The organism is Streptomyces sp. NBC_00873 (genome assembly GCF_045207415.1).
In the GTDB taxonomy this organism is placed as follows: Bacteria; Actinomycetota; Actinomycetes; order Streptomycetales; family Streptomycetaceae; genus Streptomyces.
Genome location: NZ_CP108803.1, coordinates 8,530,626 through 8,585,643, shown reverse-complemented (window position 1 = coordinate 8,585,643; position 55,018 = coordinate 8,530,626). Strand labels below are relative to the sequence as shown.

The 55,018-nt window shown below is 68.4% G+C and carries 56 protein-coding genes and 8 pseudogenes; 26 read left to right on the top strand and 38 right to left on the bottom strand.

Going from position 1 to position 55,018, the window contains the following annotated elements; all coding sequences use genetic code 11:
• Positions 1–68: 68 nt before the first annotated feature.
• Positions 69–450: pseudogene (locus OH809_RS39805) on the top strand (transposase); the annotation flags it as partial.
• Here OH809_RS39805 and OH809_RS39800 read toward each other — a convergent pair.
• Positions 450–1,571 (bottom strand): IS630 family transposase, encoded by a 1,122-nt coding sequence (locus tag OH809_RS39800; RefSeq protein WP_331743599.1) that lies wholly within the window; start codon positions 1,569–1,571, stop codon positions 450–452. The pseudogene OH809_RS39805 and the gene OH809_RS39800 sit on opposite strands and share 1 nt — an antisense overlap.
• 71 nt (positions 1,572–1,642) lie before the next feature.
• Between OH809_RS39800 and OH809_RS39795 the strand changes: the two are divergent.
• A pseudogene (locus OH809_RS39795) lies at positions 1,643–2,137 on the top strand (transposase); the annotation flags it as partial.
• A gap of 245 nt (positions 2,138–2,382) precedes the next feature.
• Here OH809_RS39795 and OH809_RS39790 read toward each other — a convergent pair.
• A complete protein-coding gene (locus OH809_RS39790; RefSeq protein WP_406416205.1) occupies positions 2,383–2,964 on the bottom strand; it encodes a TetR/AcrR family transcriptional regulator in 582 nt (193 codons plus the stop codon).
• Between the two features lie 200 nt (positions 2,965–3,164).
• Between OH809_RS39790 and OH809_RS39785 the strand changes: the two are divergent.
• The 4 genes and pseudogenes from OH809_RS39785 to OH809_RS39770 all read left to right on the top strand — a co-directional run.
• A pseudogene (locus tag OH809_RS39785) lies at positions 3,165–3,659 on the top strand (SDR family NAD(P)-dependent oxidoreductase); the annotation flags it as partial.
• Positions 3,643–3,924, top strand: a complete 282-nt coding sequence (locus OH809_RS39780) for a nuclear transport factor 2 family protein (RefSeq protein WP_406424716.1) — start codon at positions 3,643–3,645, stop codon at positions 3,922–3,924. The pseudogene OH809_RS39785 and the gene OH809_RS39780, both read left to right, overlap by 17 nt.
• 70 nt (positions 3,925–3,994) lie before the next feature.
• Complete coding sequence (locus OH809_RS39775; protein WP_406416207.1) at positions 3,995–4,417, top strand: hypothetical protein; 423 nt, start codon at positions 3,995–3,997, stop codon at positions 4,415–4,417.
• Between the two features lie 17 nt (positions 4,418–4,434).
• The gene (locus OH809_RS39770; RefSeq protein WP_406416208.1) at positions 4,435–4,689 is read left to right on the top strand and encodes a hypothetical protein; all 255 of its coding nucleotides are present in this window, start codon (positions 4,435–4,437) and stop codon (positions 4,687–4,689) included.
• An 11-nt stretch (positions 4,690–4,700) separates the two neighbouring features.
• Here the strand turns inward: OH809_RS39770 and OH809_RS39765 are convergent, their stop codons facing one another.
• From OH809_RS39765 to OH809_RS39750, 4 genes are all read right to left on the bottom strand, one after another.
• The gene (locus tag OH809_RS39765; protein ID WP_406416209.1) at positions 4,701–4,847 is read right to left on the bottom strand and encodes a hypothetical protein; all 147 of its coding nucleotides are present in this window, start codon (positions 4,845–4,847) and stop codon (positions 4,701–4,703) included.
• A gap of 47 nt (positions 4,848–4,894) precedes the next feature.
• Entirely contained in the window at positions 4,895–5,044 is a 150-nt protein-coding gene (locus tag OH809_RS39760; protein ID WP_406416211.1) for a hypothetical protein, read from the bottom strand.
• Between the two features lie 93 nt (positions 5,045–5,137).
• The gene (locus OH809_RS39755; RefSeq protein WP_406416213.1) at positions 5,138–6,079 is read right to left on the bottom strand and encodes a M56 family metallopeptidase; all 942 of its coding nucleotides are present in this window, start codon (positions 6,077–6,079) and stop codon (positions 5,138–5,140) included.
• Positions 6,076–6,465 (bottom strand): BlaI/MecI/CopY family transcriptional regulator, encoded by a 390-nt coding sequence (locus tag OH809_RS39750; RefSeq protein ID WP_406424718.1) that lies wholly within the window; start codon positions 6,463–6,465, stop codon positions 6,076–6,078. Before OH809_RS39750 ends, OH809_RS39755 begins: the two co-directional genes overlap by 4 nt.
• Before the next feature lie 239 nt (positions 6,466–6,704).
• Here OH809_RS39750 and OH809_RS39745 point away from each other — a divergent pair, with 239 nt between their 5' ends.
• From OH809_RS39745 to OH809_RS39730, 4 genes are read left to right on the top strand one after another with little or no spacing between them, the layout of a single operon-like run.
• Positions 6,705–7,349: a DedA family protein gene (locus tag OH809_RS39745; protein ID WP_406416215.1), complete on the top strand. Its 645-nt coding sequence runs from the start codon at positions 6,705–6,707 to the stop codon at positions 7,347–7,349.
• Complete coding sequence (locus OH809_RS39740; RefSeq protein WP_406416216.1) at positions 7,349–7,951, top strand: phosphatase PAP2 family protein; 603 nt, start codon at positions 7,349–7,351, stop codon at positions 7,949–7,951. The genes OH809_RS39745 and OH809_RS39740 overlap by 1 nt, the downstream gene beginning before the upstream one ends.
• On the top strand, positions 7,948–8,643 hold the full coding sequence (locus OH809_RS39735; protein ID WP_406416218.1) for a phosphatase PAP2 family protein: 696 nt from the start codon (positions 7,948–7,950) through the stop codon (positions 8,641–8,643). Before OH809_RS39740 ends, OH809_RS39735 begins: the two co-directional genes overlap by 4 nt.
• Positions 8,644–8,682: 39 nt before the next feature.
• A complete protein-coding gene (locus tag OH809_RS39730; RefSeq protein WP_406416220.1) occupies positions 8,683–9,789 on the top strand; it encodes a bile acid:sodium symporter family protein in 1,107 nt (368 codons plus the stop codon).
• A gap of 289 nt (positions 9,790–10,078) precedes the next feature.
• Here OH809_RS39730 and OH809_RS39725 read toward each other — a convergent pair whose 3' ends face one another.
• Both OH809_RS39725 and OH809_RS39720 read right to left on the bottom strand, forming a co-directional pair.
• Positions 10,079–10,261, bottom strand: a complete 183-nt coding sequence (locus tag OH809_RS39725) for a hypothetical protein (protein ID WP_406416222.1) — start codon at positions 10,259–10,261, stop codon at positions 10,079–10,081.
• Between the two features lie 49 nt (positions 10,262–10,310).
• Positions 10,311–10,664: pseudogene (locus OH809_RS39720) on the bottom strand (SAM-dependent methyltransferase); the annotation flags it as partial.
• Positions 10,665–10,910: 246 nt separating this feature from the next.
• Here OH809_RS39720 and OH809_RS39715 point away from each other — a divergent pair.
• From OH809_RS39715 to OH809_RS39695, 5 genes are all read left to right on the top strand, one after another.
• Complete coding sequence (locus OH809_RS39715) at positions 10,911–11,612, top strand: non-oxidative hydroxyarylic acid decarboxylases subunit B (RefSeq protein WP_406516160.1); 702 nt, start codon at positions 10,911–10,913, stop codon at positions 11,610–11,612.
• On the top strand, positions 11,546–12,970 hold the full coding sequence (locus tag OH809_RS39710; protein WP_406516159.1) for a non-oxidative hydroxyarylic acid decarboxylases subunit C: 1,425 nt from the start codon (positions 11,546–11,548) through the stop codon (positions 12,968–12,970). Before OH809_RS39715 ends, OH809_RS39710 begins: the two co-directional genes overlap by 67 nt.
• A gap of 58 nt (positions 12,971–13,028) precedes the next feature.
• On the top strand, positions 13,029–13,271 hold the full coding sequence (locus tag OH809_RS39705) for a non-oxidative hydroxyarylic acid decarboxylases subunit D (RefSeq protein ID WP_406416227.1): 243 nt from the start codon (positions 13,029–13,031) through the stop codon (positions 13,269–13,271).
• A gap of 243 nt (positions 13,272–13,514) precedes the next feature.
• Positions 13,515–13,781 (top strand): hypothetical protein, encoded by a 267-nt coding sequence (locus OH809_RS39700; protein ID WP_406416229.1) that lies wholly within the window; start codon positions 13,515–13,517, stop codon positions 13,779–13,781.
• A gap of 367 nt (positions 13,782–14,148) precedes the next feature.
• A complete protein-coding gene (locus tag OH809_RS39695; RefSeq protein WP_406516158.1) occupies positions 14,149–14,967 on the top strand; it encodes a hypothetical protein in 819 nt (272 codons plus the stop codon).
• Positions 14,968–15,272: 305 nt separating this feature from the next.
• Here the strand turns inward: OH809_RS39695 and OH809_RS39690 are convergent, their stop codons facing one another.
• Together OH809_RS39690 and OH809_RS39685 are read right to left on the bottom strand one after the other, a co-directional pair.
• On the bottom strand, positions 15,273–15,650 hold the full coding sequence (locus OH809_RS39690; RefSeq protein WP_313941824.1) for a fic family toxin-antitoxin system, toxin component: 378 nt from the start codon (positions 15,648–15,650) through the stop codon (positions 15,273–15,275).
• Positions 15,650–15,889 (bottom strand): hypothetical protein, encoded by a 240-nt coding sequence (locus tag OH809_RS39685; RefSeq protein ID WP_406416232.1) that lies wholly within the window; start codon positions 15,887–15,889, stop codon positions 15,650–15,652. The genes OH809_RS39690 and OH809_RS39685 overlap by 1 nt, the downstream gene beginning before the upstream one ends.
• A gap of 276 nt (positions 15,890–16,165) precedes the next feature.
• On the opposite strand from OH809_RS39685, the gene tpg reads away from it, so the two are divergent.
• Positions 16,166–16,720: a telomere-protecting terminal protein Tpg gene (gene tpg, locus OH809_RS39680; RefSeq protein WP_406424720.1), complete on the top strand. Its 555-nt coding sequence runs from the start codon at positions 16,166–16,168 to the stop codon at positions 16,718–16,720.
• A gap of 248 nt (positions 16,721–16,968) precedes the next feature.
• Here tpg and OH809_RS39675 read toward each other — a convergent pair.
• A pseudogene (locus OH809_RS39675) lies at positions 16,969–17,781 on the bottom strand (IS701 family transposase); the annotation flags it as partial.
• 77 nt (positions 17,782–17,858) lie between these two features.
• Between OH809_RS39675 and OH809_RS39670 the strand changes: the two are divergent.
• Positions 17,859–18,824 (top strand): annotated as a pseudogene (locus OH809_RS39670) (ISAzo13 family transposase); the annotation flags it as partial.
• An 86-nt stretch (positions 18,825–18,910) separates the two neighbouring features.
• On the opposite strand, the gene ltrA reads toward OH809_RS39670, so the two are convergent.
• Complete coding sequence (ltrA, locus tag OH809_RS39665) at positions 18,911–20,173, bottom strand: group II intron reverse transcriptase/maturase (RefSeq protein ID WP_406416234.1); 1,263 nt, start codon at positions 20,171–20,173, stop codon at positions 18,911–18,913.
• 584 nt (positions 20,174–20,757) lie between these two features.
• Between ltrA and OH809_RS39660 the strand changes: the two are divergent.
• Positions 20,758–21,485, top strand: a pseudogene (locus OH809_RS39660) (ISAzo13-like element transposase-related protein); the annotation flags it as partial.
• Here OH809_RS39660 and OH809_RS39655 read toward each other — a convergent pair.
• The 6 genes and pseudogenes from OH809_RS39655 to OH809_RS39630 all read right to left on the bottom strand — a co-directional run.
• Positions 21,485–21,853: pseudogene (locus OH809_RS39655) on the bottom strand (transposase); the annotation flags it as partial. The pseudogenes OH809_RS39660 and OH809_RS39655 overlap by 1 nt on opposite strands.
• Positions 21,854–22,358: 505 nt before the next feature.
• Positions 22,359–23,729 (bottom strand): hypothetical protein, encoded by a 1,371-nt coding sequence (locus OH809_RS39650; RefSeq protein ID WP_406416235.1) that lies wholly within the window; start codon positions 23,727–23,729, stop codon positions 22,359–22,361.
• A gap of 13 nt (positions 23,730–23,742) precedes the next feature.
• Positions 23,743–26,472 carry a hypothetical protein gene (locus OH809_RS39645; RefSeq protein WP_406416237.1) on the bottom strand — a complete coding sequence of 910 codons (2,730 nt, stop codon included), beginning with the start codon at positions 26,470–26,472 and terminating at the stop codon, positions 23,743–23,745.
• Between the two features lie 112 nt (positions 26,473–26,584).
• The gene (locus tag OH809_RS39640; RefSeq protein ID WP_406516157.1) at positions 26,585–26,926 is read right to left on the bottom strand and encodes a hypothetical protein; all 342 of its coding nucleotides are present in this window, start codon (positions 26,924–26,926) and stop codon (positions 26,585–26,587) included.
• A gap of 2 nt (positions 26,927–26,928) precedes the next feature.
• Positions 26,929–27,597, bottom strand: a complete 669-nt coding sequence (locus OH809_RS39635) for a hypothetical protein (protein ID WP_406416239.1) — start codon at positions 27,595–27,597, stop codon at positions 26,929–26,931.
• 32 nt (positions 27,598–27,629) lie between these two features.
• Positions 27,630–28,172 (bottom strand): IPT/TIG domain-containing protein, encoded by a 543-nt coding sequence (locus OH809_RS39630; RefSeq protein WP_406416241.1) that lies wholly within the window; start codon positions 28,170–28,172, stop codon positions 27,630–27,632.
• Between the two features lie 1,103 nt (positions 28,173–29,275).
• On the opposite strand from OH809_RS39630, the gene OH809_RS39625 reads away from it, so the two are divergent.
• The 4 genes from OH809_RS39625 (at position 29,276) to OH809_RS39610 (ending at position 32,817) form a co-directional block, all read left to right on the top strand.
• On the top strand, positions 29,276–29,767 hold the full coding sequence (locus tag OH809_RS39625) for a hypothetical protein (protein WP_406416243.1): 492 nt from the start codon (positions 29,276–29,278) through the stop codon (positions 29,765–29,767).
• 136 nt (positions 29,768–29,903) lie between these two features.
• Positions 29,904–30,677, top strand: coding sequence for a transposase family protein (locus OH809_RS39620; protein WP_406416245.1), 774 nt, complete (start codon positions 29,904–29,906; stop codon positions 30,675–30,677).
• A 448-nt stretch (positions 30,678–31,125) separates the two neighbouring features.
• Positions 31,126–32,547 carry a purine-cytosine permease family protein gene (locus tag OH809_RS39615; protein ID WP_406416247.1) on the top strand — a complete coding sequence of 474 codons (1,422 nt, stop codon included), beginning with the start codon at positions 31,126–31,128 and terminating at the stop codon, positions 32,545–32,547.
• 108 nt (positions 32,548–32,655) lie between these two features.
• Positions 32,656–32,817 carry a hypothetical protein gene (locus OH809_RS39610; protein WP_406416249.1) on the top strand — a complete coding sequence of 54 codons (162 nt, stop codon included), beginning with the start codon at positions 32,656–32,658 and terminating at the stop codon, positions 32,815–32,817.
• On the opposite strand, the gene OH809_RS39605 is transcribed toward OH809_RS39610, so the two are convergent.
• The 3 genes from OH809_RS39605 to npdG form a co-directional block, all read right to left on the bottom strand.
• Positions 32,818–33,942: an XdhC family protein gene (locus OH809_RS39605; protein ID WP_406416250.1), complete on the bottom strand. Its 1,125-nt coding sequence runs from the start codon at positions 33,940–33,942 to the stop codon at positions 32,818–32,820.
• Between the two features lie 118 nt (positions 33,943–34,060).
• A complete protein-coding gene (cofC, locus tag OH809_RS39600; RefSeq protein WP_406416252.1) occupies positions 34,061–34,717 on the bottom strand; it encodes a 2-phospho-L-lactate guanylyltransferase in 657 nt (218 codons plus the stop codon).
• Positions 34,714–35,382 carry an NADPH-dependent F420 reductase gene (gene npdG / locus OH809_RS39595; RefSeq protein ID WP_406516156.1) on the bottom strand — a complete coding sequence of 223 codons (669 nt, stop codon included), beginning with the start codon at positions 35,380–35,382 and terminating at the stop codon, positions 34,714–34,716. Before npdG ends, cofC begins: the two co-directional genes overlap by 4 nt.
• A 155-nt stretch (positions 35,383–35,537) precedes the next feature.
• Here npdG and OH809_RS39590 point away from each other — a divergent pair, with 155 nt between their 5' ends.
• A complete protein-coding gene (locus tag OH809_RS39590; protein ID WP_406516155.1) occupies positions 35,538–37,184 on the top strand; it encodes a PucR family transcriptional regulator in 1,647 nt (548 codons plus the stop codon).
• A 108-nt stretch (positions 37,185–37,292) separates the two neighbouring features.
• On the opposite strand, the gene OH809_RS39585 is transcribed toward OH809_RS39590, so the two are convergent.
• The 11 genes from OH809_RS39585 to OH809_RS39535 all read right to left on the bottom strand — a co-directional run bounded on the left by OH809_RS39585 (position 37,293) and on the right by OH809_RS39535 (position 48,280).
• A complete protein-coding gene (locus OH809_RS39585) occupies positions 37,293–37,952 on the bottom strand; it encodes an SRPBCC family protein (RefSeq protein ID WP_406416257.1) in 660 nt (219 codons plus the stop codon).
• A complete protein-coding gene (locus OH809_RS39580) occupies positions 37,949–40,312 on the bottom strand; it encodes a xanthine dehydrogenase family protein molybdopterin-binding subunit (RefSeq protein WP_406516154.1) in 2,364 nt (787 codons plus the stop codon). Before OH809_RS39580 ends, OH809_RS39585 begins: the two co-directional genes overlap by 4 nt.
• The gene (locus OH809_RS39575; RefSeq protein WP_406416261.1) at positions 40,309–40,806 is read right to left on the bottom strand and encodes a (2Fe-2S)-binding protein; all 498 of its coding nucleotides are present in this window, start codon (positions 40,804–40,806) and stop codon (positions 40,309–40,311) included. The genes OH809_RS39580 and OH809_RS39575 overlap by 4 nt, the downstream gene beginning before the upstream one ends.
• On the bottom strand, positions 40,803–41,672 hold the full coding sequence (locus OH809_RS39570) for an FAD binding domain-containing protein (protein WP_406516153.1): 870 nt from the start codon (positions 41,670–41,672) through the stop codon (positions 40,803–40,805). Before OH809_RS39570 ends, OH809_RS39575 begins: the two co-directional genes overlap by 4 nt.
• A gap of 38 nt (positions 41,673–41,710) precedes the next feature.
• Complete coding sequence (locus OH809_RS39565) at positions 41,711–42,586, bottom strand: CoA-transferase subunit beta (protein ID WP_406516152.1); 876 nt, start codon at positions 42,584–42,586, stop codon at positions 41,711–41,713.
• Positions 42,583–43,551 (bottom strand): CoA transferase subunit A, encoded by a 969-nt coding sequence (locus OH809_RS39560; protein ID WP_406381697.1) that lies wholly within the window; start codon positions 43,549–43,551, stop codon positions 42,583–42,585. The genes OH809_RS39565 and OH809_RS39560 overlap by 4 nt, the downstream gene beginning before the upstream one ends.
• A complete protein-coding gene (locus OH809_RS39555) occupies positions 43,548–44,528 on the bottom strand; it encodes an LLM class flavin-dependent oxidoreductase (protein ID WP_406381698.1) in 981 nt (326 codons plus the stop codon). Before OH809_RS39555 ends, OH809_RS39560 begins: the two co-directional genes overlap by 4 nt.
• 459 nt (positions 44,529–44,987) lie before the next feature.
• Positions 44,988–45,878, bottom strand: coding sequence for a biotin-dependent carboxyltransferase family protein (locus OH809_RS39550; protein ID WP_406416266.1), 891 nt, complete (start codon positions 45,876–45,878; stop codon positions 44,988–44,990).
• Positions 45,875–46,513, bottom strand: a complete 639-nt coding sequence (locus OH809_RS39545) for an allophanate hydrolase subunit 1 (protein ID WP_406416268.1) — start codon at positions 46,511–46,513, stop codon at positions 45,875–45,877. Before OH809_RS39545 ends, OH809_RS39550 begins: the two co-directional genes overlap by 4 nt.
• Positions 46,513–47,271 (bottom strand): LamB/YcsF family protein, encoded by a 759-nt coding sequence (locus tag OH809_RS39540; protein ID WP_406416269.1) that lies wholly within the window; start codon positions 47,269–47,271, stop codon positions 46,513–46,515. The genes OH809_RS39545 and OH809_RS39540 overlap by 1 nt, the downstream gene beginning before the upstream one ends.
• Positions 47,272–47,374: 103 nt before the next feature.
• A complete protein-coding gene (locus OH809_RS39535) occupies positions 47,375–48,280 on the bottom strand; it encodes a LysR family transcriptional regulator (protein ID WP_406416271.1) in 906 nt (301 codons plus the stop codon).
• Between the two features lie 126 nt (positions 48,281–48,406).
• Here OH809_RS39535 and OH809_RS39530 point away from each other — a divergent pair, with 126 nt between their 5' ends.
• The gene (locus OH809_RS39530; protein WP_406516151.1) at positions 48,407–49,576 is read left to right on the top strand and encodes a diaminopropionate ammonia-lyase; all 1,170 of its coding nucleotides are present in this window, start codon (positions 48,407–48,409) and stop codon (positions 49,574–49,576) included.
• A 306-nt stretch (positions 49,577–49,882) separates the two neighbouring features.
• Here the strand turns inward: OH809_RS39530 and OH809_RS39525 are convergent, their stop codons facing one another.
• Genes OH809_RS39525 through OH809_RS39515 form a run of 3 tightly spaced genes read right to left on the bottom strand, consistent with a single transcriptional unit; the run spans position 49,883 to position 51,493 of the window.
• Positions 49,883–50,440, bottom strand: a complete 558-nt coding sequence (locus OH809_RS39525; RefSeq protein WP_406416273.1) for a hypothetical protein — start codon at positions 50,438–50,440, stop codon at positions 49,883–49,885.
• Positions 50,441–50,468: 28 nt separating this feature from the next.
• A complete protein-coding gene (locus OH809_RS39520; RefSeq protein ID WP_406416275.1) occupies positions 50,469–50,804 on the bottom strand; it encodes a pyridoxamine 5'-phosphate oxidase family protein in 336 nt (111 codons plus the stop codon).
• The gene (locus OH809_RS39515; RefSeq protein WP_406416276.1) at positions 50,801–51,493 is read right to left on the bottom strand and encodes an NAD(P)-dependent oxidoreductase; all 693 of its coding nucleotides are present in this window, start codon (positions 51,491–51,493) and stop codon (positions 50,801–50,803) included. The genes OH809_RS39520 and OH809_RS39515 overlap by 4 nt, the downstream gene beginning before the upstream one ends.
• Positions 51,494–51,569: 76 nt before the next feature.
• On the opposite strand from OH809_RS39515, the gene OH809_RS39510 reads away from it, so the two are divergent.
• Complete coding sequence (locus OH809_RS39510; protein ID WP_406416277.1) at positions 51,570–52,226, top strand: TetR/AcrR family transcriptional regulator; 657 nt, start codon at positions 51,570–51,572, stop codon at positions 52,224–52,226.
• Positions 52,227–52,407: 181 nt separating this feature from the next.
• On the opposite strand, the gene OH809_RS39505 is transcribed toward OH809_RS39510, so the two are convergent.
• Positions 52,408–52,569 (bottom strand): hypothetical protein, encoded by a 162-nt coding sequence (locus tag OH809_RS39505; RefSeq protein WP_406416278.1) that lies wholly within the window; start codon positions 52,567–52,569, stop codon positions 52,408–52,410.
• A 643-nt stretch (positions 52,570–53,212) separates the two neighbouring features.
• Between OH809_RS39505 and OH809_RS39500 the strand changes: the two genes are divergently transcribed.
• Complete coding sequence (locus tag OH809_RS39500) at positions 53,213–54,298, top strand: integrase core domain-containing protein (RefSeq protein ID WP_406416280.1); 1,086 nt, start codon at positions 53,213–53,215, stop codon at positions 54,296–54,298.
• Positions 54,299–54,359: 61 nt separating this feature from the next.
• On the opposite strand, the gene OH809_RS39495 is transcribed toward OH809_RS39500, so the two are convergent.
• The gene (locus OH809_RS39495) at positions 54,360–54,671 is read right to left on the bottom strand and encodes a hypothetical protein (protein WP_406416282.1); all 312 of its coding nucleotides are present in this window, start codon (positions 54,669–54,671) and stop codon (positions 54,360–54,362) included.
• Positions 54,649–54,789 carry a hypothetical protein gene (locus tag OH809_RS39490; RefSeq protein WP_406416283.1) on the bottom strand — a complete coding sequence of 47 codons (141 nt, stop codon included), beginning with the start codon at positions 54,787–54,789 and terminating at the stop codon, positions 54,649–54,651. Before OH809_RS39490 ends, OH809_RS39495 begins: the two co-directional genes overlap by 23 nt.
• Positions 54,790–55,018: the final 229 nt, after the last annotated feature.

The following is a 55,018-nucleotide window of genomic DNA, read 5'->3' as shown; positions in this document are numbered from 1 at the left end:
CCTTCCTGAGCTGGGACGATGAACCTTGTCTAGGGGTTTGATCGTCGCCGGAGGAAGGCACTTTCTGCGTGAAGGGTATCGGTTCTCGTCCCAGGCTCGTGGTGTCCGCTGACGGGTCGGGGGTGATTGGACATGCTGGATCGCGGTTGCTGGCTGATCTCGCCGATGCAACTGGGCTGACCGGTGCGTACTCCGTTGCGTTGCACCCCTTGAGGCCGCGCGGGACCGGCCACGACCCGGGCCGAATCATGACGGACCTCGCGGTGATGCTTGCCGACGGCGGCGAGGCCATTACGGATCTGGCCGCGCTGCGGGACCAGGCCGAGGTGTTCGGCCCGGTCGCCTCCGCCTCCACGGCCTGGCGGTTGCGCCGACACCGACAACGCCGCACTTGCTTCGCTTCGAGCGGCCCGCGCCTCAGCCCGGGAGGTCGCCTGGATGCAGGCCGCCTAGTGTCCTGCGCCGGAGATCCGTTGGCAGAAGCGGGCGAGTGAGTCGAGAATCTCTTCGGCTGTCTTGGTCCAGATGAACGGTGTTGGGTTTTCGTTCCATTCCTTGACCCAGGATCGGATGTCGGCTTCCAGGGAACGTACGCTTTTGTGTGCACCGCGGCGGATCTTCTGGTCGGCGAGGAAGCCGAACCACCTCTCCACCTGGTTGATCCAGGACGAACCAGTAGGGGTGAAGTGCAGGTGGAATCGGGGGTGCTTGGCCAGCCATGCTCTGATGGCGGGTGTCTTGTGGGTGCCGTAGTTATCGCAGATCAGGTGGACCTGGAGGTGCCCAGGAACCTCCTTCTCGATCTTGATGAGGAACTTCTTGAACTCCGCTGCCCGGTGCCGACGGTGCAGCGAGGTGATGACCTCGCCGGTCGCGACGTCGAAGGCCGCGAAGAGGGTGGTCAGACCGTTACGGACGTAGTCATGGGTGCGACGCTCGGGCATGCCCGGCATCATCGGCAGCACCGGCTGGGACCGGTCCAGCGCCTGGATCTGCGACTTCTCGTCCACCGACAGCACCACCGCCCCTTCGGGCGGATTGAAGTACAGCCCGACCACGTCGTAGACCTTCTCCACGAACAAGGGGTCCGTCGACAGTTTGAAGGTGTCCGTCAGATGAGGCTTGAGATGGAACTTCCGCCAGATTCGGCCCACGGTCGATTTCGACAGCCCACTGCGTTCGGCCATCGACTTGCGCGACCAGTGGGTGGCATTCTTCGGGATCTCCTCCAGCGTGCTGACCACGACCGCTTCCACCTGGTCGACGCTGATGGTGGGCGGCCGGCCCGGCCGGGGCTCGTCCACCAACCCGTCCAGCCGGGCGGCCAGGAACCGCCGACGCCACTTGCGGACCGTGTCCGCCGCTACCCGCAGATCCCGCGCCACCACAACAATCGGCGGAACGTCAGGGCCTGCACACGCCAGCACGATCCGCGCCCGTAACGCCACCGCCTGCGCAGACGTCGCCCGCCGGGCCCAACGCTCCAACACCGCACGCTCGTCAACGGACAACAACAACGGTTCCAGCTTCGGACCACGACGCGGTGCGGGCACACCCGCAGAAACACTCATACAGGTACTAACGACGGATCTCCGGCGCAGGACACTAGACCGGCGAGGGCATACCCGCTGTCCGGGCCGGCGGACGAGAACTGCCCGGCCTGGTCCTGGACCTCGACGCCACGCTGATCACCTGCCACTCGGAAAAGGCACAGGCCGCACCTACCTATAAGGGCGGCTTCGGCTTCCACCCGCTGCTGTGTTTCCTCGCGAACACCGGCGAGGCCATGTCAGGCCGGCTGCGGCCCGGCAACTCCGGAGCCAACACCGCCGCCGCCGATCACATCGCGGTGTTGGACGACGCCCTCGCGCGGATCCCGGACGCTCACCGGCACGGCACCGCGATCCTGGTGCGCGCCGACAGCGCCGGATCCGCGAAAGCCTTCCTCGCCCACATCCGAACCTTGCGCGAGCACGGGTTGGACCTGCGTTTCTCGGTCGGATACGCGGTCACCGAGCCGGTCCGCCGCGCGATCCGCTCGCTGCCCGAGCATCTCTGGCATCCCGCCCTCGACCAGAACGGAACACTGCGAGAGGGAGCCGCGGTCGCGGAGCTGACCGGCATGGTCGACATTGCCGCCCGCCTCACGCGCGGCGGCCGCCGACTCGCAACGACCTGTACAGCCGCACCGATGCCACGTAGGGCCCTGAACCGTCTGCCGACGTGGTGGGGCCCGCCCAGTCGGGTGAGCGGGTTGCGGGTGTCAGCGGTCGTCGCGCCGCCAGAGGTATGTGCTGGTAAACCGCGGCACAAGCGCCTCAAAGTCATCCGACACACGCCGGTGGGATCGAAGGTCGGTGATCGCGGTCCAGGTGGGCCGGTTCAGTCCGGAATGGCGGCGTCGACCAGGGTGGCGGCTACGGTGCGGGCCGCCGTTTCGGCGCTGGGGTCGCGGTCCAGCCAGGCGCTGATCCCGGCGCCGTCGTAGAGCAGTACCAGTTGATGGGCGAGTGACTTGGCGTCCTTGGCGCCGGCCTGCTGTGAAAGGTCGAAGAAGAGCTCGCGCAGCCAGGTGCGGTAGTCCTGCGCGGCCTGTTCGACGACACCGCCGGGTGGGGCGTCGGCGCTCGCGCTGATGAACGCGCAGCCGCGGAAACCCGGCTCGGTGAACGACAGACCCTGCGCCTCGAAGGCGCCGACCAGGCGCTCTTTCGGGGTGTCGTAACGGGTCTCGAGCTCGCGCGTCATGCGCTCGGCGGTCGCGGCGTGCCGCGCCTGGAGGTACGCGCGGACCAAACCGTCCTTACTGCCGAACACGCTGTACAGCGTCGCCTTCGCGACTCCGGCGCGCTCGATGACGCGGTCGATCCCGACCGACTGGACACCCTCGGCGTAGAACAGCTCGTTGGCGGCGCCCAGCAGCCGCGCTCGCGCTGCCGCGCTGCGTTCCTTCGGTGAGGGCACCTTCTTTGCTCGGCGCCTCCCGGATCCGCGACGTAGCGCAGGGCTCCGCCCGCTGGACGACGTTCGCCAACCCCGAAGGCAACGAGTTCGACGTCATCGCCGGATGAGAATGGAACCAGGCAGTGCCCCGAAGCGGGCGAAACGCCCACGGGGGACCGGCTACCAGAGCTGATACGGCTCACACATGAAAGGTCACAGCCATGAACAGGCTGGACGGCAAGGTCGCCCTCGTCACTGGCGGCAGCAGTGGTATCGGATTCGCAATCGCGCAGAGGTTCGTGGAGGAAGGTGCTTACGCGTTCATCACCGGGCGGCGCCGGCCCGAACTGGACAAGGCGAAAGAAGAGATCGGCGAGAACGTCACGACTGTCCAGGGTGACGTCACCGTCTCTGCCGACCTCGACCGGCTCTTCCAGACCATCGCGAAGGAGAAGGGGAAGATCGACGTCGTCGTCGCCAACTCGGGTCTGGTCGATCCGCAGGAGTTCGGCCAGATCACCGAAGAGAGCTTCGACCGCACCTTCAACCTCAACGCCCGTGGCATCCTCTTCACCGCCCAGAAAGCGCTGCCCCTGATGAACGACGGCGGATCGATCATCCTCGTCGGATCGATCGCCGGCCACACCGGTGTCGGCGGGTACACCACCTACAGCGCCACCAAAGCCGCCGTGCGCTCCTATGCCCGCACCTGGACCAAGGAGCTCAAGGGACCTGGTCAAGATCCTGCCGGACGAGCTGCGGCACGAGGTCGACTTCATCATGGCGGAAGGCGACATGGTGATGGTCCGCGGACGGTTCTCCGGACACGGTCAACCGGCACCCTGGATCGCCGCAGACTTCGTCCGTATGGAGGATGGGCTGCTCAAGGAGCACTGGGACATCATCGAGAACGAGACATCCCGCGCGAACTCGGTGAGCGGCCTACCGATGTACGGTGACACGTTCCCCGAGGAGCGCTGACCAAAGCAGCGAGCATTCGCCTTCGACGTAGTGCATCAACCGGCTGCGCGACGGCCAGATGGTGTGGCCGATGGGTGACAAGCAGGTCGGCTGGATCGCCGACGACAACATCGCGGCGGTCGTGGCCAAGGTCCTGGCCGAAGGCCCCAAGACGCATGCGGGCAAGGAGTACTACCTGTCCGCCGATCTCCTCAATGGCGCCGACGTGGCCGAGGTCCTGTCCGCCGCCCTCGGGCGGGAGATCCCCGCGCTCGTGCTGACCCCGGACGATCTGCAGCGCATGATCGATGCGGGGCTGAACACCGCGCCTGCCAACATGGACGCCGCGTACGCGGCCAGCACGCTGATGTGGGCGCGACAGACCTACGAGGGCCGGATGGACTACTCCGCGGTCACCACCAGCACGGTCCAGGACCTGCTCGGCCGAGAGCCCATCCATCTTGATTCGTGGGCCACCGCACACCGTCAGGAACTGCTCGACCAGCTGTCCTGACAGTTGCGGCAGACCGCGTGCCGGACGAAGGCATACGAGCTGGCGTCCCCCTGCCGGCGCCATCGACCCTGGGCACGTTCCTGCGCTCCTTCACCCACGGCAAGGGCCTGCAACTGCACGCGGTGCACCGCAAGGTCCTGGCCGAACTGGCGGCGTTCTACAGCGCCGACGTGGTGGCCGCCTGCCGCCACAGACGCACGCACTTCTCGATCACCTGTGGCATGACCCCCTCGATCCAGCGCGCCATCGCGTCGTTCCGCCAGGACGCGTGACGGTCCATCCGCTATCCGCGCGCTGTGGTCGACCCCGACACCGGCGACAGGGCGGGGAGGCCGATCGATGCCTCCAGGCGGGCCGGCGGGGCGCCGATGCAGTAGTGCGCTCCGTGGCCGAAGGCCAGGTGTTTCTTGTCGACGTGGGACAGGTCCAAGGTGCCTGCGGTCGCGCCGTGGCGGCCCGGTCGCGGCCGGCCGAGGCTCAGGCGGCGAGAATCGCGTCGCCGCGGGCGATGAGGGTGCCGTCGTGGAGTTCGGTGTCCTCGACGGCGTAGCGCGCAGCGGCAGGTTGGCGATGGATCAGCCCCTCTGTCTCGACGGAGATGCGGAAGCGCTCCCACGCGAGGCTCACAGAGGGGGCCCGGGCGTCAAGGCTGTTGTCATGCTCAACTTCTGAGGCGGATGAGAGAAGGTGCGCCACGTACGTCGCAGGCGCCCCGCGCGGTCAGTGCTGCGGGACCTCGCCCTGTGCGACCTCGATGCTGCTGTGCAGATCGTTCGTCGCGTCGAGTGCGGCGGTCCCGGACAGGATCAGGCAGGCCAGCAGCACGGCCGCCGCGGCGCGGCCGACGCCCGGCCGGTGGGTGACCCGGCCGAGCAGCGCCGCGACCCGGCGCGGAACCGGGCCCCCCGCCGCCGCGAGCGCCACACGGGGGCGCGCCCGCACCCCTTCCGCCGCCCGCGCCGCGAGCGCCGCGCGGCCGATCGCGCGCGCGGCGACCCGCCGGTCGCCGACAGCGACGGCCGCCGCCTCGTCGGCGCAGCGCTCCAGGGCGTAGCCCATGGGCGCGCGCAGTGAGCGCAGAGCGGGATGGCAGAGGGCGGCGAGCTCGGTAGCAGCGAGGAAGAGGTGGTGGCGGCCCGCGAGATGGGCACGCTCGTGCGCGAGCAGGGCGTCGCGTTCGGCGGGGTTCAGGGCGCGCAGCATGCCGGTAGTGACGACGATCCGGCCGGGACTGCCCGGGAGTGCGGGCAGCGCATAGGCGTCGGGGCGGCTGTCGCGCAGGACGGCCAGTTCACCGCCGGAGCACTCGGCCGACTGCCTGGCACGCTGCAGCTCCACCCAGTGGCGGCGGGCAGTACGGACCACCGCGGCGGTGCAGCCGGCCAGCAGGGCCAGGGCGGCAAGGGCGAGCGGAACGGCCACGGCGGCGGGCGCGGCGGCAAGCGGCTTGACGAGTTCACCGACCGCGGCAACCGCGGACAGCTGGGTCGCGCCGGGCACCACCAGCAGCACCAGGGCAAGCGTGCTGCACAGGGCGAGACCCACGGCCGCCGAGGCGAGCAGCCGAACGGCACGCAGAGGCGCCAGGGCGTCCGCCAGACGGCGGGCGGCGGGAACCGCGACGAACGGCATGAGCAGTGGAACCCATACGGCGTACATCATGGGGCGTCTCCGTCGAGCAGCTCCCGGAGCAGCTGCTCGTCCTCGTCGGTGAGCTGCGAGACGAATCGGGCCAGCACGGTGCTGCGGTCCTCTTCCTTCTGCAGTTCGCTGTGCATCCGGCGGGCGGTGAGGCCGGGCGCATCCTCGGTGGGGGTGTAGGCGAAGCCGCGCCCGGCGCGGATACGGGTGACCGTGCCCTTCTCGTACAGCCGGGTCAGGATCGTGGTGACGGTGGTGCGGGCGAGGGGCGCGCCGAGGGCGCCCTGCACCTGACCAGGGGTGAGCGGGGTGTCAGCCGTCCACAGAGCCGCGAGAACGGTGGATTCCAGCTCGCCGGCCGGTCGCCGTTCCGGCGCCGAGGAGGGCTCCGGTGCCTGCCCGGGCACCGAAGCGGAAGCCTGGGCCGACTCACTGCCCGGCCCAGGGGCCGGCTTGCCGTCCGCGCGAGGGTTCGGATCCTCGCTCGATATCCCCTGCACCTGGGACATGGGAACCCTCCTCCTGCTCCGAGCGTCTACAGTGACGTAGACCGTCTACAGCACTGTAGTCAGTCGGGCGTCCCGTCGGTGCGCCCAGTCACCATTATGGGAGGCCTTCCGCCGTGTCCGTATCCTCACTGGCAGCCATGCCGCAGGCAGTGAACCTGTTGGACGCAGGGTCGCTGCTCGCCACGTTCGGCGCGCTCGGCATCGCGGTCGTGCTGTTCGCGGAGACGGGGCTGCTCGTCGGATTCTTCCTCCCCGGCGACTCCCTGCTCTTCACGGCGGGGCTGCTGAGCGTGCCCGGTAACCACGGCGCGGTCCACCTCTCCTTGCCACAGGTGCTCATCGCTGCCGTGGTCGGCGCACTCCTCGGCGCCCAGACCGGGTACTGGATCGGGCGCCGCGGCGGCCGCGCCCTGCTGGCCCGGAGCCGGGCCAAGCAGCTGCATGCGGGAGCCGCCCGCGCCGAGGAACTTCTCGAACGGTACGGACACGCGCGCGCGATCATGCTGGCGCGCTTCGTCCCTGTGGTGCGCACGGTGCTCAACCCGCTGGCCGGGGCTCTCAACGTACCGGCCCGGCTCTTCACGATCTGGCAGATCGTCGGCGGACTGGTGTGGACCGTCGCACTGGTGCTCGCCGGATACGGGCTGGGGTCGTCGGTACCCAGTGTCGACCGCTATCTGCTGCCGATCGTCGCCGTCGTGGTCATTGTCTCCCTGATCCCGCTCGCCACCGAGCTGATGCGCTCGCGCGGCCGCCGCACCGCTGAAGGAGACCACAGCTGATGCTGCTCGCCTCTGCCGCCACCTCCCTCGACGGTGGCCTCTACACCTGGATCACCGAGCTCGCCCAGCGCTCCCCCGCCGCTCTGGACTCCACGATCCGGCTCTGGTCCGACTTCGGTCTCGCGCTCTTCGCCCTGCTGATGCTCGCGGCCTGGTGGCGGTCCCGCTCCGACACCCCCGCCCGCCTGGCGATGGCACTCTGTGCGCCCCTGGTCGTGGTGGCCGCCTATGTGGCAAACGACCTGCTGAAGATGGCCGTCCATGAACAGCGGCCCTGCCAGACCCTGCATGCGGTCACGGTGGAAGCGTGCCCTCCGCTCGGCGACTGGTCCTTCCCCAGTAATCACGCCGCCATCGCCGCAGCCGCGGCGGTCGCGATCCTGCTGACCGACCGCCGACTCGGCGCCATAGCCGTCCCTGCGGCGCTATTGATGGCCGCGTCCCGGGTCTGGATCGGCGTGCACTATCCGCACGACGTGCTCATCGGGCTGGTCACCGGCGCGCTCGTGGCCTGGCCGCTGACCGTCGCCGCCCGGCGCTGCGCCCCGGTCGTGGTGCGGCTGCGCGAGACCAGACTGCGCCCCCTGGTGGCGGCGCGGTGACCAAGGAGGCTGAGGCCGGGCGCCGGTCCGTTGCGGGCCCGATCGACCCCTGCATCCGTACGGCGCTCGGGGCCGTACTGATCGGGTTCGTCGGTCTCCTCGGTCTGACGGTGGTGGTCCTCACGGCCCGGCACGGGGCCGTGCCGCCCGTCGACCGGGCTGCGCACGCATGGTCCCTGCACCATCGGCCCTCCGCCTTGGTCACGGCGGCCCGGGCGGTCACGGCGACGGGTACGGGCGTGTTCCCGTACGCCGCCGCGGTGGCCGCCGGACTGATCGCGGGCCGGAACCTGCGCCACCGTCTGGGGTACGCGACGGGCGCCCTGGCCTTCCTGCTGCTGGGGCAGGCACTGCGCTACGGGCTGATGGAAGCGATCAGCCGGCCCCGCCCGCCGGTGGGCGACTGGGCGACGCACGCCTCCGGGTTCGCCTTCCCGTCCGGGCACGCGACGACGTCCGCGCTCATGGCGGGACTCCTGGTGGCGGCGATCGGCCACCGGGCATACGGGAGCAGGGCCGGCCGCGTCGCCGCCGTCCTGGTCGGCTGCTGGGCCGCGGCCGTCGGGCTGAGCCGGGTTCTGCTCGGGGTGCACTGGGTGACTGATGTGGTGGCCGGCTGGCTGTTCGCCGCGCTCTGGCTCGGGCTCGGGGCCGCGCTGATACGGACGGCACTGCCCGCACACCGCAGGTGACCTGCCGGTCCCGGTCCCCCCTCACAGAGGTCCAGTGCGATGCCCCGTCCGCCGGTCGTGCCCCTCGTCCGAACCAACCACGTCAAGCGTCCGCCCGCCGTCACGCGTGCACTCGCGCTCCTTCAGCACCGGCTGACATGGGCGATAGTGGCCGCCTACGCCGCCGCGGCCCTGTTACCGCAGGCCGGTCTCGCCATGCGGCAGCTGGATCTCGGCGCGGTGTCCGCACCCGGCGGTGCCCGTACGCCGCTCACGCTGCCGTCGCTCCTCCTCTCCTGGCTGCTCTTCACCGCGGCATTACGGGTGCCTGCCCGGGACCTGCCGCGACTCCTGCGCCGACCGCTGCCGCTGCTGGTCGGAACCTTCGCCAATACGCTGATCCCGCTCGCACTGCTGCCGTGCATGGCGGTGGCGCTCGGGCGGCTCCCCGACACGGACGGCTGCAGCGGGCTTCTCACGGGACTGGCCCTGGTGGGCGCCATGCCGGTTGCGGGCGGCGCCACGGTCTGGGGAAGCCGGGCGGGCGGCAACCAGTCGCTGATCGTCGGTATCGTCCTGACCTCCACGCTCCTGAGCCCGTTCACCATCCCGCTGACGCTCTCGGCCGCCTCGATGGTGACGGTCGGCCACTACGCACAGGACCTGTCGAGGCTGGCTGCGGTGAACGGCGGGGCGTTCGCGGTGATCAGCGTGATCGTGCCGTGTGCCGCCGGGCTCCTCGTCCAGCAGGTGCTGCCCGCCGGGGCGCTCGCCCGGCATCTGCCGTGGATCGGGCTGCTCGGGCTGGTCGACGCGCTGCTGCTGACCTACAGCAATGCGTCGGGCGCACTGGGCGGGTTCCTGCTGAACCCGCGGCCCGCGCTGCTGGTGGCGTCGGTGGTCGTGGCGGCTGTGCTGTGTGCGGCGTCGTTCGCGATCGGCTGGTGCCTGGCCCGTACGGTACGGGCCGACCCGGCCGACACCGTGGCGATCACGCTCACCTGCGGGATGAACAACAGCAGCGCCGGTGCGGTGCTGGCGGCGACGAACCTGTCCGGCAGCCCCCACGTGCTGCTGCCGGTCCTCGCGTACAGCCTGCTCCAGAAATGCGGTGCCGGTCTGGCCGACTCGATGCTGCGCCGCAGGGCCGCCGCGTCCGAAGCGTAAGGGCTGTCCGGTCAGCCGAACTCCTCCCAGTGGAGGGGCCCTCAGTGGCAGGGCGGTTGACGCCCGAGCCACTCACGGGCGGCTGCCAACCCCGCGTCGGGGCCGGTTCCGTAACTCCCGTAGCTTCCCGGAAGGAATCCGGCCGAACCCACCTACCTCCGCCTGCGGCTCGGCGCGAGTCAGCCTGTTGCGACATTGCACAACAGTTAGCCCGGCTACCGGCAACGGCACGCCAACTACCCCACTGCACAGGTCGCGGGGGTGCGCATCGCCGGCAGCCAGTGGGCGATCAGGGAGGCTTCCAGGCCGCGAAGAACGAGTGCAACCAGACGACGATACGCGCGTTCTCGGGTCCGTGGCACTTGGCGAGGGTGCTCATCACCGCCCACACATCGCTCCGGTCCTCGTCCGGGACGGCCTGCCGTCGGGTGAGCCGGCCGCGGAGAACCGGTGGGACCGCGCTGTCACGCACGGGATTGTGCTCGGGTACCCGACGCGCCGCAATACCGGACCGTGCGAAGCTACTGGTTCGGCGGGATTCGGTAGACGGAGACGTGAGAACGCGACTCGGCGGTGAACGCGGCGCCGGCCCAGTCCGCGTGCCTGGTCTCCAGCTCGAATCCGGCCAGCTGAGCCATGAGGTCAAGTTCGGCCGGCCAGATGTAGCGGTGCGGGCTGCGAAACAGCTGAGCCTGCTTCGTGTCGTCGAACGAGAAGTGGTGCGATACGACGTGCTGGCGCAGAACGTCGTAGGTGTCCAAACCGATGTAACCGGGCTCGGAATGCCAGACAGTGGCCGTCTGGCCCGGTGGGAGCTTGCGCAGCTCGGGCACCCAAAGCTCGATCACGAACCGGCCACCGGGCGTGAGGTGGCGACGAGGGCACGGAAATCGAACACCTCCACTCCCGGTGGGGCTCCCACCGACGAGGTGTAGGGCACCTCCGTGACGTCATGCTGTCCGTTTCTGTCCATGGTCTGTCTTCAGCGTAGTGCTCTGACCTCGCTCTTCGCGCCTAGCGTGGAAGGCGATGAGACAGGCGGCGTCTGAAACAGTCCGCGATCCGTCCCGACACCTCCAGACCGGGCAGCCGACCCGGAGGACCCGACGAAGGAGACCAGCGTGCGGTTGGTAGTAGGAATGACGGGCGCCACGGGTGCCGCGATCGGCGTACGGCTTTTGCAGCATCTGGCCGAGCTGTCCTCGGTGGAGACCCACCTGGTGATCAGCCGGTGGGCGCGTAGCACGATCGAGCTGGAGACCGGGCTCACGGTGCGGGAGGTCACCGCCCTCGCCGACGAGGTGTACGCCCCCGAGGACCAGGGCGCCAAGATCTCCTCCGGTTCCTTCCGCACCGACGGCATGGTCATCGTGCCGTGCTCCATGAAGACCCTGGCGGGCATCCGCACCGGGTACGCCGACGGACTGGTGTGCCAGGCGGCCGACGTGGTCCTGAAGGAGCGCGGCCGGCTCGTCCTCGTGGCGCGGGAGACACCGCTGAGCGAGATCCACCTGGAGAACATGCTGGCGCTGTCCCGCATGGGCGCGGCGATCGTGCCGCCCATGCCCGCCTTCTACAACCACCCGCAGACGGTCGACGACATCGTCGAGCACATCACCACCCGCATTCTCGACCAGTTCAACCTGCCCTCGCCCGCGGCCGAACGCTGGGCGGGCATCCGCCCCGCCCGCGCTGCACGCCCCGCGCCGGCCGAACAGAACACCACCACATCGCCTACCTCGCCCAAGGACCCCTCATGGCTTACGACGACCTCCGCAGCTTCCTCGACACCCTCGACCGGGAAGGCCAACTCCTGCGCGTGACCGAGGAGGTGATGCCCGAACCGGACATCGCCGCCGCCGCGAACGCCGTGACCCGCCTGGGCGACACGGCCCCCGCTCTGTACTTCGACAACGTCACGGGCTTCACCGACGCCCGCATCGCGATGAACGTCCACGGCTCGTGGGCCAACCACGCCCTCGCTATGGGGCTGCCGAAGGAGACCGACACCCGGGACCAGGTGGCCGAGTTCATCCGCCGGTGGTGCGAATTCCCCATGACGCCCGAGTGGCGGGACAACCCGCCGTGGGCCGAGAACACCCTGGAGGGCGAGGAGGCCGACATCTTCCGGGTGCTGCCGCTGATCCGCCTCAACGACGGGGACGGCGGCTTCTACATCGACAAGGCGGCGGTGGTCTCCCGGGACCCTGATGACCCCGAGCACAGCGGCAAGCAGAACGTCGGCATCTACCGCATGGAGGTCAAGGGTCCGCGCAAGCTCGCCATGCAGCCGGTGCCCGTGCACGACCTCGCCCTGCAACTGCGCGCGGCGGAGGAACGGGGCGAGGACCTGCCCGTCGCCATCGCGATCGGCAACGACCCGGTCATTTCCATCGTCGCCTCGACCCCGATGAAGTACGACGAGAACGAGTACGAGATGGCGGGCGCGCTGCGCGGTGCCCCGGCCCCGATCACGCGGGCCCCGCTGACCGGGCTGCCAGTGCCGTGGGGCAGCGAGGTCGTCATCGAGGGTGTCGTCGAGGGCCGCAAGCGGGAGATCGAGGGCCCCTTCGGCGAGTTCACCGGGCACTACTCCGGCGGGCGCAGCCTGCCCGTGGTGCGCATCGACCGGATCTCCTACCGGAGAGACCCGATCTTCGAGCACCTCTACCTCGGCAAGCCGTGGACCGAGATCGACTACCTGATGGCGGCCAACACCTGCGTGCCGATCCACCAGGCCCTGACGAAGGACTTTCCCGAGGTCCAGGCGGTCAACGCCCTGTACACGCACGGCATGGTGGTCATCGTCTCGACCCGCAAGCGCTACGGCGGCTTCGCGAAGGCGGTCGGCATGCGGGTGCTGACGACCCCGCACGGCCTGGGCTACGCGGCGACGGTCATCGTCGTCGACGAGGATGTCGACCCGTTCAACCTGCCGCAGGTCATGTGGGCGCTGTCGACGAAGATGAACCCGGCCCGGGACCTGATCAGGATCCCCGACCTGTCCGTCGTGGAACTGGCCCCGCAGGCCGACATCCCCGGCATGGTCGACAAGCTCATCATCGACGCGACCACGCCCGCCGCCCCGGACCAGCGCGGCCACTACAGCACCCCGGTCCGCGACCTGCCCGAGGCCGACGCCTGGCTCGACCGGCTCCGCCAGATCGCCGCCAACCGCTGACACCCCGTCGGTTCCGTTCCACGGAACGACTCCCGACCTACGGAAAGGAAGTACCGCCATGGCCGACTCCGTGATCTGCCCCCGCTGCGCGCACCAGGCCGTCGAACGCGTCTTCGCCTCACCCGTCCCAGGTGCGTGGGAGGTACTGAACTGCGAACAGTGCCTGTACATGTGGCGCACCAGCGAACCCACCCGCCGCACCCGCCGGGAGGACTACCCCGAAGAGTTCCGCCTGACCCCCGAGGACATCGCGAACACCGCCGAGGTCCCCTCCATCCCACCCCTGCGCCCCCGCGGCTGACCCGGGCGGACCCTGCCCTCCGCCCCCGCAGGACGGAGGGTACGGGCGGCCACCTGGCCCGGCACCGGCCCCACCGTCTTTTCCCGGAGCCCGGCCCGTGTCCAGCGTCCAGCAGCCGAACGGGATCCACAGGGCCAACGAACAGGCGCCGCCGAATCTCGACCCGCATGGCACGAATGCCCAACGCCCTGACACTTCCGTGTCCAACCACAACCATCCACCCGCGACAAGGCAGGGTCATCCATGTCCGAGCAGTTCGATGTCGAGCCACTGGGCGACCACGAATACCTCGTACGCGCCCACCTCCGCGAAGAAGTGATCGAATCACGCTTCCAGGCCAGCCCGGCGGTGCTGGACGAACTCCGGCTCCCGAAGGCCGACGAGCAGCGCGTGGTGCGGGAGGCCGCGCTCTTCCTGGCCGAGCGGCAGCCGGTCATCGACTTCCCGCAGATGGTCGACCTCGACGACCTCATCGCCGTCTACGACGACTTCCTCGACCCCTGGAGTTGAGACCATTGTTTCACCGGTGATTGTGGCCCGGAGGCCGTCTCTGTGCCTCTGGTTTCACGGCGAGGGACCGGCCTGGCCAGGCCGGTGCGGCGGGGCGGTATGCCCTGCTGTTCAGGCCATCTGTGGGTGGTCGGGCGCGCGGTTCTGCTGGAGTAGCCGGTTGCCTGGGGCGGGGGTTGGGCGCGGACGTCCGGCCGTTGGATGGGCGTGTACGGTCGTCGAGGTGAACGCAGCTGCTTCTTCTGACCCGCGTCGTCTAGGAGTTCCCAAGGAGATCGTGGATCAGGGTGCACGTACCCTGCACCATGCCTGCAGGTCCCTGGGCGCATTCGTTGAGAGTCTCGCCGAAGGGATATCGACCGGTGGGATGTCACCGGCCGATGCCGGCTGGGTCAGCGCTTCACATCACCGACACCGCGCAGCCCGCCGCCGGTTGTGGGCCTGGGCGGGCTGGAACACGCAACTCACTCTCGGCAACATCCTCGATCACGTCCAGTCGATCCAGCGGACGCTGGTGGGCGAGCCCGTGGCCATATGGTCACTCGTCTCGCTCTCACGCGTCGTGCAGGAGGGCACCGTCCGGGTGTGCCATCTCTATGAGGCCGGGCTCAGCCCGGAACAGCGCGCCGTGCGTATGGCGGCTGCGTGGCTCAATGGAGCCCGGCAGCATCAGATCGCGGCCAAGGACGTCGGCCCTGAAGCAGTCCCGGAGGCGGACAAGATCTGGGAGTACGCCGAGCGCACCGTCCAGCGTGCCGGGATGACGATCGAACAGGACAGTAAGGGCCGTCCGAACTCCGCCGTGCTGGGTTCGGTCAAGGGGCCGTTCGCGGTGAACCTCACCGCTATCGCCGGGAACCGGCCGACTCATCTTCCAGCCTGGTATCGCATATCCTCCGCCGCGTCCCACAGCACCGTGTGGATGGTTGCTCAAGCGTCCAGTTTCGACGAGGACGGCCAGCTGGTCATGCGCGCCGATCCGGAGATCGTCACCGCGGCGGTTCTGGCCGTGCTGGGTGCGTTCGAGGACTTCGTCCAGACCCTGGGCACGTACCACGGCAAGGATCCGCAGCAGGCGTTGCTGACCATCCGGCGACGGACCCTCTCAGTTCTCGAGCGTCAACGCAGGTGGCGCAAGCAGGCCGAGGAAGACGCGCGCCTCCTCCTCGACGACGAGCGCGCCTAGCCCGCTCTGACCAGGCTGTGCCGCGCCTGTGCGCTCCACGGCGCTCCGGCAGGACGGGCACCGTGCGGGCACGGCCGACGGGCGGGGCGCGGGTCGGTATCCACCCTGGGTGGACCTCCCGGGCAACCTCGGTGACCTCGTCGTTCCCGTAGGCGAGCGGCCGTTGGCAGGACGGTCAACTGCACGGTTCCACCGGAGTACGCCTCGATATGCCACCGGGCATGTCAGTACAGGAGGGCTTCAACGGCCCTGCATGACCGGTACCGCTCCCGGCGCCCTGGAAGCAGCGCCGTGCCGTGCGAGCGTCAGGTGGTGGTGGGCCACGTCCGCAGCAGCGTGGCGATCCTCGCGGCGGTGCAGGCGGAATCGAGGAGAAGGTCTTTGAGAGCGATGGCGTCGTCGCGGGTGGGCTTGACGGGGATACCGGCGGCTTCGAGATACATGACGCCCGTGGCGGCGGCCACGGCCATGTTGGAGCGCTCGAGCCAGCGGCACCGGCCGAGGTTGTCCACGAGTGCTGCGGCTTTGGCGTAGGGGCCGTCGTAGACGGGCTGCTCGAAGAGTTCGGCCCGGTGGCGGGCGACAGCGGCAACGGGGACGCCGTAGTCGTCGGGGGCGGGATCGTCCGCGCCGGCCACCTCGGCGACCTGCAGGATCCAGGGAACGTCGATGTGCAGTTCCATCACGCGGCGCGCACTCCCGCAGGCGTCTGCTGGGCATCCTCGGCCTCGTCGAAGACCGCCTGGTGCTCGGACAGGAAGCGGGCGGCGGCGTCCACCGCGCGGGCGCGCAGGCCGCTGGCGTCGTCCTGCACGAGGCGGGCGAGGTAGTCCCCGATGCTCAGTCCGAGGTCAGCGGCGCGCTTCTTCGCAAGTTCCGCGACGTCCTGATTCACGCGTGCGCCCAGCTGTGTCTTGGCCATACCCCACATGGTAACACCTGTTACCAGCCTGTCCAGGCAACTGCGGAAGCGGCGGTCTCGCCCCTCCAGCCCCCGTCGAAGAGGGCCGCAACCAGGCGCTCTTGCCCGGTGGGCAGCCGATGGGACCACAGGTGGGCTCGATGCATTGTGGGGCTGCGCACAGAGTCGCAGGTTCACGTGCCCTCGGGCATCAAGGGACGCGGCGGGCATGGGCAGGGGCGGGCGGCGGGTGCGGCCGACAGCAGACTTGAGGACTGTGGGGAGCGGGAACATCTGATGGGCGTCGTGGGCGAAAGTCTCGGTCATGCAGTGGCGGCCGCGGCTACCCGGCCGATCCCGAGATCGGCGGGCGCGCAGGTGCGGTTCCTGGTGAAACGGCTGAAGGGCACCAGGCCGGTGGCCGACTTGCTGGGGGTGTCCCAGCGCACCATCGAGCGGTACATCAGGGAGCAGATCAAGACGCCGCGTGCACAGCTCGCGGCCCGGCTCGCCGATGAGGTCCGCACACGGTGGCAGCCGCGGGTGAAGGAGAACGCGAAGAAGAACGCGGCCGTCTCCACCGGCATCGTCGTGGAAACGAGAGCGCGGTTCGGGTTCACCGCCGCACCGGGCAGCACGGACGACGGACGCATCCGGCGCATCACCCAGCACCTTCCCGCCACCTACGCAGCCCGCCTCTTCGACGCACAGGCCGCCGGTGCCCCGGAGCAGCAGCTCCAGGCCGTCCTCGCCGAAGGACTCCAGCAGGAGTACTTCAAGGACCGCGGCCGCCGTGCCGACGGGCTCCTGGTCGAATTCACCGACATCGACTACGTAGAACTCAGCTTCTGACACAGCAACGAAGCCCGCACGGGCAGCAGGGGCGCTGAGCCGAAGCACGATAGGTGTCACACCGGCAGGTCTGTTGTCACAGAGCACCCCGTCGGTGGTCTTCGCTTAGTACTGCAACCGCATTTGGGGATTGTGGCCTCGACGTTTGTAGTGGGAGCGGCGGGCTCGGGCCTGGCTGCGTCGTCGAAAGCGTGACCAGTGCAGATGGTGCTCGTTGGTCTGGTGACGGGGCTTGACGAGGTGGCCCATCAACCGGCGGATCTCCGGGACGCTGAGGGGTATGAGGTCTTGCTCGTCGTCTGCGGTGCCCCTTTTGCGGCTTCTGCGGCGCGGACGGCAGCCAGGTAGGCGAGTGCGGCCATGGCCAGGGTGATGTGCCGGTACCACGCCCGGTAGAGCCTGACCTGGTAGTGGTCCAGGCCGCACTCGCCCTTCGCGGTCTGGAAGCACTCCTCCACTGCCCACCTCGTGGCGGCCACCCTGACCAGGTCTTTCAGCCGGGAGATGGCCGGTCCGTAGCAGACGTAGTAAGCGATCTCGGTGGGGTCGCTGACACTGCGGCGGGCCAGGACCCAGTGCCCGAATCCCTCTTCCCAGCAGGGGCGGATTGCGACGCGGGCCCAGTCGTAGATCCGTTCCCCGTGCGCGCCCTGCCCGCCCGACAGACGCTTCCAGCGTTGCTGTGGCAGCGCGGCGATGAGGTCGTCGACGCGCGACTCGGCCCAACTGGTGGTGATCACGGTGTCGTTGACCTTGGTGGCCAGGACATGCGCGATCTTGCGTTCCTCCAGCCAGGCCCGCGTGTGCTTGACCTGCCCGTATGCCTCGTCCGCGGTCACCCAGGAGAACGGAACGCCGGCGTCGATGGCGCGTTGCAGCATCTGCCGGAAGTGCTCGTTCTTGGTCGCGAAGGGTACCTCGTCGTCGATCCCGGCAGCGCGGCAGCGGTCCCGGTCATCGGTCCAGGAAGACGGCAGGTAGAGCTCCCGGTCGATCAGGGCTCGCCCCTTCGCCGAGGCGTAGGCCAGGAAGGTCCCGATCTGGCAGTTCTCGGTCCGGCCCGGGACTTGCAATTGAATAACTGTCAGATTTGATCTGAAGCATCGTCATCGTCAGGGTGCCGGTGGGAGGCTGTGGCATGGCTACGCATCCGCAACCCCGTACAGCGGCCGAAGCCCTGCAGACAAAGTTCGACCAGATCCTGCCGCACCTTGATGAGCGCCGTCGTCGGCTCTATCTGGCCAGCGAGGCCACCGCGATCGGCCACGGCGGCATCGCTCTGGTGGCGACGGCCTCCGGTACCAGCACCGCCACCATCGCACGCGGCATCGTCGAACTGGCCGGGCAGCCTGCACCGACCCGTCGGATCCGGGTTCCGGGAGGCGGCCGCAAGCCTTTGACGGCCACCGATTCCGGTCTACTGCCGGCACTCGAGGCGTTGATCGAGCCGCACACTCGCGGCGATCCCGTCTCCCCGCTGCGCTGGACCACGCTGTCGCTGCGCGCCTTGGCATCGTCCTTGACCGACCAGGGCCACCCGGTCAGCGCCACGACCGTCGGGCACCTGCTGCACAACCTGGGCTACAGCCTGCAGGGCACCGCGAAGACCCACGAGGGCGTCGGCCATCCGGACCGCGACGCCCAGTTCGCCCACCTGAACCGCACCGCCGCCGCCTTCCTCAACGACAACCAGCCGGTGATCAGTATCGACACCAAGGCCAAAGAGTGGCTCGGCGACCGCGACCGGCCCGGCCGCACCTGGCGACCGGGCGGAAACCCGATCAAAGTGGACTGCCACACTTTCATCACAAGCGACCAGCCGGTAGTCATCCCCTTCGGGATCTACGACATCGCCCACAACAGCGGCTGGGTCAACGTCGGAACCGACCATGACACCTCCGAGTTCGCGGTGGAGTCCATCCGCCGCTGGTGGCAGCACCGCGGACAAGCTGACCACCCGGACGCCACCCGGCTGCTGATCACCGCCGACTCCGGCGGCTCCAACGATCCCCGCCGCTGGACATGGAAGAAGCACCTGCACGCCTTCGCGCAGGAGAGTGGGCTCGAGATCACGGTCTGCCACTTCCCACCTGGCACATCAAAGGTCGGGTAGCCGGAGGGATTCGCACCCTCCGGCTCCCACAGATCCGTACGTGACGATCTCTCGTCATACGGCTCTTGTCGTCCTGCTCACCAGGCCAAGGAGGGGGAACTGACCCACCTCCACTGCGCGAACATCCCAGGGCGGCGCTTGGCTGCCCTCTGGAAGGCCGCGATGGCCTTCCTCATCGCGCGAAACCGTCTGTACTTGTTGCGGAGCCAGCGCACCAGGTAGGCGTTGATGCGCATCAGGAGCGGATACAAGGCCGATCGGTAGAACCGGCCGTAGTACTGCATCCAGCCCGCGACGATCGGATTGATCCGCTGCGCGAGTTCTTCCACAGTGAGGTTGACCCGCCGATGGAGCCGCCAGGAGCGGACCTCCTCGCCGAGTCGTTTGAGGGCGTCCCTGCTGACCGCGGGACGGAACGACCATCTGATGCGGCCGTTCTTGTCCCGCATCTGGCGCTGCTGGAACGTGAATCCCAGGAACGTGAAAGACGTGTGCTCGTACGAACCACGCCGCAACCCGTCCTGGCAGTACACGAGCCGGGTCTTGGCCGGGTGCAGACGCAGCCCGCTCTCGGCCATCCTGTCCGAGAGCGCGGCCAGCACCTGGCGGGCCTGGCGCTCGGTGACGCAGTGCACGACCGCATCGTCCGCATAGCGTTCGAACGAGACAGCCGGGAACTCCCGCGCCATCCAGACGTCGAACGCGTAGTGCAGGAACAGGTTCGCCAAAACGGGAGAAACCGGGGCTCCTTGTGGCGTCCCGTACTTCCGTTCCAGCAGGGTGCCGTCGGGCATCTTGAGCGGGGCAGCAAGCCACCTCCGCACATACAGCTTCACCCAAACCGCGTCGGTGTGCGTTGCCACCGCCTTGACCAGGAGGTCCCAGGGCACACTGTCGAAGAACTGGGAAATGTCGAACTCGACAACCCAGTCCCGTTTCCAGCTGCGTTCCCGACACTTCTCCACGGCGTCCAAGGCGGACCGTCCGGGCCGGTATCCGAAGCTGTCCGGATGGAAAATAGGATCCGCCCGCCGCACCAGATGCCGGGCCACGACAGTCTGAGCCACACGATCAGCGACGGCGGGAATCCCGAGGATTCTTTCGCCGCCTCCATGTGGCTTGGGAATGGCCACCGCACGCACCGGTGGAGGAAAGTAGGAGCCCGACGACATCCGGTTCCAGACCTTGTAGAGGTTGTTCTTCAGGTCTTTCTCGAAGTCGGCGATGCTCTGTCCGTCCACTCCCGGTGCCCCCTTGTTAGCCCTGACTTCCTCCCATGCTTCCTTGACTTCCCACTTTGAGATATCAAACGGCTTGGCCTGTGACTTCAACTGGCTCACCGAACTCCTTCCGGACACCGTCCGGTTGATGCGATCAACTCAGTCACGGACGACCCGGCCCCTTCGCTCCACCCCCGTTACAGGGGCTTCTCCACTACTACGAGCCGGTCCGCCGGCGCGTCCCGCATCGGTACTCGGCCCCTTCACGGCACAACCGCTCGGGGTGCTCCCTCTCGCCCGCCCCTACCAGGACGGGCTGTATCGGTACGCGCCTTCTCCTGTTCCACATGACCGCAGCAGATCAGGTTCACGTCGTCTCCATGCCGGACACCACCTGGCCAGTCGGCGGGCTCCCGCCAGGCTTATCCCGGGGCGGTTCCAAGCTCCCCGGTTTTGATGTCGTCGGAATCTTTTCGACACGTCAGCAACGATTCACTTGCGTTCGTCTCCCTGATCCCCACCTGACGCCTCTTGGGCGCCTTTTCCTCATCGCTCACCACGACAGTCTTCGGCTAACGCGGCATGAGGCGGTTTGAAGTCTCCCCCCGCAGGGCGACTTCGAAGGGCCAATCCTTCATCGGTCACGCAGCACTGCTTCGAGTAACTCGTCCTACATCGAATTCCCCTCTGCATTCAGGACACACTGGAACAAGATAGAACACCGGATGTTCTGCCACATCACCGCGAACTGGCGAGGACGGCCGCTGACCAGCTACGAGGTCGCCCTCGAGACCATCGCCGCAACGACCACCACGACCGGGCTTTCGATCGGGGCCGAACTCGACACCGGTAGCTACCACCTTGGCACGACCGTCACGCCAGCCGAGTTCCACGCTCTGCCGATCACACCGAGCACGTTCCACGGCGACTGGAACTACACCCTCGCACCTGCCCCGCCCAAGCCTCCCGAGGCGCCACGGACTCGTCGCCGGATCGACCCGGCCCTGACCGAACTGCTCACCGACCCGGCCCTGACGGGCATGGCCCGCTCCGACTTCGACCACTTGGTGGCGGTCTCGGAGCCGTACTGGGACGCCTTGGCCGAGGCAGCATTCCAACGACGCTTTCACCGTCCGCGCAGCTATCTCCACCCGCAGACCAGCAGCCTGGACCACTACCACCGACTGCTGACAGCGTTGTTACGCCGCCGCAGAGCATCGACGAGTACGCTCCTGGCCCACTTGCTGGGCGTCACCCGCACCAACCTGTCCAATCAGTTCCAGGACGGGCACCGTCTCCTGGACCTGCACAAAATCACCGTCAAGCCATTGCCCGGAGCGCCCGCCCGCACCCTGGAGCAACTGAAGGCCCGTGGGACGCCTATCGAAAGACACCCCACAGATCAAATCTGACAGTTATTCAATTACAAGCCCCCGCGGTGCCCGAGTACTGCCGCTGGACACCGGCGGACTTGGTGCCCTTCTTCAAAAAGCCGGTGTCGTCGCAGATCAGGACGCCGTCCGCACTGCCGATGGTCTCCACGACGAAGTCGCGGATGTCGTCGCGGACGGCGTTCTCGTCCCAGTCGGAGTGGTTGAGCAGGCGCTGGACGCCGTCGGGGCGCAGCTGCCCGACCTGCTCCGACAGCGTCCACCCGTTCTTTTTCTCAAGCGGCGCGAGCAACCCGTTCAGGTAGTCCGACGCCCGCTCGCGGGGCTCCGACCTGCCGAAACGATGGGCGAACCGGGCATGGAGCCCGGCTACCCCCTCGGACCACGACTCGACCTGCTCAACCGTCAACGATTCATCGCACAGTCGGAACAACGAGCCAATCCGGCACCTGTCACGGCAGATGCGGTTGCAGTACTAGAACGCTCAGGGGCCATCTACAGCGCTCAATCGCACAAGGACGGCGACACGAGGTGTGACATTGAGCCGCAGGTGGCGAGCCGTGCGCACAGGACCGCTGGTCAGGCGGAGTGATTGATTCGTAGTTGGCGGATCCGTTGCCTGGTAGTTGGCGAGTACCTGGCGGATTGCTTCGGATTGTCAGCTCAGGAAGGGGCGGGGTGTCAGTCCATCCCGGGTGGGGGCGGTGCAGAAGAGAAGGCCCGGAACATCAGCTTCTGGCATGCCAGTCTGCGCAGTCCTTGGCGATCCGGGCCCCGGTCTCCCTCGAGCTGGACGCCGAGATCGCCCTGCTGGAGGCGACTCGATCCTTTCACGAAATCGAGTCTCCAATCGAACCGGGGCGGTTCACCGAAGTCGTTGATCCCGGACGGCGCGAGCTGCTGCTAGAAGTTCCTCAAAGCGCCGAAGTCAGTAGGCAGCATCCCGTCCCGCCGAGGGAGTGGACCCCGACAATGCCCATGGGCAGGTCCAGGCCACTGGCCGTTCCCGCCAGCCGGAGGACATCGTCGCCGACACCGCGAACGTCGCCGCGGCTGGAGATCGGGGCGCCTGGCCAGACGTGGCCAGCCAGCTGCTCGGCGCACTGCAGATCGAGGGAGCTCAGTCCGCTGAGCACGACATGCGACGGCTTCCTGCCGTTCGGCAGGCCGGTGGGGACGCCGGCAAGGTCCATCGCGACGGTGGGCTGGGACGGGACGGCTGGGTTGACCAGTGAGCATGCCTGCAGGATGGGGTGGCCGCCGTCTGGCGTCCCTGGTTGCAGCATCAGGGCGCTTGCTCCCCCGCGCATGTGCGGCAGGTCGTCGCAGCGGAGCAGCCCCAGGGCTTGTGTCAGGACGCCGTGGACCAGATCGACGCCGCAGACCACGACAGAGTCGGCCCGGTCGAGTGCTATGAGGTCCTGGGCCAGCCCGAGGGCGGTCATGCTGGCCCCGGAGGAACCTATGAGGACGAACAGCTCGCTGAAGCCAAGCTGGCCCGCCAGTGAGCGGATGGCACCTTCCAAGGGCGGACCGGGGTCACGGGGAGACACCTCGGCGAGCAACGACTCGCCCGCGTCGGCGAGCATGGAACCCACGATCAGTGCGGTATGCCGGCCGCCGACGGGGGCCAGCGTTTCGATTACCTGGCTGGCCAGCTCCGCGCACGACACGCCCTCGCTTTGGTGCGTCCGCTGGACATAGGCGGTCACGGTAAGGGCTGGCGCGGTGTCGGCTCGCCGGCCTCCGAGCCACAATTCCGCTGTCGCGTGCGCCGTGGCACCATCGGCCGTCGCGTCGGCAGCCACCAGCACCACCTGCTCGGCACGCCCGGCCGTCAACCACACCTCAGCCAGAGTCCGAGCTCGCTCGAGGTCGGCGGGGACACTGACGACCGGCCCCCAAGCTTGCAGCTTCTCCGCGATGCTCTTCGCCACCCGGCCCACCGGAAAGTAGGCGATCGCCCGGAAGAGATCGGTCGGCGCCCGCTCCCCGAGGCTCATCCGCTGGGCGACATCGGCTGTGCGCCGGGCCACCATATGCTGGTCGCCACGCTCGGTGGCGAGGATCAGCCCGAGGTGGCCGCCCTCGGCGAGATCCGGTGCGCTGGCACGAAGCTTGGCTACGGCACGCCTGGCCGCGCGGGTCACGTGCAAGCCACGACCGAACTGCCGGGCCCGCAGCACCGCTGTGGCAGCGTCGGAGGAAATCCCGTTCGGAAGCGGTCCCAGATCATCCGCACCTTCCTCGGCGAATCCACACGATGCCCGCTCGACGGCCGACAATCTCATAGCCGGGTCACCCTTCCCTAGCCGGTAATGACACCTGCTGCGCATGCCAGTCCGCGAAGGCTGAGGGCGGGTAGATACCCCAATACACCTCACGCACCTGCATGCCGTCCGGTGCCGGCACGCCGTACACTACAACGACAACCACCTGGTCTTTCTGTTGCAAACTCATGTTCATGCTCATCGTGGCGCGCCCAGTCGGCAGCAACGTTTCCAAGCTCTGGCGTCCGACCATATTCCCAGACGGCGTAAGCTTGCTGTCGACTACCGACGGCGCTCCGTGGTAGAACTCGCAGGCGACATTCTGGATCTCCTTCAAGCTGTTGTTGAAGACCTCGACGTTGACGTCAACCGTGCCGCCGTCGTTGTCCTGGAAAGAAATCGATCGACTGAACCCCTGCAACACCGGATCCGCGGAATTTGAATACAGCGACTGCAGCATGACACGGGGTCCGTAATAGCTGGCCCACAGTTTGCCGGGCATGGCAACTTTATAACTTACCATCAGGCATCCCATCGTCTGATGGTAATAAATGTAGGGTGCGATCTGGTACTCGTATCCGATGTCTTTGACGCTTCCCGATGTGACGGTGATGTTCATGGTGGTGGTGTGCGACAGCATCGTCGTCTGCACGTCCGACTCCGAGTATGTCTGTCCTTCGCTCAGGTCCAGCCCGAAATCGATCGGGATGTAGTCGAGCAGGGTGGTGCTGATGGAGAAGTGCGCGCTGTCCGTCGTGGAGTTGTGGACCATGAATGACTTGCTGATGTTTTCGCTGACCATCTGGTTCTGGTCGTAGTTCAGGGTGCTTCCGCTGGGCTCGTTGGTTACCGACATGTTGGTCAAGCTGAACAGCAGTTGGGACTCGTCGTAACCGTCCGGTTGCAGGTTGACATAGCTCAACAGGACGCCGTTTTGCGAGCGGGGTATGTAGCCCAGGCTGGGATCGCTCGCGGGGATGATGCTCTGGACCGGCTCCGGCGTCATCGGGAAAATGACCGCCATAGTGCCGTCCGGGGCGTCCTGGCCGGCCTTGCGGTAGACCGGGTAGGTCCAGACGTAGTAGCTCATGGCGTACAGCACGATCAGGTCGTCCACGGAGATCGTTGTGGTCGACTGCACGAGCCTGCTGGTGGAGTAGTCGTCGAGCTGGTCAAAGCCGTAGCCATAGGAGCTACTGACGTGCTGCCCCAAGGTTTGCCCGGAAATTCCGATGGAAAGGCCGGTGTCCTGGCTGAACGTCCATACCTTGTTCGATGAGACATTGCATCCCGTGACCTTGGAGACGCTCTGGCCGAAGGTGAGGGTCGGGTTGCTGCTCGACACATCACCGGACTCGAACGGCGGCGCCTGAATGACGGCCAGCAATTGCCCCTTGCCCACCGACTGGCTGAGCGTCGGCGGACCGAGGATCACGCTCTGCCCAGTGACATCGCTCGGCAACGCGAAGAAACCGGACTGGTAGTCGATGGTCATCACGTCCGTCAGGTGCTGTGGGAGACCGGGCGAATTGTTCAACCGTGGGAACGTCTTCTCGACCGCATCAACGGGCACCAGGCCGGCCAGAATGGAAGCCTCCCCCTTCATGAGCTGGTCGAAGGTGGCGCCACCGCCGACGACCAGCACCCCCAGCACTCCTGCGGGCGCATCGGCCGATACCGCCGTCTGGTCCGGAGGCAGTGCCTCCCCGAACAGACCCACCGCCAAGTGCAGGTCGATTGAGGCGAGAGGTTGTGAACCGGTGTTCGCGGCGGCGTACATGCTGAGTTGCTTCAGGCTCTGAGTGCCGTGGACCCCCTCCTCCAGCTCGAACAGCAACAGCGCGGCGCAGCCCTTCACGGACTGATAGGTCGCGCTGTATCCGACCACCAGCTGGTCGACGCCATTTCCGAACAGGTCGCCGGCGGCCAACCGGAACACCGCGCCCTCGGGCGGGGCGAAGCTGAGATCAGGGGTGGCCGTCGCGACCGAAACCAGAGTCTGCTTGGTCCAGCCGAGCACAGTAACGTTCAGGACGCCCTGTGGATCGGGATAGGTCACTACAACCTGCTGGTCCGAAGTGCCTGCCGCCAGCGAGGCTGTGGTGATGTCGACGACAGCCGAATTCTGTACCGCGCCTAGCGAAATGGTGTTGACCGATGACATCGCTGGATTCGCACCGAGCACACTCGAACCGAGATCGTTGACCATCAACTGCCCGTTGTGCACGGTGCAAACGATCGCGTGCGCATCGAGTTGATTGCGTGCCAGCAGCGCGCCCACCACCCTGCCCGTGACGGTGGTCGGCAGGCACAATGGGCTGGACAGATGCCCGGTGGAGCAATCGAGCGATTGCAGGAAGATGCTCTGTGCATCCTGGCCGAACAGCAGGAGGTGCGGATCCTGAATCTGCTGCGGATCGAGATCCACGATGTTGCTCAGGCTGGAGACGGGCCAGGTTTGCAAGGTGGCTTTGCCGTGTTCGCTTCCGATGATCTGTATCTCGTCGGCTGTCAGCACATAGACGTTCTGCACGGCGGCGTGCATATTGGTGGCCGCCTTGACGTCCCGGATCTGATCCTGTGCTGGCAGGTCGAGCGGCTCGACCGGGCTGCCACCTTCCGCGTTGTATATTACTCGGTTATAGCGGGCGGCGGCCGCGCTCCGGGGAGTGCCGATGACCGTGACATCCAGTACCTCATACAGCGTTTGGCCGAGTTGTAGCGGGTTCTGCGGCTGCGGTTGTTGGCTCCCGGTCATAACGTCTCTCCACAAAGCGGATCAGTCGAACCTGAGCGGGTACCGGTGTGTCGGTGCAGTGTGACATCAGGTTGCGGTGGGCGCCCTCAGGCGCTGACACGACAAAGCTCTGTCAGCGCACCTCGAATCGCACATCGGCGGAGCCGAAGCCGGACAGCAGGATCGCCTTGGTCTGCTGGCCGGCCACCTGTTCCTGGTTGAGGTGGAAGGCGAGATTGTGCTCGGCGTCTGTCTCGGTGACCTTGCTCTCCCCGATTCTGGTACCGGCCGGCACACTAGCCATCAGCTCGACGTTCAGGCCGCCGTCCGGCATGGGCGTGCAGGTACCTCGGTAGGTGATGCCGCGGCGATCCGTTCCGGTGATCTGACCATCGTTCAGGCTGAACTGGCCGACTGACACATCCCCAGAGGGAGTCTGCAGATGTACGTCGACAGTCGAGCTCTCCAGATTCACAGTCATGTTCGGCCACCTATCCGCTGGTTGAGCAACGCGATCAACGTTTTGCTGAAGTCAGCAGTCAGGAAGGCGTTCTGTAGCGTCGAGCGCAGCGCATCCTCCTCCTTGAAAGTGGAAAAGAAGTTGCCGATCGCTACCAGCCAGGAAGGCATCCCACCCGTATCCGGGGTGACGGTGACCGTCGGAGCACCATTGACCACGACGTTACTCAGGGTCACGGCGTCTCCCAACTTGGCAGCGTAGTAGAGCGAGTTGTTGCTGATGGTCTGGACGATGGCGCCGTGGCCGCTGGCGGTTGCGGAATCCGTTTTCTTTCCCAAGTCGTAGAGCGCGCAGGGCTGGCCATAGCTGTAGTTGCCGGAGATTCCTAGCTGGGAGAACGACAACGGCAGGTGCACCGTGGTGCCGTCCACCGCGGCTGCGGTCTGGATCTTCACACCGGACATGCTGGCGATCTTGAGAGAGGTCAGCGTAATGGTGGCGTCACCGTCACTACCCCAGCCCACCGAGCCCTCCCCGGGAGTGTTGAAAGCACTGCAGGCGCCGAGGTCGCCGGGATCGTACGTTTCCACAGGCAAACTCTGCTGCTGCGCCAGTTCAGGCAGCGTGTCCTGCACCCATGTCGTGATATCCGCCCAGGCGTCGATCACATCCTGCGGGGTGGCCATGAATGCCATCTCCTTTCTACGACGGAGTTCGGCTACTGCACGGTGAGGGTGTAGGGGCAGTTCACCTGGCGATCCTGTGTCTGTCCGGTGACACGCTGCTGACCGGGCTGTACGGCCGCAGGAACCGTCACGCGGACCATTTCAGAGTTCAGGTGCTGCAGGCTCAGGACATTCACGTTGCCGATGCGCAGGTACTTAATCTGGTTGAGGTTCTGACCAGTCAGGGTCAATGGTGTCTGACCCCGCACGGCTGTGCGCGGTTGCATGCCGGTGATCTGCGTCGCCCCAGGCGCTGCAGTTACGGTGAAGATGGTCGAGCTCTGCGCACTGACGGGACCTGTCGGACTTTGAACCGTCACTTCGAAGTCGCCGCTCTGCGAATTGGCCAGAATGGTGACGTCGATCGTGCTGCCGCGTGTGTCGACAGCAGTCACATTGACCGTAGGCGATCCGCTCAGCAGCACCGTGGTGTTGTTGATACTCGCATCTGATGGCATATCCGTCAGCGACAAGGTGACCCTGGTGTCGACGGGGCCATTCGTAGGATTGAAGCCCGTGATTTGCACTGTTCTCATTCCCCTCAATCGTTCCCCTCGATCGCGAGGGCCGTACTTACGTCAGCCGACGAATCCGATCGAAGAAGGTGGCAGAAGGATTGATTCGCGCCGCACCCCCGCATAAGCGGGGACCTCGGGAGCCGTATAGGCAATCTGCTGGATGCTGCGATCAGTCGTGATCGATTTCGATCGCAGGTCGAGTCATCTATCGGGGGTCGAGTGATCTGCCGGTGCGGTACGTTGGATGGCCTTTTCGGAACCAGCACCCTGGTGAAATTCAGTCCCGCATCTCAAGCCGTAGACATCACGCCAGGTCAAGTGCGCCTTTAATGCCGATGCCCTGTACATAAGCCTACCTCTTCCTAAATCCATCGAGTGAGGCGGAACTACTCCATACGGGTGACAGGCCAACTCGGCCACCAGGGCTCGCCCCATGGCGCTGTCACGTTGTTGGGTGTGTGAGTGCCTGATGGAGCCGTGGGGCGTGGTGGGCTTGCGCTTCGGGCCTGGGGTCAGGCTGTGGTGGACCGGTCGGCAGCGCCGGTGATCTGGTCCCAGATGGCGCTCTTCCACCACGTCAGGATGCGGGGCCGTCATGAACGTACGTCTCCCACTCGCCGGGCACCCGGGCATACGTGCGCGCTCCGTCGCATGTTGGCCGCATCAGTGCCGCGGTTCGGGTCCGGCGAGCCCCACCGCCGTACAGCGACCTCAAGTGATCGCTACTTTGACCGTGCTACCGCCTCCTCTCCCGCCGTCCGGCACAGGCTCTGACCACCAGGGGCCGCCAGGGCAGGGCGCAGAACGGACGGGGCCGCCGACACGAGCGTCAGCTCCGCAACCGTCGACGTTGTTTGAACGCCCCGCTGATCTCGCCGTGGATCGACGCCGAGCCGTGTCGCTCAACGTGGCGCCACACGTGGCCCCATTGAGAAGTTTTCATCCTGATTTTGCAGGTCACGGGGCTGGTGTGAGCCGATGGTGGGGTACTCGGGCTGGTCGGGAACGTGATCGGTAGCAGGTGATCGATTGCCATGGGCCTCGTTCGCCGGAATCTCGGTAGGTGCGGCTGTCTCCTCGTAGGGTCCGCCAGGAAGATCCGGCCCGGGGAGGGGAAGCTGATGGTGGATGTGCTGACGTGGACGGTGGAACGGCGGGTGCTGCTGGCCGATCGCGGCGAGCGATTGCGGAAGGAGCTCGCGGAGATCGACGTGGAGGTGGCCCGGTTGGAGGCCGCGGAGGTGGTGTTCGGTCAGTACGCCGAGGCGACGGACGGCGGCAGGCGGGACGATCCGGTGATGAGGCCCGATCCGGTGGAGCCGGATGCGCCAACGGATGCGCCGGTGCCGCAAGTGTCGGGAGTTGGCGGGATGCTGCTCGTCCCGCACCGCGTGGAGGGCATGAGCGAGGAGATGCTACCCGCCGGCTATCAGCGGATTGTGCAGGTGGTGGCGGATGCGTCCGACGGGCCGGTCATGACCCGGGAGGTGTGCGAGGCGCTGGGGATGGGTGTGCTGCCCGCGCAGACCGAGGCGATGCGGGCCAAGCTGAAGCGGCTGGCGGAGCGGGGCTGGCTGCACCGCACTCCCGCGGGCCGGTACGGCCCGCGCTGACACCGGCCCGGTATCCGGCCCGGAGCGGCCAATTCTCGCCGTAACGCGAGGGCCCCCAGCGGGTGTTGGTGAATCTGTGACGAAAAACCGGCCCGCCGAGGGCTCTCAGCATGCTGTCTACCAGGTTCGCCTCCCGGTGTCGAAGCGGACTCTCGACCTCGTCGCCGACTTGATACGCAAGCAGCGCAAGACACTGGGCACCCGCTGGCGCAAGGTCACCCCCGGCACCCAGGCGATCATCGTGCTGGCCGTCCTGCGCCACGACCAGCGCCTTCTCGACATGGCCGGCGGCAACGACGTCTCCGCCTCCACCGTGCGCCGCTGGGTGCTCGAAGTGATCAACCTGCTCTCCACCCGCGCCCCACGCCTGGACCGCGCGCTGAAGAAAATCGCCCGCAGGGGCGGGGTCGTCGTCCTGCTGGACGGCACCCTCGTGCGCACCCGCCGCCGCACCGGAGCCGAGAACCGGAGAAACTATTCTGGGAAGCACAAGGCCCATGGCCTGCTGTTTCTCGCCCTCACCGACGTCAAGGGCAATCTGATCTGGATCTCGGCGGCCAAGCCCGGACGCTCCAGCGAGATCACTACCGCCCGCCACGACAGGCTCAACGGACACCTCCGCGAGGCCGGGCTCGGGGCCCTGGCCGATCTCGGCTTCGTCGGACTGGACGACGACCCCGACGACAACCCGGTGATCATCACGGGCCGCAAGGCCACCCGGAACCACAAGCTCACCGCCGCCGAGAAGGAAGCCAACCGCCTGCTCAGCCGCGAACGCGCCGCCGTCGAGCACGGCTTCGCGAACCTCAAAACCTGGCGCCTCCTCACCAAGGTCCGCATGGACGCCCGTCACGCGACCCCTCTCCTGCGGGCCCTGCTCGTCCTCGCGAACAGCGAGGTCCAGAGGTGACAGACGATCACCTGCTACCGATCACGCTCTGGCCAGCACGAGCACCCCACCACAAGCTCACACCAGCCCCGTGACCTGCGACATCAGGATGAAAACTTCTCATTGCCCGAAATCCATCTTTGGCACGGCCGCGACCAAGCCTCGTAGTGTGTCGCGGAAGTCGGTCCGTCCAAGTGAAGTTCCCCAGGGGAACTTCAGATGGCGGTCTCAGCTAAGGCTGGGTGTTCTGCCTTGGCGCTTGGTGCCATGGGCATCGGGTGACACGGCTCCCTAATGTTGCCGATGTCACACCCGATGGGCTTGAGAGAGCGAGAAGGCGGGTCACGCCGCCGAGGCAGCCAGCGGTGCCTCCCGAGCTTCGAAATAAGGCCACCCCCGGGCACTCGGACCCAAGGCCGTGTGCGTCTTGGTTGTCGTGCCGGCCCGACAGAGGAACCGAGGATCTGTGATGAAGGACAATCCCACGTCGGCTCAAGCCGAGCCGGCGGACAGAGCGACTCTGGCACTCGAACGCCATGGCATCGCCTATGTCGAACCGAGTCGCCGATACGGTCGCCCCAGCAACCAGTTCACCGTGCGGTTCGCACCCGTGATCTACCTGGCAGGCATCTTCGTCGGCTCCAGCGGCGGGGTGCTCGGGCTCGGCTTCTGGGGCAGCATGACCGCCATCGTGATGGGAAACTTCCTGGGCTCGGTCGGTACCGGTCTGTGCGCTGCGATGGGCCCTCGCCTGGGCATGCCGCAACTCCCCATGGGACGTGCGGCGTTCGGCTATTTCGGCAACTTCCTTCCGGCACTGCTCTCCCTCCTGGTGTTCGTCGGGTACTACACCGTCGGGACCGTGCTCGGCGCGCAGTCTCTGGCCGACCTGTTCAAGACGCCGTACGAGCCGACGGTCGTCGTTGTCGCCGCGCTGAACATCGTGATCGGCGTCTACGGCTACCGCATCCTGCACATTCTCGGCGACTGGATCACGAAGCTCAGCTTCGTTCTGCTGACAGTCGTCTCGATCGTGCTGATCGCGCACGGCGGCGGCCCGGGCGTAGAGCCGAGCACCTCGGGCAGCGACTACTGGTTAGCGTGGCTCGTGATGTTCACGGTCGTGTTCGGCTACACCGCGAGCTGGGCACCGTACGCGTCGGACTACTCGCGCTACCTGCCCGAGGCCAGCAAGCCGTCGTCGGTCGTCAAGGCGGCGACCGCCGGACTGTTCGCGTCGACGACCTGGATGATGGTGCTGGGTGCTGGACTCATCACCCTCGCACCGAACGGGGACGTGCTCAGCGCCCTCGAGGTCGCCCTGCCCGACTGGCTGCGCTACGTGGTGCTGCTGACGCTCGGCATCTCGGCGATCCCGCACAACGCGGTGAACCTCTACAGCGGTGCGATGGCGACTCTGACCTGCGACCTGCGGCTCCCGCAGTGGGTGACGGTGACGATCGCCGGACTCTTCGGGCTCTTCCTCGCCCTGGTTTTCGGAGGTGCCGAGTTCCAGGCGAACTTCCGCCTGTTCCTGCACGTCGTGTCGTACTACATCACGCCGTGGCTGGCCGTCTTGTTGGTCGACTACTTCATCGTCCACCGCTCAGGGCGTGGCTATCCCGCGATCCGCAACTTCTATGAGCGTGACGGCGTGTTCGGGCGCTTCGGAGCCCCTGGACTCACCGCGCTGGTGGTCGGTACCGCCATCTCGGTTCCGTTCATGGGCACCGAGTTCTACACGGGCCCGATCGCCGAGGCGCTGCACGGGGCGGACTTCAGCTACTTCGTCTCGGCCATCGTCGCCGCGGTGATCTTCGGCGTGTGGCGTCCTCGAGTCGCCCCGCCGGCCGCGATCGACGTACGCCACGTGGAGCGCGACCGCGCCTGACCGCGCCGCCCCGAAGGCTCAACGACAGGCCAGTGTCCTGCCCGGCTCCGGCCGGACAGGACACTCGCTGCGCCGAAGGCCGGGTCCGCGACTGCCTGTTCGCACGCGATGAGTCGCACCTCCACAGTCTGCCTGCTCCGGTGCGGGGCGTCGGGCGCCGAGATCGCCGGGCGCAGGCGGACCGCCCGGTGGGGCAAGCGCGCCGGCCGCAGGGGCGGCGCCCCGGACTTCCTGCAGCCTGACCGCCCGATGAGCGCGATCGGCGGCTGATCAGTCCTCTCGGTGGATCCGCCCGTCGACCGTCGCGAGCCGTCGGCCGCTGCCGCCCCAGCGGCGGGCGATGATCTCGGCGGCGATGCTGATCGCGGTCTCCTCCGGCGTCCGCGCGCCGAGGTCGAGGCCGAGGGGGCTCGACAGCCGCTCGATCTCCGAGGGAGTCAGGCCGGCTTCCCGCAGACGACGGAGGCGGTCCTCATGAGTCCGCCGCGAACCCATCGCCCCGATGTAGGCGACCTCCGGGAGCCGCAGCGCGACCTCGAGCAGCGGGACGTCGAACTTGGGGTCGTGCGTCAGCACGCACATCACGGTGCGGTCGTCGATCTCCCCGGTGTCGGCCTGCGCCTGGAGATAGCGGTGCGGCCAGTCGACGACGACCTCGTCGGCGTCGGGGAAGCGGGCATGCGTCGCGAACACGGGCCGGGCGTCGCAGACCGTCACCCGGTAGCCGAGAAAGGTCCCCACCCGGGCGACGGCAGCGGCGAAGTCGATGGCGCCGAACACCAGCATGCGCGGGCGCGGGGCGAAGCTGCGGATGAACACCCGCATCCCCTCGCCCCGGCGCTCACCCTCGGGTCCGTAGCCGAGCGTCTCGCTGGAGCCGGCCGCGAGCAGGCCCAGCGCGTCGTCGGCGACGGCGCCGTCCATCCGGTCGTTGCCGAGGCCTCCGGAAAACGCTGCGCCCGGCCGCACCAGGATCCGTCGGCCAAGGACGGCGGGATCGGGGTGGGCGACCACGGTCGCCACGGCCACCGGCCGCCCCGCCTCTACCTCACCCGCCAGGTCTTCAAGCTCCGGGAAGGTCGTTCGGTCGACCTTCTCGACGTACACGTCGAGGATCCCGCCGCAGGTCAGGCCGACGGCGAAGGCGTCGTCGTCCGACACGCCGTAGCGCTCCAACACCGGTACGCGGTCCTGGAGGACCTGCTGGCCCAACTCGACGACCGCGCCCTCGACGCAGCCGCCTGAGACCGAGCCCACGACGCTCCCGTCTGGGCAGACCAGCATCGATGCCCCCGGCGGCCGCGGCGCCGACCTGAAGGTCGCGACGACGGTCCCCATGGCGACCGACTCGCCGGCACGCCACGAGGCGAGCAGCTCGCCGAGGACCTCACGCATGGATCACGTCCTTGGCGTTCCAGACCTCGGTTTCAGGGAAGTCGTCGTTGATTTCGTCCATCTCCCGCAATCTCCTCATCGGTGGGGGCGTCGGCGCCCGACCCGCGTGGGATGCCGGTCAGCACCGCGCTCCTTCCTCCGCCGCAGCCAGGACGCGACCGCCGCGCAACGTCGCGTGGGTGTGCGGACCGAGGCCGGGCCCGGGCATCAGGTCCTCCTGGTGGTCGACGTCACGGCGCAGGCCGGACCGTGCCGGGAGGAGGACCTCCCGGGCGCCCGAGGCGCGGTGACGGGTGAGTGAGTCCAGGCCGAAAGCCGGGAGCAGTTGCGTTCCGGCGCGTGAGGTGAGCAGCGCGGTGCCGACGCCCTCGCGGTCCGCCACCACGGCGCGCGGGTGACGGGCGACGCGGCCGAGGGCGACCGTCAGCTCGTCGCTGCGCAGGTACGGCAGGTCCGCGGGCAGCGCCGCGAGGTGTCGACGGGCGTTGTCGGCCCGCACCACGGCGGAGCCGGCGCTGAGGGCGTCGTTGAGGCCGAGGCCGGGCCGCACCTCGACGCGCACGCCCGGGACCATCAGGTCAGGTACGTCGTCCGGCTGATCGCAGACGAGGACGACGCCGTCGACGCAGACCGCTCCGGCGACGGCGTGGAGCGTGTCGCGCGCCATGGCGACCGCGAGCGCCCGCCGCCGGCCCGGGTCGCCGCCGAGCCGCGACTTGGCATGGCGGATGTCCTTCATCGGAACGACGACCCACCACCGCAGTTGCTCGGTCATGACCCGTTCACGCCGTGGATGGCCAGACCGGAGCGGGCCTTGTACCGCTTGTTGATCGAGATGAGCACGGCGGTCAGCGGCTCGAGCTGCCGCGCCAGCCGCAGCGCTCCGGCGTCGATGCCCGGCTTGCCGGTGATGGTCGCCGCGAGCTCCATGACCGTCTGCTTCGCCTCCGGGTCGTCCCCGCAGACCAGTACGTCCTCGTGGTCGAGCAGGTCGGCGTCCCCGTTCAGCGATACCGCCGAGAGGTGGTGGAAGGCGCCGACCACCACGCTGTCGGGCAGCAGGCCCTGCGCTGTCTCGGCGGCAGAGGTCCCACCCAGGTCGAGACCGTGGGGGCCGCGCTGGTCGAAGCCGAGCGGGTTGACGCAGCTGACGACGACCTTGCCGGCGAGCTCAGCAGCCAGGGACGCGACTAGGGCGTCGTGACCGGCGTACGGGACGGCGAGGAGGACGACTTCGGCCTTCGTCGCGGCCGCCGCGTTCCCCGCCCCGGCGACCGTGCCGCCGCGCGCGCCCAGGCGCGCGGCGAGCTCGTCGGCAGCCTGGGCGGCCCGCGCTTCGTCGCGTGACCCGAGTACGACGTCGTGTCCGCCGCGGGCGAAGCGATAGGCGAGCCCCTTCCCCTGTGGGCCGGTGCCTCCGATGACCGCGATCGTGCTCATCGTGCTACCTCCGGTGTCCCGACGACATGCCTTCGGCGACAGGCGTCGAGCCGTCACCGGTCCACGGAGCCTACGAGTCTAGTCACTCGCGGAGTATGGCTATTGCGACGAACATCTTGTGCACCTTTTGGCTCTTACTCCTAAAATACGGGTGCATGACTGGGAGCGCGCCATCGGGCGACTTCGGACAGGGCCTCACCGTTGGTGAGCTGTTGGGCCACGAGGTGATGGAAGGCGCCGAGCTGGTCGCTGGCCGTCAGGGCCTTAGCCACAGCATCTGCGCACTGAACGTCATGACGGTGCCGGACATCGGGCCGTGGGTGAAGCCCGATGAGTTCTTGCTGGCCACCGGCTATCCCCTGCCCCGCGACGACGTCGGCCAGGCGGAGCTGCTGCGCGGCCTGCGCCGGCTCGGGCTCGCCGGCATCGGGGTCAAGATCGACCGATACCTGCCCGACCTCAGTACGACGGCCGTCGCCACCGCCGAGGAACTCGGACTGCCGTTGGTCCTGATTCCGGAGCACATCAGGTTCGACGACATCCTCAGTCACACCTTCTCGACGATCGTGAACCGGCAGGCCGCGGCGCTGGAGCGCGCGCACGAACTCCACCAGTCGTTCCTCGCGGTGACGCTCACCGGTGGCGGTCTGAACCAGCTCGCGCGCAAGCTCTCCCATCTGCTCGGTGACGCGGGGGTGTTCATCAGCGACCAGCACGGCATCGTTCGGACCCAAACCGGCGACGTCACCCGGGCCGACGAGCTGGACCTGGTCCACGACGGCCGCCTGATCATCCAGCGGCTCCGCGACGGCGCGGCCGGCGGGAACGAGGGCGAGCAGGGCCGGCTGATCCGGCCGATCCGCGCCGGCTCCCTCCAGCACGGCTTCGTCGTCGCCATCGAGACCAGCCGCGCCTTCGGCGAGTTCGACCAGGTGGCCGTCGACCAGGCTGCCGTCATCGCCGCGCTCGAGTTCACCCGCGACCTCGCCGTGAGTGCGCGGGAGCGGCAGTTCTCCTCCAACGCGCTCTACGAGTTGATGACGGGCGCCGAGTCCGAGATCGCGGACTCGGCCGCGCGCGGCTTCGGGTTCGGCTGGGACCTCGATCGTGAGGTCGTCGTCCTGGTCAGCCGCAAGGACGGCGCCGACGACCATGGCAACGCCGCCCAGAAACGCCTCGCGAACGAGCGTGCCCTCGAGTTCTGGATCTCGGCCGTGCACGGCAAGGACCGTAAGGCGGCGGCCGCCGGCCTCGGCGCCGAACTCGTGGCTGTCGTCGGCGCCGAGCATGGAACTCCCGTAGCGGTTCGCTCGATTCAGGCCGAGGTCGCCCAGTTCGTCCGCGGCGAGTACGCGGTCGGCGTGAGCCGTGTGCACCGCGGACCGCTGGGTATTCCGGTCGCCTACCAGGAGGCGCTTTCCGCCCTGCGCGTCGGTCGGAAAATCGGCGGCCCGGGCGCTGTCACCGCGTACGACGATCTGGGGCTGTTCAAGCTACTCGCCCAGGTCGAGGAGGCCGAGTTGCAGACCTTCGTCGACGAGGTTCTGGGCCCCTTGACCAAGCTTCCTGAGCAGGAGCGGAACGAACTCCTCAAAACTCTTGAGACGCTGGTCGAGTTCAACATGAACATGGCCGAGACCGCGCGGCACCTGCACTACCACTACAACACCCTTCGTTATCGGCTGGCCAAACTCGAGCGCCTTCTCGGCCCGTTCAGCAGTAGTACGGCGACCGCGGTGAAGGTGTTCGTCGCCCTCCAGATCCGCCAGATGCCGACGATCGCATCCACGCATCAGAGTTAGCCGGAACCGCCCCGGCCATGGCCTCTGCCTTTCGGGGTAGGCCGAAGCCGGGTGGGGGCCGCTGCGGCAGCCGGCTGTGACCCCGCCCGACGATCTGGGTCGCGTCCCTTATGGGCGCAGCTTCTCGCTCCAGCGCGCGAACATAGCGGCGAGTCGCTGACGAGCCACGCTCACGACCAGCTGCGTGAGCTTGATCTCGCTGGATAGCGAGGCCTGGCGGTCTGCCTGCCGCGCGACCGGCGCCGCGCTGCCCAGCGCGGGTCCGGGCCCCTGGGCGGTAGCCGTCGCGGTGGCGGCGTGGACCTGCCCGACGTCGGCCGTTCCCGTGGCGATGCGGTCCGCGAGGCGACGGGAGAAGTCGACGAACATCGTGTTGGAGACGTCCTGGACCCCGCGTCCGAGCGCGGCGATCCGTCCGGTCAGCTGCAGGTCGGTCACCGACTCCAGCCGGCTCGTCCCGTTCCCGGCGTTCGCGACCCCTACCCGTACGTCGGCCCGGACCGATCCTCCACCGCGGCGGTCGCGTCCCGACGCCGCGAACTCCAGCTCACGGGCCTGGGCATCGCGCCGGAGCACGTCGACCTGACCGTTGTAGTTCATCTTCAGTGGTCCGATGGCGATGTGGAGTGCACCGCCGTACCGGTCGTTCTCGAGCTCGTCGGTGAGCTCCGCGCCGGGCAGGCAGGCGACGACCGCGCGGGTGTCCTGGAGGAACTGCCAAACCTCTGCCGGGCTGGCCTGCACCGTCGTGGTGTGGTGGAGTTTCATCGTCCCAACGCCTCCTCAGCGTTCACAGTCGATCCCTCGGCGTGCTGGTCGTCAAGCAGCGCGAGGACGCGCTCGGGAGTGATCGGAAGGGTGGTCGGCCGGCGACCGATGGCGTTCTCGATCGCGCTCGCGATGGCCGCGGCAGGCGGCCCAATAGGCGGCTCGCCGATTCCCCGGGCGTTGAACGGCCCACGGCCCTCACCGCTCTCGACCAGATCGACCTGCACGTCCGGGACGTCCATCGAGCACGGGATCAGGTAGTTGGCGAACAGGGTCGAGAGCGGGTTGCCCTCGACGAGCACGCACTCCTCGGTGAGTGCGTACCCGATGCCCTGCATCGCGCCTCCTTGGATCTGCCCCGTCGCACGCACCGGATTGATGGCCCGTCCGACGTCGTGGCAGGCGGCGTACTTCGTGAGTCGCACCACGCCGGTCTCCAGGTCGACCTCCACCTCGGCCGCGTGGGTACCGAAGGTGTAGTCGGGGAAGGTTCCGCCCTGGCCGACCTCGGGGTCGAACCGACCCGAGGGCGCCCGCCAGGTGGAGAGAACGGAGGTGTCGACCGCGGCGTCCTGAGCGGCGCGGGCCACGTCGGCGAGAGTGACCTCGCTCGTGCCCGTGGCCGTGGTGACCTTGCCGTCCTTCCAGATCAACGTGTCCGGCTCCGCGCTGAGCAAAGTGGCCGCCACCGGCGCCAGTTGGTCACGCAACGCGCCGCTGGCCCTCAGGATGGCGTTGCCCGACATGTACAGCTGCCGGGTCGCGAAGGTGCCGCCGGCCGGCGGGTTGAGCGCGGTGTCGCCGATGTAGACGCTGATGGCTTCCAGCGGCACGCCCAACACCTCGGCCGCGAGCTGGCACAGGCTCGCGGCCTGGCCGGCCCCCAGGTCGGTGACACCGCTGCGGATCAGCAGCGTGCCGTCCGCCTGGAGCGTCACCCACGCCGAGGCGTGGTCGCGGAACCAGATGGTGCGGCCGTAGGGCTGCATGCTGTTGCCGAAGCCCTGGCCCACGACCTTGCCGGGCCCGGACGAGGGGCTCGGCGGGCCGAGCCGGGCCAGCGCCTTCTCGCGGGTCTCGGTCACCGCCACCGCCGTGGTGATCGGCTCGCCGGAGGTGATCACGTCACCCTTCTCGACATAGTTCAGGTCCCGGATCGCCGTGCGGCTCGTGTCGACGGCGTCGGCCAGCTGGTCGAGCTGGGACTCGTAGCCGAGCACGACCTGCATCGCGCCGAAGCCACGGAAGGCGCTCGTCGGCACGTTGTTGGTGAACACGGCTCGGGAGCGCGTGCGCAGCGCCGGGACCTTGTAGGGGCCGGTGGACAGTGCCGCGCCGGCGAAGAGGATGCGCGCGCTCAGGCAGGGGTAGGCGCCGGCGTCGCCGACTATGTCGGCCTCCATCGCCAGGATGCGGCCCTCCCGCGTCGCCGCCGTGCGGTAGTGCATCGTGAACGGGTGCCGCTTCGTGCTGGCCATCAGTGACTCCTGACGGGTCCAGACCACGCGCACCGGCTTCCGCGTCTTCCAGACCAGGAGGCCGAGGTAGGGCTCGACGGTCATGTCCTCCTTGCCGCCGAACCCGCCGCCCATGTACGACGCGATGACCCGCACCTTGTGGTGCGGCACACCGATGATCTGGGCGATCTCGGTGGCGTGCTCGATGACCTGCGTGGACACCCGGAGCGTGACGACGTCGTTCTCGATCCACCCGACGCCCGCCTCGGTCTCGAGGTACGCGTGCTCGACGTGCTGGGTCTGGTAGGTGTTCTCGATGACGACGTCGGCCTCGGCGAAGGCCGCGTCGACGTCGCCGCGCTCCAGACGCCAGTTGACCAGGACGTTGCCGGCATCGTGCACCAGCGGTGCGTCGTCGTGCATCGCGTCGTGGGGCGAGAACACCCCGGGGAGCGGCTCGTACTCGATGTGGACGAGGTCGGCCGCCTCGTCGGCCGTCTCCTGGTCGACCGCGGCGATGAGCACGACCGGCTCGCCGACGTAGCGCACCCGGTCGCTCGCCAGCACCGGCTGGACGATGATCAGCTCGCCGAGGCCGCCGCTGGCGTGCTCGACGATCTCGTTGTGCGGCACGTCGTCAGCGGTGAGTACCGCGACCACGCCGTCGAGTTTGCGCGCCGCGCTGACGTCGATCGAGGTGATCCGGGCCGAGGCCATCTCGGACCGTACGATCTTCCCGTGGAGCATCCCCGGGAGCTTCCAGTCAGCCGCGTAGTGCAGCGTCCCGCGCACCTTGTCCACGAAGTCGTGGTGACCCGGCGAGGTGCCGACGATGTTGAAGGAGGGCTCCTCGGCCGCCTTCTTCCCGCGGGTCGTGGTCTTGCGCCCGGTCGTCTCGGTCATTCCCGCTCCCCCGCGTCGCCGCAGTGTTCGCCGTGCATCCATGCCTCGACCGAGTCGACGATCGCTGTGTAACCGGTGCAGCGGCACAGGTTCCCCACCAGCTCGTAGCGGATGTCGTCGCGGGAGGCGTCGGGTGTGCGCTCCTTCATCGCCGCCGCGGTCAGCATCATCCCGGGTGTGCAGAAGCCGCATTGAGCGCCGCCCCGCTCCAGGAAGCACTTCTGCAGGGGGTGCAGCTCACGGGCGGGATCCGCCAGCCCGTGCAGCGTCGTGACCTCGTGCCCTTCGGCCTGCACGGCGAACATCAGGCAGGCGCTCGTGGGCTGACCGTCGATCAGCACCGTGCAGGTGCCGCAGACCCCTTCGTTGCAGCCGTAGCGCACGTCGGGCAGGCCGATGTCGTCGTGCAGGGCATTGAGCAGGGTGCGGTCACTGCGGATCCAGAGATCGTGCTCCTCGCCGTTGACGAGAAGCCGGACCTGTGTGCGCATCATGCGCCTACTCCCTTGTCCTGGGGCGCGAGCGCCGTGGTGAGGGCCCGGCGGACGAGGACGCGCACGAGCCGGCGACGGTAGTCCGCACTGGCGTGGACATCACTTTCGGGGTTCACGCTGTCGGCGACGGCGCCGGCCGTGCTGTCGAGCCCGGCCTCGTCGTGGACGTCGACGCCGCCGACGAGGTCGTCGGCGACCCGGAGCGGCCGGTCGGCTACGCCGCCCAGCACGACGGCCGGCCGGGCGGCCCTGGCCTGCACCGCGACCGCGACGGTCGCGAAGTCGGAGAACCGGCGCGTCACCTCGTCGAACGCCCACGGCTCTCCCGCGGAGCTCGGGATGCGGATCTCGGTGACCACCTCGTCGTCCTCGGCGGCCGTCGTCAGGTAGGTGCGGAAAAACTCCGTGATCGGGACGTCGCGCACGCCGCGCGGGCTCTGCATCCGCACGACGCCCCCGAGCGCCAGCGCGCTGCACGGGATCTCGCCGGTCGGGTCCGCGTGGGCCACGCTGCCGCCGAACGTGCCGCGGTTGCGGACCCGCACGTTGCCGACCAGGCGCACCGCGTGCCGCAGCAGGGGCGCGTGCTCCGCGACGACCGGAGAGGTCAGGACCGTGGCGTGACGGGTCAGTGCGGGGATGACCAGCACCGGTGCCTCGGCCGAGCTCTCGATCCGTGGCCCCCCTTGGTCGCCGATGCCGTTGACGTCGATCAACGCGGCCGGCAGCGTCAGCCGCAGGTTCATCATCGGGACCAGGCTCTGGCCGCCGGCGATGATCTTCGCCTCGCCCTGCCAGATCTGCAGCAGTTCGACGGCCTCGTCCCAGGAGTCGGCGCGCTGGTACTCGAATGACGTGGGCTGCACACGGTCACCGTGAGCCTGCCGGAGACTGGGTTGTGTGGTCACCGGAGAGCTCCGTTCTTGGTGGACACGTCCGGCCGGGGGTCGGCAACGTTCTTGGTGGGCACGTCCGGCCTGGGGTCGGCGACCAGGTCGCCGGTGAGCCGGCGCAGCACGGAGAGCTCGCCCTCGGTGACCGGCTCGAGCGTGGTGACCTCGTCGGCGACGAGCAGCTCGAATCCGGTGGCCGCGCGAACCTGAGCCAGCGTCACCCCGGGCTGCAGGTGGCGCACCCGCATCCGACGGGTTTCCTCGTCGAAGTCCATGCAGGCGAGGTCCGTGACGACCCAGCTCGGCCCCCCGTGCCTCAGGCCGGCGGATCGCCTGCTGTCACCGCCGGTCAGGTACCCGGGACTGGTGACGAAGTCGACCTTCTCCACGAAGCGCCGGAGCTCGTGGTTGGTCACGATGACGGTTTGGTTGCACAGGGAAGCGATGTCGTTGCCACCGCCCGGGCCGGGCAGGCGGGTGGACGGTCGGTCGTGGTGGCCGATCACGGAGGTGTTGACGTTGCCGTACATGTCGACCTGGGCGGCACCCAGGAAGCCGTAGTCGAAGAATCCGCGCTGGGCCAGGAGGAAGATGTCGGTCGCGGAGGTGACCATCTCGGCGCCGACCGCGGCCCGCATCTCGTTGGTCGAGTCGGGCAGTTCGCCCGGCATGAGGTCAATACCGATCATGCCGCCCTCGAGGACGACGGTCAGGTTGGGTGCCTGACGACGACGGGCCAGTGCCGCGGCGACCAGCGGCTGCCCGATCCCCGCGAAGATCACTTTGTGGTCCTCGAGAATCCTGCTCGCCGCGACCGTCATCACTTCGGACGGTGAGGGCCGCAGCGGCTGCGCATCGTTCGCGACCTGGTCGTTCGCGGCTGTCATCGCGGCATCATTCCCTTCGCGCCCCGCACGAGGTTGTCGAGTCGCTCCGACGGCACCGAGCCGATGAAACCGTCGTGGTGGGGGTGCTTGACGAGGCTCGTGACGTACTCGCGTGCGCCCGCCGCACCCTGGGCGCGGATCCGTTCGGCGTACTCCCGGAACGCGTCCTCGTCGGCGAGATAGCGTCCGTAGCATTCGTGCGGGTAGGCGCCCATGGGCTGGTGCACCACGGCGTCGACGGCGAACGCGGGGATGACAGTGCGCGACGAGTCCCGCTGGATGACCTCCGTACTGACGATCTCCTCGGTGGAGAGGACGACACGTCGTGCGGCGCGCGCGATGTCGGCGTCCATGAGCTCGTAGCCGTCGATCTGCGCGTTGCCGTGGACGTCGGAGCGCTGGACGTGGATCAGCGCGACGTCGGGGTTGAGGCTCGGTACCGCGTTGAGCGTTTGCCCCGTGCACGGACAGGTGACCTCTGCGACATCGAGCCGGTGTCCGATATCGGATCCCATCATCGAGTACGACGGCAGGAACGGGATGCCCATGCCGCCGGCCTTGTAGCGAAGGCCGAGGCCGAGGTGGCTCCACTCCTCGTAGACGACCCGGCCGGACTCGGCGTACTCCCTGAGCACCTTGGCCAGGCCCCAGCCGTGGCCGATGCCCACCCAGCTGGTGATCAGCCGGTCGGCCATCCCCGTGGCGATGAAGAGCTCCGCCTCGAAGCACGTCAGCGGCCGGGCGAGCGAGAGCCCGTGGCGCCCCTGGCGGAGCACCTCGATCAGCAGCGCCATCGGCGTACGGGCGTGATTGGTTCCTCCGACGGCGATTACGTCGCCGTCGGTGACGTACGCACCGATGGCATCCCGCGCCGAGACGACCTTATCGACCCGGGGCCGGGTGCGCCGCTCGAGCTCCTCCCTGGCCCCGACCGTGTCCGGGACCGCGGCCGACCTCAGGGTCACGACTGCGCTCCTTGCGCTGCGGCCGCGACCACCGGCGCTCCCGCACCCAGCAGCGGCCTGACCTCTGCGGCGAACCGCTCGACCTGCTCCTGCTCGTAGCCGTGCGGGACCAGGCAGATCTCCTGCACCCCGGCTTCGATGTGCCCCTGTAGCTGCTCGGCGCACTGCTCCGGAGTGCCGGCGATCGCGCTGTCGGGCGTGGCGTCGCTCCAGGCCGGCGTGTCGAAGTACGACGCCAGCCACGGCCCGGACCGCGCCAGCGCGGCCTCCTTGGACTCGCCGATGCACAGCGGCAGTTGGGAGACGTTGCGCAGCTCGTCGGGGTTGCGACCGGCCTCTTCGGCGTACTGACGGATTTTGGCCCAGGACGCCGCGAACGCCTCCGGCGTGTAGAAGTAGGTCAGCCACCCGTCGCCGAGGGTCGCCACCCGGCGCAGCACCCGGTCGACGTAGCCGCCGATGAGCAGACCGGGGCGAGGCTGCGGCTTCGGCAGCATGCGCACCCGGCGGAAGGACAGGTCGTCCCAGTCACCGGTGACCTCGTCCTCGGTCCACAGCTGCTTGCAGATCTCCAGCGTCCGCTCGAAGATCCGGCCGCGCCCCTTGAACTGCGTGCCCGTCGCGTCGAACTCCCGCTCGTACCACCCGGCGGCGACGCCCAGGCAAAGCCGCCCGTGCGAGAAATCCTGGATGGTCGCGGCGGTTTTGGCCAGCAGCGCAGGGTCGCGGATGGGCAGCACCAGGATGCCCGTGCCGAGCGTCACGGTGGAGGTGTTCGCGGCGAGCACTGCGAGGGTGGTCAGTGCCTCGAGCTGCGGGAAGGGCTGCTTACTGCCCAGGAAGAGATGGTCCCAGGCCCACAGCGAGGTGTAGCCGAGCTCCTCGGCGCGTTTGCTGTACTCGACGAGGTGCTGGAGGTCGGGGGCCCTCTCCGCCGAGGTGAAGTTCTCGATCGCCAGTCCGAACCTGACGGACATGATGTGCTCCCTTGTCTCGAGCCGGTCATGAGCTGGGCGTGGTGCGGCTGGGAGCCCCGCTCGGGCGACACGCTATGTGGGAGAGATCACCAAGGACATGGCATCGACTGACATAGGGTCGCCACCTTCCTTGTCACCCGATACGAACGCCGGGCGCCGGCCGGAACGTGCTTATGCAGGACGGCGAGCGAGCGGCCGTTCTCGTCGGCCTCGGCGTCCTCAACCACGCGCCAGGACTCACGGAACGCCGTCGGGTGCACGCTGAACCTGGGTTCCGTCACGGCTCGGCTGTGGACCTCCCCCGGTGTCGAGGCCTCGGTGATCCCCGCCGCCGCTCGCGCCTGCCGTAGCGGACGACGACGGCCGCGGCGGTGCCGACGTCGGCCTCGCCCGCGGGGCTGGAGTCGGGCGCCGGCTCGGCCACATCGGTCAGGTCAGCACCTCCTCGTCAGCACGTCCTCATCCGCGTACGAACCGCACGCCCTGGCCGGGGCGCAACTGGGCGACGACGGACATCGCCCCCTCCCGGACGACGGCGATCACGGGGTAACCGCCGGTCACAGGGTGGTCGGGTCCGAAGAGAGTGAGCCGCCCACCGGGCGGCGCCTGAAGTGACCCCGCGACCACGCCCTCACTGGTGAGCTCGGAGTGGATCCGCCGCGGCAGGGCCGGCCCGGCGAGCTGGACGCCGACCCGGTCCGAATCCGGCGTGACCTCGAAGCGGCTCTTGAGCAGGGTCCCCACTGCCTCCGGCTCGAACCAGTCCGCCCGCGGCCCCAGCCGGACCGGCAGCCGGACGTCCTCGGCCGGGTCGGGAGGCGGTGGCGCGACCACGAGGTCGGTGACGGGCAGTCGGCCCTGGGCGGGCCCGATGCCGAGTGTGGCGCCGGCCCGCAACCTCTCGGGCCCCAGGCCCGAGAGGCGGTCGGTCGAGCACGACCCGAGGACCCGTGGCACGCGGATGCCCCCGCGGACGGCAACATAGCTGCGCAGGCCGTGACGTGGCATGCCCAGCGCGACGACCTCGCCGGCGGCCACGGAGAGGACCTCGTGGGTCCACCGCCGCCGGGCGCCGGCCCTGACCGGCAACGGGGCACCGGTGACCGCCACGAAGGACGGGGTGTCGCAGGTGAAGGCCAGACCGCCATTGGTCACCTCGACAACGGGAGCCGACTCGTCGTTGCCGAGGACCCGGTTCGCCAGGATCATCGCCGGGAGGTCGGCGGCGCCGGCGCGCCCGACGCCGAGGTGGGCGTAGCCAGGGCGGCCGCGGTCCTGGACGAGCGACAGCATGCCGGGCTCGACCACCGTCAGCCGGCCGGGCGGCCGGAGCCGCGCGAGGCTGGTCATGGCGCGACCTCCCGGAAAACGACCTGGTCGCCGGGCAGCAGCAGTGACGGCTGTTCGGCGCTGGTGTCCCACATCGGGACGTCGGTGTGTCCCAGCAATTGCCATCCGCCCGGCGAGCGCCGGGGGTAGACGGATGAGAACTGTCCGGCCAGCGCGACCGCGCCGGCGGGTACGACCCGTGGCTCCGCCCGCCGCGGCACGTGCAGCCGCGGGTCACCGCCGACGAGGTAGGCGAACCCCGGCGCGAAGCCGCAGAAGCCGACCCGCCAGGGGGCCGAGGTGTGCGCCGCCACCACCTCGCGCTCCTCCATGCCGCAATGCTCGGCGACCCAGGCGAGGTCCTCGCCGTCGTACCGGACGGGCAGCTCGACCACGCGCTGGGACTCCTCGGCAACGTCGGGCACGTTGATCTCGCGCAGCCGGGCCTCGACGTCCGCCATCGAGCCCGACCGGGGGTCGATCAGGACGAGCAGGGTGTCGAGGGCCGGGACGATGTCGACGACGCCCGCGACCCGCGCCGCCCGCACGGCGGCGGCGTAGGCGTGCACCAGGCGGTTGTCCGGCAGCTCCAGCAGAAGCCCCGTGTCACCGCAGGGCCGCAGGGTGGGCGTCGTCCGCACTGCGACAGCCCGCATCAGCCGATGCGCACCAGATCGACGTCTGCCGCCTCGAGGGCCTTGCGGGTCGCCCGGGCGATTTCGACGGAGCCGGCGGTGTCGCAGTGCACCAGGATCGCCTCGGCGCGGATCGGGATCCGGCTGCCGTCGATCGCGGTGATCTCGCCCTGCGTGACCATCTCGACCGCGCGGGCCGAGGCTTGGGCCGGGTCGGACAGCATGGCGTCGGGCTCGGTGCGCGGAACCAGCAGTCCCTGCGGGGTGTAGGCGCGGTCGACGAACGCCTCCGCGACCATGTTGAGCCCGGCCTCCTGCCCCAGGCGCCAGGTCTCGGTGCCGACCTGGGCGAGCAGTGGCAGGTCCGCGTTGTACTCGCGGGTGGCGTCGACGATGGCCTGCGCGTGCTCGGTCACGGTGGCGGCCGCGTTGTAGAGGGCACCGTGGGCGCGGATGTAGCTGATCTTGTCGCCGGCCGTGCGGGCGAAGACCTCAAGGGCGCCCATCTGGTACAGCAGGTCGTCGGTCAGCTCCTGCCGGCCGCAGGCGATGAAGCGGCGCCCGAAGCCGTGGAGGTCGCGGTAGCTGACCTGGGCCCCGATAGCGACGTCGTTGGCCACCGACAGCTTGCAGGTGCGGCGCATGATGCCGGGGTCGCCGCCGTGGAAGCCGCACGCGATGTTGGCGGCCGTGACGATGTCGAGCAGCGCCTCGTCATCGGCCAGCTCCCACCGGCCGTATCCTTCGCCGATGTCGGTCGTGAGCGCTACCTGAGCCATGGGCGATCTCCCATTTCGGTCCTGTGCTGCGGCCAACTGCACTGCTCTACGAGGCCGATTATGAACCGAGGGAAGCGTCCAGGAACAGCATCTGGGAGTGCACTCAATCCGGCATCGGAACTGCCGAATGCAGCGTCCGGAAGGCCGACCGCAGCTCCCCCCGGACGAGCCGTAGGGAAGGGCGCCGCTCGGTTCCGCGGCGGGTCAGAGTCAACAGGGTCCGCGCCGCGCCGGTCGGCAGCCACCGCAGGCCGTCGCGGGCACGGGCGGCGACGAGGGCCGGCAACATGCCGGCGGCGAGCCCGCGTTGGATGAGCTCCAAGTGGACCAGAAGGTCGTTACTCTCGTAGCGCACGTCCGGCTCGAAACCCATCCGGCGGCAGGTGAGCTCCGCCCACTCCCGCGACGCGCTCCCCCGCGCCTCCATCACCCACGGGATCCGTCCCCCCTCGACGCTGAACGCGCGACCTTCGAGGAGCGATTCGGCCACGACGGCGGACAGGGAGTCGTGACCGAGCTCGTGCCGGTGGGTCTCGGCCGGGATCCACGGCTGCACGCCGGGATACTCCTCGGCCACGACGAGGTCGAAGTCACCGGCGAGCAGGGCGGGCACCGCTCGCTCCGGCTCTGCTTGGACGAGCTCGATCCGCAGCCCCGCGTGGGAGTCCTGGTTCGCCAGCACCTGAGGCAACAGGAGCAGGGCGGCGCTCTGGAAGGAGGCCAGCCGCAGCGTGCCGGCCACCTGGCCGGAGAGCTCGCGCAGGTCGGCTTCCGCCTGCTCCATCTCCGCGAGGAGGCGTCGGCCGTGCTCGGCCAGGCGGGCGCCCGCCTCGGTCAGCCGCAGTCCACGGCCCACCTTGACGACCAGGGGCATGCCGACCTCGCGCTCAAGCCGACTGACCTGCGCCGAGACTCCCGACGCGCTCAGGTGCAACGCATCACCCACCGCGGCGAGGCTGCCCCGCCGCTCCAGCTCCACCAACAGGCGAACCCGCCGCATGTCCAGCATGCACCCACCCCAATCCCGATCCCAACCCCCACCCCAATCCCCCATCCCAATCGGCATCAATCATGCCGGGTCGACTCCACAAGCCGATGCTTATCGTTTGGCTCCGGACTGCCTAACTTCGTTCCTGTGACCATTTCACGTGCTTCCCTTTCATCCGTGACCGGAGCGGTATCCGGCGCCGTGCCGTCAGCCCCGGCCCGGTGGACGCCAAACCGGCATCGCAGTGGCGGCGCTCCCCATCGGTCGGCCCCTGACGCGTCCGGGCCTGTCCGACTGTCGTTCCACCGGCACCTGCCGTCCTACGCCGTCACGCCGCTCCATGACCTGCCGTCGGTGGCCGCCGACCTCGGCGTCGCCCGGGTCGCGGTCAAGGACGAGTCGTCGCGGCTGGGTTTGCCCGCCTTCAAGATGCTCGGCGCGTCCTGGGCGGCCTACCGCGCGCTGGCGGCACGCTACGGCGAGCCCGAGGAGCCGACGGTCGAGGCGCTCCGCGCGCGGATCGAGGGCAACACGCCGGTAACACTGGTCACCGCCACCGACGGAAACCACGGTCGCGCGGTGGCGCGGATGGCGTCGCACCTGGGGCTCGACGCGATGGTGCTGATCCCTGACGTCGTCTCGGAGGCCGCGATCCAGGCCATCCGCGACGAGGACGCCGACGTGCGCGTGCTCGCCGACGACTACGACGCCACGGTGCGGGCGGCCGCCCGGCTGTGCGAGGACTCCGCCGGCCTTCTCTTGGTGCAGGACACGTCGTGGCCCGGCTACGAGACAGCGCCCCGGTGGATAGTCGACGGTTACGCGACGCTCTTCGAGGAGGCCGTGGAACAGCTCGGCGGCAGCCCGGCGCTGCTGGTGGTCCCGGCCGGGGTGGGCTCGCTCGCCCACGCGGCGGCGCTGCACTGTCAACGCAACCCCGGTTGGCGGGCGGTCACCGTCGAGCCGGAGGCGGCACCCTGCATCGCGGCCAGCCTCGCCGCCGGCCACTCGGTCACCACGCGGACGAGTACGACGACCATGGCCGGCCTCAACTGCGGCACCCCTTCGTCGCTCGCGTTCCCCGACCTGCTCGCCACCTTGGACGGCGGCATCTGGGTGACCGACGCCGAGGCGGCCGAGGCCGGCGCGCGCCTGGCCGACGCCGGCATCGACTCCGGCCCGTGCGGTGCGGCCTCGCTGGCCGCCTTGCAGTACCTGAAGGGCGCCGAGGCCACCGAGCACCTGCTCACCCCCGACAGCACCGTCGTCCTGCTCAACACCGAAGCCGCGCCCCGTAAGAGCGTTTTGTCCGAGTGAGTTGGGTCCCGTTGAAGGCAGCGAGGATGCGGGGGTAATCCGGGTCTCTGCGGGGGTATCCGGTAGTCCGGTCCCTGCTGAACTTCACTCCGCCCCCAACTGGCGCTGAAGAACCTCGACGACTTTGCGAAGCTCCGCCGAGCATCAGCAGAGATGGCGCTCGAATTGGTCCCGAATGGGGGGACTCGACTGATACATGGCTCGCCCGAGCGACTCCCAGGCAGTGCGGTCTACGTCATCGAAGTAGGGGGTGTTCAGGAAGGAGAGCACCCGGCAATGAGCAACGAGCGGGCGTGGCCCACGATCTCACGCGGCAAACGCGGAGATCTTCAGTGTGTCCGAAAGGACCTGCCGTACCGCCAGGGCGAACAGCCCGCTCACCACGCCGCAGCCGTTGGCGCAGGTCGTCGCCTCGTCGTACCAGGCGCGCACGGTCAGGAAATGCATGCCGAGGGTCCGCGAGAAGGAGAACCGGATGTGGAGACCGTCCCCGAGGCTGTGTCCCGGCAGCGTGGTGATCTGGAAGTAGGTGTGCCCCACGCGCTCGACGGACACGGGATTGTCGCCCACCAGCGAACACCGATCGCCCTGCCGGACCGCCCCCCGGAAGCCGCTGCCGCTGACGGGGAACAGCCAGAAGTGGTGCGTGAGCTGGGACCGTATGTCGTACGGGGTGGTGAACGGATGCAGCCCGAGGCTGAAGTTGTACTCGTACAGCCAGTTCACCCCGGCACACGGGTAGGCGTCGGTGCCGCACTCCGCGCGGCGGCTCTCGGCGTGGGCGACGGGCACCTGTGGCCCGGCGACGAGGACGCTCCCCATGACGACCGCCAGTACGGCCCGCGCCCACGTGAGACGCCGCATGCGCACTCCCTACGTCCTCATGGACGGATTATCCTCGTAAAGCACCATAACTGATCGTTTCAGAATCAGGCTCTCGCGCGGGGGCATCGGTGACGGCGGCCCGGCCTTCGAGTGTGATCCAGCGGAAGCCGTCCGCCTGACAGAGCGCGACACGGGCCGCCGGGCCGCCCGCCTCCACGTTCCGGGCCTTGCGGGCCCCCACCCGGGTGGTCACCCGGACCAGGCCGATGGCCGCGTCGAAGGTGAAGCGGACGGGGGTGACGTGCGGGGTGCCGTCGGGGCGGAGGGTGGTGAGGGTGGCCGTGTGCGGGAGAGTGAGGAACGCTCGTGCGACGACCGGGAGTTGAAAGGTCGGGCGGCTCACTTCTTCTTCACGCCCTCGTCCCAGATCAGCTTGGCGATGTTCGGCTTCACGGCCGTGGTGATGACGCCCATGGCCGTACGGACATACCGCCGCTCCGCCAATTCGCGCAGCATGCTCGCGGCGAGGTCGGCACGGGCGGTGAAGACGCCGTCGGCGCTGGTCTCGGCGGTGTAGTAGTCCGTGACGACGGGGTGCTCGAAGAGGCCCGAGGGCCGGACGAAGGTCCAGTCGAGGCCCGTCTGACGGATCACGGCCTCCATGCGGCGCATGTCCTCGTGGAGGGTGCGGCCGAGACGTCGGTTCACCAGCGGGTCGAGCACATGATTGAAGAAGTGCGCGCCGGTAGGGCGCCAGTTCGGGTCGGCGATGCTGGAGCTGACGGCGAGCAGCCGCTTGATGCCGTGGCGGGCCATGGCCCCGGTGATGACGGTGGCGCTCGCCGAGTACGTGGTGATGGTCTCCTTGCTGAAGCGCGCGCCCAGCGCGGAGAGGACGGCGTCCGTCCCGCCGATCGCGGCATCGACAGCCGCCGGGTCGGTGGCGTCGGCGACGGCCACGGCAAGGCCGGGCCGCGCGGGCAGGGAGCCGGGTCTGCGGGTCACGGCGACGACCTCGTGGCCGGCGGCCAGGGCCTGGTCGGTGAGGCGGCGGCCGGTCGGTCCGTTGGCACCGAAGACTGCGATACGCATGATGTCGGGTCATCCCTTCGTATGGTTCCCGGAACGCCCTTGACTGTGCTGCTCACCAAACGCAGGCTCAACGCTGATGAATAACGCCGCCCCTGCCCCCACCCGCACCCGAGGCCGCCCCCGCGGCAACCCGCCGACCCGCGAGTCGATCGTCTCGGCGGCCCGTTCGCTGTTCCTGGAGCACGGCTACCGGAGCACCACCCTGCGCGCGGTGGCCGGGGCCGCCGAGGTCGACCCGGCGCTGATCGCGTACCACTTCGGCTCGAAGAAGGGCCTGTTCGCGGACGTGATGCAGTTCCAGTGCGCCAATGCGCTGGCGGTGGACGACGTCCTCGGCGGCGACCCGGCCACCCTCCCCGACCGCCTGATCGACGCGGTGACCGACCTGTGGGAGGACGCCGACTTCCAGCAGCTCACCACCCAGGGCGACGAGGCCGCCGAGGTGATCCGCGAATACCTGGAACGCGAGCTGCTGGCGCGACTTGTCGAATTTCTCGGCGGCCGGGACGCAACCGCCCGCGCCACGGCCGTGGTGACGATCCTCGGCGGTCTCATCTACACCCGCTACCTCAACCCCCTCCCCACCCCCGCCGCCCTCACCCCGTCCGAGATCCGTCACAGCCTCACCCCAGCGCTGCGCGCGGCACTGGCCCCGAGGCCGCGCGCGGCGGCACCCACCAGAGCCGGCCGTCAGGGCTCGCCGACCTCGGGCGGAGGCGCCGTTCGGCCTTGACCGCCTCAGCGCCTCCAGTGCGGCGTAGCCCGAACGCCGGGGCATCTTCCGGGAATCCCGGTGAACCCCAGCGGTGCCCGCGCCCGGTGTGCTGACCGGCCAGGATCAATCGCACCGGCATTTCCTGTACCTCAACTACTCACGCCCGGGGCACGGGAGGGGGACACGTCGACTGCCATCTCTAGACGGCGAGTAGCCCGGCGAGCGTCAAAGCCGCCACCGCAGAGAAGACCCGCAGCTTCCTCCAGCCCGGCCCCGAAGCCTGGCGGGTCAGCTCCCAGGTGCCCACCAGACCGCCGCCAAGGCCCAGCGCGCTTCGCAGCAGGAAAACGGTGGTGTGCACGGGGAGCCCTCAGGTACCTTCGAACGGACGGGAAGGCTACCCCTGGTGGCGGTCGCGTGGATAGCCAGCCCCAGTTTGGAAGATCCCGTACGCGGATGACCTCTGACCTGCGAGGCCTCTGACCTACAAGGGAGTTGCCAGTTCCCTCTAGTTCCCCGCTGCTTCCCCCTCGCTACCGACCGATCGGGCACGCAAGGGGCACGCAGCTGCGATGATCGGGTCATGCAGCCTGGGGTGAAGCAGCACTTGTTCGAGCTTGCTGGGGCAAGTCGTGGCCCTGCCCCGCCTTGGGTCGTGTTGCCACTTAGCGCAGTCATCACTGCAGTGGGGTTGGCCGTGTTGGTGAACTTCCGGGGCGTGCCAGAACGGCTGCACGAACACTGGCGCGGAGGTCAGCAAGGCCGCCTTGCCTCCTTCGGTTTTCAGCGGCACATCGGCGCTTGGATGGCGCTGGGAGGCCTGTGGGGGTTCCTCGCGACGTCTTGGCAGCTCATTGCCGACTAGCTCAGAACTTGTGTCCGCCTGATGCCGTGCAAGTCGGTGGCCGCACCCTGTCCCGCTCGAAAATACGATTTAGCGGCTGTGGCCTGCACGTTTGCTGATCCTGGCGACAAGGCCTCGACTGGCCTGCAACGATCTGCGGATGTCGCTGTCGGTCGTCGCCATGCTCGTCCGGAATCTGATCACCGTGCCCGCTGCCGTACTGCGCAGCCGTATGGCCAAAGATGCGGAAGTTCTCGCGCTCCGGCATGAGAACGCGGTACTGCGCCGGCAGATCGCCCGGGTCTGCTACGAGCCCGCCGACCGGATCTGGCTCGCCGCACTCTCCCGGCTGATCCCGCGCGAACGCTGGCGCCAGGTCTTCGCGGTCACCCCCACCACACTGCTGGCCTGGCACCGTCAACTCCTCGCCCGCAAGTGGGCGTTCACCCAACGCCGCCGCCCCGGCCGACCCTCCACCGCGCCCGCCGTCAAGCAGCTCATTCTGCGCCTGGCCCGCGAGAACAGCACCTGGGGCCACCGCCGGATTCAGGGCGAACTCGCCCGCCTGGGCTACGCGATCGCCCCGTCCACAGTCTGGGAGATCCTGCATGCCGCCGGCATCGACCCCGCCCCGCAGCGCTCCGGGCCGACCTGGCGCCAGTTCCTCACCGCCCAGGCCCACGGCATCATCGCCGCCGACTTCCTCCACCTCGACACCGTGTCACTCAAGCGCCTCTACGCCCTGGTCGTCATCGAGCACGGCACCCGGCGCCTCCACCTCGCCGGCGTCACCGCCCATCCCACCGCGCAATGGACCGTCCAGCAGGCCAGGAACCTCGCCGTGATCCTGGACCGCCCCATCGACTCGCTGCGTTTCCTCCTCCGGGACCGGGACAGCAAGTACACCCGTGCCTTCGACGCCGTCTTCGAGGCCGACGGCGTGGAGATTCTGCTCAGCCCACCACGGGCACCCAAAGCGAACGCGATCTGCGAGCGAGTCGTGGGCACCCTCCGCCGCGAGCTCCTCGACCGCATGCTCATCTACAACGAGACCCACGCCGTGAAAGTACTGACCGAGTACATCCAGCACTACAACGGACACCGTCCCCACCAATCCCGCCAGCAGCTACCCCCGGACAGCGACCAACCGTCCAACCCGGCCGCCATCACCGACCTCCAGGCCCACCGGATCCGGCGACAACCCATCCTCGGAGGATTGATCAACCAGTATCACCGCGCCGCCTGACCAAACGACACCACCGCAGCTCACAGCACCGAATCGTATTTTCGAGCGGGACAGGCCACCGTCACGCCCAGCACCAGCAGCTCGCCGTGGAAGCGCGCCGGTAGCCCCACGTGGGATTTTCCCGTGCCAGGCGCAGCACCAGGGCGCGGATGGAGCGCACGGTGCGGGGCCGACCCGGGCGCTTCGGCTTGGACTCGGCGGCGTGGCGGCGGGCGACCAGGTCGCGGTGCCAACGTAGCACCGTGTCCGGCCGGACCAGCAGCCGCAGCCTGCGCAGCACGTCCCGCGGCAGCCGGTGCAGCAGCGCCGCCAGGAACGCCCGGTCGTTCGGGCTGAACCGCACCTTCTCCTTACCGAGTTGGCGCTCCAGCACCGACAGTTTGGTGGCGCAGGGCGAGGATCTCCACGTCCTTGTCCCGATCGCTCATCGGTAGCAGGCGCAGCAGGGCGAACGCGTTCGCCCTGCCCAAGTAGGCCAGTCGCAGCAGCACGGTTGGTCATCATGCCGCGTTGATCGATAGCCGCGCGACGGCGCAGACTCGACCGACCGCGCTCGACATCCCGTACACCCCGCACACCAGCTCCGACCAGGGCGGATGAGGTTATCGGCAAGCGCAACGTCGGCGGGAGGTGCTGGGTGATCTGCCGGATCTGCCCGTCGTCCATGTTGCCCGCCGCAGCGGTGAACCCGAACCTGGCGCGAGTCTCATGGTGTTGCCG

Bases quoted from the DNA above. Each gene is read 5' to 3' on its own strand.
- OH809_RS39740 (WP_406416216.1), top strand. From the start codon at position 7,349: ATGCTGCTCGCCTCTGCCGCCACCTCCCTCGACGGTGGCCTCTACACC.
- OH809_RS39775 (WP_406416207.1), top strand. From the start codon at position 3,995: ATGGGTGACAAGCAGGTCGGCTGGATCGCCGACGACAACATCGCGGCG.
- OH809_RS39705 (WP_406416227.1), top strand. From the start codon at position 13,029: ATGGCCGACTCCGTGATCTGCCCCCGCTGCGCGCACCAGGCCGTCGAA.
- tpg (WP_406424720.1), top strand. From the start codon at position 16,166: ATGGGCGTCGTGGGCGAAAGTCTCGGTCATGCAGTGGCGGCCGCGGCT.
- OH809_RS39605 (WP_406416250.1), bottom strand. From the start codon at position 33,942: ATGCGTGAGGTCCTCGGCGAGCTGCTCGCCTCGTGGCGTGCCGGCGAG.
- OH809_RS39525 (WP_406416273.1), bottom strand. From the start codon at position 50,440: ATGCGGCGTCTCACGTGGGCGCGGGCCGTACTGGCGGTCGTCATGGGG.
- OH809_RS39515 (WP_406416276.1), bottom strand. From the start codon at position 51,493: ATGCGTATCGCAGTCTTCGGTGCCAACGGACCGACCGGCCGCCGCCTC.
- OH809_RS39690 (WP_313941824.1), bottom strand. From the start codon at position 15,650: ATGGAACTGCACATCGACGTTCCCTGGATCCTGCAGGTCGCCGAGGTG.
- OH809_RS39700 (WP_406416229.1), top strand. From the start codon at position 13,515: ATGTCCGAGCAGTTCGATGTCGAGCCACTGGGCGACCACGAATACCTC.
- OH809_RS39535 (WP_406416271.1), bottom strand. From the start codon at position 48,280: ATGCTGGACATGCGGCGGGTTCGCCTGTTGGTGGAGCTGGAGCGGCGG.
- OH809_RS39615 (WP_406416247.1), top strand. From the start codon at position 31,126: ATGAAGGACAATCCCACGTCGGCTCAAGCCGAGCCGGCGGACAGAGCG.
- OH809_RS39730 (WP_406416220.1), top strand. From the start codon at position 8,683: ATGCCCCGTCCGCCGGTCGTGCCCCTCGTCCGAACCAACCACGTCAAG.
- cofC (WP_406416252.1), bottom strand. From the start codon at position 34,717: ATGACCGAGCAACTGCGGTGGTGGGTCGTCGTTCCGATGAAGGACATC.
- OH809_RS39800 (WP_331743599.1), bottom strand. From the start codon at position 1,571: ATGAGTGTTTCTGCGGGTGTGCCCGCACCGCGTCGTGGTCCGAAGCTG.
- OH809_RS39610 (WP_406416249.1), top strand. From the start codon at position 32,656: ATGAGTCGCACCTCCACAGTCTGCCTGCTCCGGTGCGGGGCGTCGGGC.
- OH809_RS39545 (WP_406416268.1), bottom strand. From the start codon at position 46,513: ATGCGGGCTGTCGCAGTGCGGACGACGCCCACCCTGCGGCCCTGCGGT.
- OH809_RS39635 (WP_406416239.1), bottom strand. From the start codon at position 27,597: ATGGCCACCCCGCAGGATGTGATCGACGCCTGGGCGGATATCACGACA.
- OH809_RS39510 (WP_406416277.1), top strand. From the start codon at position 51,570: ATGAATAACGCCGCCCCTGCCCCCACCCGCACCCGAGGCCGCCCCCGC.
- OH809_RS39500 (WP_406416280.1), top strand. From the start codon at position 53,213: ATGTCGCTGTCGGTCGTCGCCATGCTCGTCCGGAATCTGATCACCGTG.
- OH809_RS39695 (WP_406516158.1), top strand. From the start codon at position 14,149: ATGTCACCGGCCGATGCCGGCTGGGTCAGCGCTTCACATCACCGACAC.
- OH809_RS39575 (WP_406416261.1), bottom strand. From the start codon at position 40,806: ATGATGCGCACACAGGTCCGGCTTCTCGTCAACGGCGAGGAGCACGAT.
- OH809_RS39710 (WP_406516159.1), top strand. From the start codon at position 11,546: ATGGCTTACGACGACCTCCGCAGCTTCCTCGACACCCTCGACCGGGAA.
- OH809_RS39590 (WP_406516155.1), top strand. From the start codon at position 35,538: ATGACTGGGAGCGCGCCATCGGGCGACTTCGGACAGGGCCTCACCGTT.
- OH809_RS39565 (WP_406516152.1), bottom strand. From the start codon at position 42,586: ATGACAGCCGCGAACGACCAGGTCGCGAACGATGCGCAGCCGCTGCGG.
- OH809_RS39550 (WP_406416266.1), bottom strand. From the start codon at position 45,878: ATGACCAGCCTCGCGCGGCTCCGGCCGCCCGGCCGGCTGACGGTGGTC.
- OH809_RS39685 (WP_406416232.1), bottom strand. From the start codon at position 15,889: ATGGCCAAGACACAGCTGGGCGCACGCGTGAATCAGGACGTCGCGGAA.
- OH809_RS39555 (WP_406381698.1), bottom strand. From the start codon at position 44,528: ATGTCCGTCAGGTTCGGACTGGCGATCGAGAACTTCACCTCGGCGGAG.
- OH809_RS39585 (WP_406416257.1), bottom strand. From the start codon at position 37,952: ATGAAACTCCACCACACCACGACGGTGCAGGCCAGCCCGGCAGAGGTT.
- OH809_RS39745 (WP_406416215.1), top strand. From the start codon at position 6,705: ATGCCGCAGGCAGTGAACCTGTTGGACGCAGGGTCGCTGCTCGCCACG.
- OH809_RS39755 (WP_406416213.1), bottom strand. From the start codon at position 6,079: ATGATGTACGCCGTATGGGTTCCACTGCTCATGCCGTTCGTCGCGGTT.
- OH809_RS39580 (WP_406516154.1), bottom strand. From the start codon at position 40,312: ATGACCGAGACGACCGGGCGCAAGACCACGACCCGCGGGAAGAAGGCG.
- npdG (WP_406516156.1), bottom strand. From the start codon at position 35,382: ATGAGCACGATCGCGGTCATCGGAGGCACCGGCCCACAGGGGAAGGGG.
- OH809_RS39780 (WP_406424716.1), top strand. From the start codon at position 3,643: ATGCCCGCACCTGGACCAAGGAGCTCAAGGGACCTGGTCAAGATCCTG.
- OH809_RS39645 (WP_406416237.1), bottom strand. From the start codon at position 26,472: ATGACCGGGAGCCAACAACCGCAGCCGCAGAACCCGCTACAACTCGGC.
- OH809_RS39625 (WP_406416243.1), top strand. From the start codon at position 29,276: ATGGTGGATGTGCTGACGTGGACGGTGGAACGGCGGGTGCTGCTGGCC.
- OH809_RS39540 (WP_406416269.1), bottom strand. From the start codon at position 47,271: ATGGCTCAGGTAGCGCTCACGACCGACATCGGCGAAGGATACGGCCGG.
- OH809_RS39630 (WP_406416241.1), bottom strand. From the start codon at position 28,172: ATGAGAACAGTGCAAATCACGGGCTTCAATCCTACGAATGGCCCCGTC.